At 62.1% G+C, this 55,958-nt stretch carries 49 protein-coding genes (1 of these 49 running past the window's edge); 9 read left to right on the top strand and 40 right to left on the bottom strand.

The features are described 5' to 3' along the window. Nucleotides 1-353: 353 nt before the first annotated feature. The 4 genes from C1717_RS10430 to C1717_RS10415 form a co-directional block, all read right to left on the bottom strand. On the bottom strand, nt 354-1,772 hold the full coding sequence (locus tag C1717_RS10430; protein ID WP_102373073.1) for a phosphohexomutase domain-containing protein: 1,419 nt from the start codon (nt 1,770-1,772) through the stop codon (nt 354-356). An 85-nt stretch (nt 1,773-1,857) separates the two neighbouring features. Then, nucleotides 1,858-2,799: a homocysteine S-methyltransferase family protein gene (locus C1717_RS10425; RefSeq protein WP_102373072.1), complete on the bottom strand. Its 942-nt coding sequence runs from the start codon at nt 2,797-2,799 to the stop codon at nt 1,858-1,860. 42 nt (nt 2,800-2,841) lie between these two features. Next, complete coding sequence (locus C1717_RS10420; RefSeq protein ID WP_102373071.1) at nt 2,842-3,264, bottom strand: metal-dependent transcriptional regulator; 423 nt, start codon at nt 3,262-3,264, stop codon at nt 2,842-2,844. A gap of 113 nt (nt 3,265-3,377) precedes the next feature. Beyond that, nucleotides 3,378-4,646 carry an acyltransferase family protein gene (locus C1717_RS10415; protein ID WP_102373070.1) on the bottom strand — a complete coding sequence of 423 codons (1,269 nt, stop codon included), beginning with the start codon at nt 4,644-4,646 and terminating at the stop codon, nt 3,378-3,380. Nucleotides 4,647-4,760: 114 nt separating this feature from the next. Between C1717_RS10415 and pepT the strand changes: the two genes are divergently transcribed. Then, complete coding sequence (gene pepT / locus C1717_RS10410; RefSeq protein WP_102373069.1) at nt 4,761-6,008, top strand: peptidase T; 1,248 nt, start codon at nt 4,761-4,763, stop codon at nt 6,006-6,008. A gap of 357 nt (nt 6,009-6,365) precedes the next feature. Here the strand turns inward: pepT and C1717_RS10405 are convergent, their stop codons facing one another. The 17 genes from C1717_RS10405 to prfA form a co-directional block, all read right to left on the bottom strand. Beyond that, the gene (locus tag C1717_RS10405; RefSeq protein WP_102373068.1) at nt 6,366-7,544 is read right to left on the bottom strand and encodes an LCP family protein; all 1,179 of its coding nucleotides are present in this window, start codon (nt 7,542-7,544) and stop codon (nt 6,366-6,368) included. A gap of 11 nt (nt 7,545-7,555) precedes the next feature. Then, the gene (murA, locus tag C1717_RS10400) at nt 7,556-8,839 is read right to left on the bottom strand and encodes a UDP-N-acetylglucosamine 1-carboxyvinyltransferase (protein ID WP_102373067.1); all 1,284 of its coding nucleotides are present in this window, start codon (nt 8,837-8,839) and stop codon (nt 7,556-7,558) included. Nucleotides 8,840-8,957: 118 nt separating this feature from the next. Beyond that, nucleotides 8,958-9,359 (bottom strand): ATP synthase F1 subunit epsilon, encoded by a 402-nt coding sequence (gene atpC, locus C1717_RS10395; RefSeq protein WP_342745808.1) that lies wholly within the window; start codon nt 9,357-9,359, stop codon nt 8,958-8,960. A 5-nt stretch (nt 9,360-9,364) separates the two neighbouring features. Beyond that, the gene (gene atpD, locus C1717_RS10390) at nt 9,365-10,822 is read right to left on the bottom strand and encodes a F0F1 ATP synthase subunit beta (protein ID WP_180965932.1); all 1,458 of its coding nucleotides are present in this window, start codon (nt 10,820-10,822) and stop codon (nt 9,365-9,367) included. Beyond that, on the bottom strand, nt 10,819-11,730 hold the full coding sequence (gene atpG, locus C1717_RS10385; protein WP_102373066.1) for an ATP synthase F1 subunit gamma: 912 nt from the start codon (nt 11,728-11,730) through the stop codon (nt 10,819-10,821). The genes atpD and atpG overlap by 4 nt, the downstream gene beginning before the upstream one ends. A 4-nt stretch (nt 11,731-11,734) precedes the next feature. After that, a complete protein-coding gene (gene atpA, locus C1717_RS10380; RefSeq protein WP_102373065.1) occupies nt 11,735-13,345 on the bottom strand; it encodes a F0F1 ATP synthase subunit alpha in 1,611 nt (536 codons plus the stop codon). Then, nucleotides 13,338-13,826, bottom strand: a complete 489-nt coding sequence (locus tag C1717_RS10375; protein WP_102373064.1) for a F0F1 ATP synthase subunit delta — start codon at nt 13,824-13,826, stop codon at nt 13,338-13,340. Before C1717_RS10375 ends, atpA begins: the two co-directional genes overlap by 8 nt. Further along, nucleotides 13,813-14,415 (bottom strand): F0F1 ATP synthase subunit B, encoded by a 603-nt coding sequence (gene atpF / locus C1717_RS10370; protein ID WP_102373063.1) that lies wholly within the window; start codon nt 14,413-14,415, stop codon nt 13,813-13,815. The genes C1717_RS10375 and atpF overlap by 14 nt, the downstream gene beginning before the upstream one ends. A gap of 36 nt (nt 14,416-14,451) precedes the next feature. After that, nucleotides 14,452-14,643: an ATP synthase subunit c family protein gene (locus tag C1717_RS10365; RefSeq protein WP_087356603.1), complete on the bottom strand. Its 192-nt coding sequence runs from the start codon at nt 14,641-14,643 to the stop codon at nt 14,452-14,454. Between the two features lie 85 nt (nt 14,644-14,728). Beyond that, nucleotides 14,729-15,526 carry a F0F1 ATP synthase subunit A gene (gene atpB / locus C1717_RS10360; RefSeq protein ID WP_102373062.1) on the bottom strand — a complete coding sequence of 266 codons (798 nt, stop codon included), beginning with the start codon at nt 15,524-15,526 and terminating at the stop codon, nt 14,729-14,731. A 39-nt stretch (nt 15,527-15,565) separates the two neighbouring features. After that, complete coding sequence (locus C1717_RS10355) at nt 15,566-15,868, bottom strand: hypothetical protein (RefSeq protein ID WP_102373061.1); 303 nt, start codon at nt 15,866-15,868, stop codon at nt 15,566-15,568. 196 nt (nt 15,869-16,064) lie between these two features. Beyond that, on the bottom strand, nt 16,065-16,712 hold the full coding sequence (upp, locus tag C1717_RS10350; protein ID WP_102373060.1) for a uracil phosphoribosyltransferase: 648 nt from the start codon (nt 16,710-16,712) through the stop codon (nt 16,065-16,067). A 3-nt stretch (nt 16,713-16,715) separates the two neighbouring features. Further along, nucleotides 16,716-17,165 (bottom strand): ribose 5-phosphate isomerase B, encoded by a 450-nt coding sequence (gene rpiB / locus C1717_RS10345; RefSeq protein WP_102373059.1) that lies wholly within the window; start codon nt 17,163-17,165, stop codon nt 16,716-16,718. A gap of 58 nt (nt 17,166-17,223) precedes the next feature. Then, nucleotides 17,224-18,762 (bottom strand): glycerol kinase GlpK, encoded by a 1,539-nt coding sequence (gene glpK, locus C1717_RS10340; protein WP_102373058.1) that lies wholly within the window; start codon nt 18,760-18,762, stop codon nt 17,224-17,226. A 13-nt stretch (nt 18,763-18,775) separates the two neighbouring features. Next, nucleotides 18,776-19,528, bottom strand: a complete 753-nt coding sequence (locus C1717_RS10335; RefSeq protein WP_102373057.1) for an L-threonylcarbamoyladenylate synthase — start codon at nt 19,526-19,528, stop codon at nt 18,776-18,778. 159 nt (nt 19,529-19,687) lie between these two features. After that, nucleotides 19,688-20,833 (bottom strand): N5-glutamine methyltransferase family protein, encoded by a 1,146-nt coding sequence (locus C1717_RS10330; protein WP_102373056.1) that lies wholly within the window; start codon nt 20,831-20,833, stop codon nt 19,688-19,690. A 314-nt stretch (nt 20,834-21,147) separates the two neighbouring features. Next, nucleotides 21,148-22,215 carry a peptide chain release factor 1 gene (prfA, locus tag C1717_RS10325; RefSeq protein ID WP_102373055.1) on the bottom strand — a complete coding sequence of 356 codons (1,068 nt, stop codon included), beginning with the start codon at nt 22,213-22,215 and terminating at the stop codon, nt 21,148-21,150. A 367-nt stretch (nt 22,216-22,582) separates the two neighbouring features. Here prfA and C1717_RS10320 point away from each other — a divergent pair, with 367 nt between their 5' ends. Continuing rightward, nucleotides 22,583-23,089 (top strand): low molecular weight protein-tyrosine-phosphatase, encoded by a 507-nt coding sequence (locus C1717_RS10320; protein ID WP_102373054.1) that lies wholly within the window; start codon nt 22,583-22,585, stop codon nt 23,087-23,089. Between the two features lie 96 nt (nt 23,090-23,185). Here C1717_RS10320 and C1717_RS10315 read toward each other — a convergent pair whose 3' ends face one another. From C1717_RS10315 to C1717_RS10300, 4 genes are all read right to left on the bottom strand, one after another. After that, on the bottom strand, nt 23,186-24,070 hold the full coding sequence (locus C1717_RS10315) for an aldose 1-epimerase family protein (protein ID WP_102373053.1): 885 nt from the start codon (nt 24,068-24,070) through the stop codon (nt 23,186-23,188). Nucleotides 24,071-24,217: 147 nt separating this feature from the next. Next, nucleotides 24,218-24,970 carry an amino acid ABC transporter ATP-binding protein gene (locus tag C1717_RS10310; RefSeq protein ID WP_281255289.1) on the bottom strand — a complete coding sequence of 251 codons (753 nt, stop codon included), beginning with the start codon at nt 24,968-24,970 and terminating at the stop codon, nt 24,218-24,220. A 3-nt stretch (nt 24,971-24,973) separates the two neighbouring features. Beyond that, nucleotides 24,974-26,188 carry an amino acid ABC transporter permease gene (locus C1717_RS10305; RefSeq protein ID WP_180965931.1) on the bottom strand — a complete coding sequence of 405 codons (1,215 nt, stop codon included), beginning with the start codon at nt 26,186-26,188 and terminating at the stop codon, nt 24,974-24,976. A 56-nt stretch (nt 26,189-26,244) separates the two neighbouring features. Then, nucleotides 26,245-27,171, bottom strand: a complete 927-nt coding sequence (locus C1717_RS10300; RefSeq protein WP_245859680.1) for a transporter substrate-binding domain-containing protein — start codon at nt 27,169-27,171, stop codon at nt 26,245-26,247. A gap of 402 nt (nt 27,172-27,573) precedes the next feature. On the opposite strand from C1717_RS10300, the gene C1717_RS10290 reads away from it, so the two are divergent. The 3 genes from C1717_RS10290 to C1717_RS10280 are packed head-to-tail and all read left to right on the top strand — an operon-like array spanning nt 27,574 to nt 31,830. After that, nucleotides 27,574-28,053 (top strand): MarR family transcriptional regulator, encoded by a 480-nt coding sequence (locus C1717_RS10290; RefSeq protein ID WP_180965930.1) that lies wholly within the window; start codon nt 27,574-27,576, stop codon nt 28,051-28,053. After that, nucleotides 28,050-29,879, top strand: coding sequence for an ABC transporter ATP-binding protein (locus tag C1717_RS10285; protein WP_245859677.1), 1,830 nt, complete (start codon nt 28,050-28,052; stop codon nt 29,877-29,879). The genes C1717_RS10290 and C1717_RS10285 overlap by 4 nt, the downstream gene beginning before the upstream one ends. Further along, nucleotides 29,869-31,830, top strand: coding sequence for an ABC transporter ATP-binding protein (locus tag C1717_RS10280; protein WP_102373049.1), 1,962 nt, complete (start codon nt 29,869-29,871; stop codon nt 31,828-31,830). The genes C1717_RS10285 and C1717_RS10280 overlap by 11 nt, the downstream gene beginning before the upstream one ends. Before the next feature lie 209 nt (nt 31,831-32,039). Here the strand turns inward: C1717_RS10280 and C1717_RS10275 are convergent, their stop codons facing one another. Continuing rightward, complete coding sequence (locus tag C1717_RS10275) at nt 32,040-33,029, bottom strand: hypothetical protein (RefSeq protein ID WP_146003699.1); 990 nt, start codon at nt 33,027-33,029, stop codon at nt 32,040-32,042. 405 nt (nt 33,030-33,434) lie between these two features. Next, nucleotides 33,435-34,301, bottom strand: coding sequence for an HAD-IIB family hydrolase (locus tag C1717_RS10270; protein ID WP_102373047.1), 867 nt, complete (start codon nt 34,299-34,301; stop codon nt 33,435-33,437). Between the two features lie 114 nt (nt 34,302-34,415). On the opposite strand from C1717_RS10270, the gene rlmKL reads away from it, so the two are divergent. Then, on the top strand, nt 34,416-36,674 hold the full coding sequence (rlmKL, locus tag C1717_RS10265) for a bifunctional 23S rRNA (guanine(2069)-N(7))-methyltransferase RlmK/23S rRNA (guanine(2445)-N(2))-methyltransferase RlmL (RefSeq protein WP_102373046.1): 2,259 nt from the start codon (nt 34,416-34,418) through the stop codon (nt 36,672-36,674). Nucleotides 36,675-36,782: 108 nt separating this feature from the next. On the opposite strand, the gene C1717_RS10260 is transcribed toward rlmKL, so the two are convergent. After that, nucleotides 36,783-37,466, bottom strand: a complete 684-nt coding sequence (locus C1717_RS10260) for a transaldolase family protein (protein ID WP_102373045.1) — start codon at nt 37,464-37,466, stop codon at nt 36,783-36,785. Between the two features lie 550 nt (nt 37,467-38,016). On the opposite strand from C1717_RS10260, the gene C1717_RS10250 reads away from it, so the two are divergent. Both C1717_RS10250 and C1717_RS10245 read left to right on the top strand, forming a co-directional pair. Continuing rightward, complete coding sequence (locus C1717_RS10250) at nt 38,017-39,984, top strand: KUP/HAK/KT family potassium transporter (RefSeq protein WP_180965946.1); 1,968 nt, start codon at nt 38,017-38,019, stop codon at nt 39,982-39,984. Between the two features lie 322 nt (nt 39,985-40,306). After that, on the top strand, nt 40,307-42,550 hold the full coding sequence (locus tag C1717_RS10245; protein ID WP_102373042.1) for an LTA synthase family protein: 2,244 nt from the start codon (nt 40,307-40,309) through the stop codon (nt 42,548-42,550). A gap of 103 nt (nt 42,551-42,653) precedes the next feature. Here the strand turns inward: C1717_RS10245 and C1717_RS10240 are convergent, their stop codons facing one another. Beyond that, nucleotides 42,654-43,424, bottom strand: a complete 771-nt coding sequence (locus tag C1717_RS10240) for a tyrosine-protein phosphatase (protein WP_102373041.1) — start codon at nt 43,422-43,424, stop codon at nt 42,654-42,656. A gap of 161 nt (nt 43,425-43,585) precedes the next feature. Here C1717_RS10240 and C1717_RS10235 point away from each other — a divergent pair, with 161 nt between their 5' ends. After that, on the top strand, nt 43,586-45,202 hold the full coding sequence (locus C1717_RS10235; protein WP_102373040.1) for a Mur ligase family protein: 1,617 nt from the start codon (nt 43,586-43,588) through the stop codon (nt 45,200-45,202). Nucleotides 45,203-45,245: 43 nt separating this feature from the next. Here C1717_RS10235 and C1717_RS10230 read toward each other — a convergent pair whose 3' ends face one another. The 11 genes from C1717_RS10230 to carB form a co-directional block, all read right to left on the bottom strand. Then, a complete protein-coding gene (locus C1717_RS10230; protein ID WP_102373039.1) occupies nt 45,246-45,773 on the bottom strand; it encodes a 4Fe-4S binding protein in 528 nt (175 codons plus the stop codon). Between the two features lie 6 nt (nt 45,774-45,779). Continuing rightward, nucleotides 45,780-46,868 (bottom strand): hydrogenase large subunit, encoded by a 1,089-nt coding sequence (locus C1717_RS10225; protein ID WP_102373038.1) that lies wholly within the window; start codon nt 46,866-46,868, stop codon nt 45,780-45,782. A 2-nt stretch (nt 46,869-46,870) separates the two neighbouring features. Continuing rightward, nucleotides 46,871-47,539, bottom strand: coding sequence for an NADH-quinone oxidoreductase subunit C (locus C1717_RS10220; protein ID WP_102373037.1), 669 nt, complete (start codon nt 47,537-47,539; stop codon nt 46,871-46,873). An 8-nt stretch (nt 47,540-47,547) separates the two neighbouring features. Next, nucleotides 47,548-47,985: an NADH-quinone oxidoreductase subunit B family protein gene (locus C1717_RS10215; protein WP_102373036.1), complete on the bottom strand. Its 438-nt coding sequence runs from the start codon at nt 47,983-47,985 to the stop codon at nt 47,548-47,550. Nucleotides 47,986-47,997: 12 nt separating this feature from the next. After that, the gene (locus tag C1717_RS10210) at nt 47,998-50,634 is read right to left on the bottom strand and encodes a proton-conducting transporter transmembrane domain-containing protein (RefSeq protein ID WP_245859673.1); all 2,637 of its coding nucleotides are present in this window, start codon (nt 50,632-50,634) and stop codon (nt 47,998-48,000) included. 100 nt (nt 50,635-50,734) lie between these two features. After that, entirely contained in the window at nt 50,735-51,727 is a 993-nt protein-coding gene (locus tag C1717_RS10205; protein ID WP_102372779.1) for an IS30 family transposase, read from the bottom strand. 94 nt (nt 51,728-51,821) lie between these two features. After that, nucleotides 51,822-51,977, bottom strand: coding sequence for a hypothetical protein (locus tag C1717_RS10645; RefSeq protein WP_180965929.1), 156 nt, complete (start codon nt 51,975-51,977; stop codon nt 51,822-51,824). Between the two features lie 273 nt (nt 51,978-52,250). Further along, complete coding sequence (locus tag C1717_RS10200) at nt 52,251-53,435, bottom strand: FprA family A-type flavoprotein (RefSeq protein WP_102373034.1); 1,185 nt, start codon at nt 53,433-53,435, stop codon at nt 52,251-52,253. 126 nt (nt 53,436-53,561) lie between these two features. Further along, nucleotides 53,562-53,948 (bottom strand): helix-turn-helix domain-containing protein, encoded by a 387-nt coding sequence (locus C1717_RS10195; RefSeq protein WP_102373033.1) that lies wholly within the window; start codon nt 53,946-53,948, stop codon nt 53,562-53,564. Between the two features lie 108 nt (nt 53,949-54,056). Then, nucleotides 54,057-55,148, bottom strand: coding sequence for a M42 family metallopeptidase (locus C1717_RS10190; RefSeq protein WP_102373032.1), 1,092 nt, complete (start codon nt 55,146-55,148; stop codon nt 54,057-54,059). A 128-nt stretch (nt 55,149-55,276) separates the two neighbouring features. Then, nucleotides 55,277-55,958 carry the final stretch of a carbamoyl-phosphate synthase large subunit gene (gene carB / locus C1717_RS10185; RefSeq protein ID WP_102373031.1) on the bottom strand. Its footprint extends 2,612 nt past the window's final position, so 682 of the gene's 3,294 nt are visible here — the last part of the coding sequence; the start codon falls outside the window, past its right edge; its stop codon occupies nt 55,277-55,279.

Here is a 55,958-nt window from a genome sequence, read left to right as displayed (position 1 = left end):
GGAAAGGTGAATCGACTCGCCCCCCGAGGGGGGCCGTGGTCTCTCACTCACGTATAGGTGAGTTCCGCTCGAAATCACAAATGGTTATCAATCGTCTCTCCCTGGCGAGGAGGGCGCGCTCCCGCGCATTCTCCCTCTCCCGCCTCGCGGTATCCGGTTCCCAAGGTACCCGCCTGCGCGGCCCGTGCCGCGCGGCAAGGAGATATATTGCCAGAACCTCAGGAGCATGTAAGCGGGAATCATCGGCTCCATATTTCCTACACAATCAACCCGATTCAGGCCGCTTTTCCTACTATATATAGTGTTTCCACAACGCTTATCTACTAGTAGCTACCGTTGGCCGAACCTCATGCTTATAGGACTGAGAATCCGCTATCTTCGTCCTCCCCGCGGGCGATGTCGCACCCCGCCTCAAGGAGTTCGTCACGCGCAGCAATAGTGGGGGCCTCTGCATACACGCGCACGATCGGCTTCGTTCTGCTCGGCCGCATAAGCAACCATGACTCGTCTTCGAATTCCATCCTGAGCCCATCCATGTGGCTCACGGCAACCGGCTCGCGCCCCGCAACGGTGCGCGGGTTGAGGCCTGGCAGCATCGTGCGGAACATCTCGACCACCTCATTCTCGACTTTGAGGTTGCGTTTGGCTCGATACATCGATCCAAACCGTTCATCGAGTCCATCCACCAATTGCGACAGCGTCTTTCCGCTCTTCGCCATGAGCTCGCAGATCAGCAAGCAAACCGCGAACCCGTCACGCTCTGGCATCCAATCGGGCAGCCCCATTGCGCCATTCTCATCAAAGGCAACGAGGGCATCGCCTTTCAGCATCTCTTTATATAGGTACTCGTAACCAACCGGCTTGGTGGTTATCCTGCACCCCAACGATGCGGCGACGCGCCGCAGAAGCGCTGATGCAGACAGCCCCAAAACCACGCGACCGCTATATCCCCGGTTTACAACGAGATGCTCGAGCACGAGAGCGCACATCTTATCCGGGCCCACGAACCTGCCGTTCTCATCTACTATGCCCGCGCGATCGGCGTCGCCATCGGTCACAAAGCCCGCAACGGCCCCCAGATCCTGAACCGCCCGCTCGCAATCATCGACCCACGGTTCGACGGGATCCGGACGAACATCGTCGCATTCCGCACCTTGGGCGTCGTGGATCTCGATGATCTCGACTCCCAAAGCACCCAGCACCGCCGGCAGCCACCCTGCCCCGGCACCATAAAGCGAGTCGTAGATGACTTTGAGATGCGCCCCCGCGATAAGATCTCCGTCAACGCTTGCATAGAGCGCGTCAAGATAAGACGTCACCAGATCGATACGCTTGATCGCGCCGCGTTCCTCGGGCGCATCGGAGGGAAGCGCGTTTTCGACCTCGTCAGCCTCATCTGAAGACAACATCGCACCGTCCGCGCGAAACAGCTTGATACCGAGGTAGTCCTGGGGGTTATGCGAACCGGTAACCATAATGCCGCCGCAAGCGCGCTGATCTCGCGAGATCGTCCAAGCAAGCGCCGGAGTCGGGGCGACGGTGTTCGAGACCATGGCCACCAATCCGCGAGCGGCGAGAACCCTACCCGCCAGAACGGCGAACGACTCGGCGTCTTGGCGCGCGTCGTATGCGACGTAGACGATATCGCCCGGCCGCGTGCGTCCCCAGAACTCCGCTGCCGCATCGGCGATACGCGCGACGCTCTCCTCGGTGAAATCACCGTCGCGCCGTGCGAACCAGCCATCGGTTCCAAAATGGATCATCGCGCACATCGCGCAACACTCCTTGACTCGCAAGCTTGCTCAGAATCCTCTTTATACCCAAGCCGTCTTCATGAACGCTATCGGGTTGCGCTTATCACCGCTCGAGCACATCGGCCATAGCCGCTATCGAACATGGAGTGGCTCCGCAACAGGCTCCCATAAGACGGGCGCCATCCGCTTTCCAGGAACGGCAGGCTCGAGCAAAGGCGTCTGCGTCCTCACGCCAGACGAGCGCATCGTCCTCCGTCCGCTCCGCGTCCCCTGCGTTCGGCCTGACCATGACCGGAGTGCGAGCCGCTGCGACCAAACGGGGCACGGCGCGCGTCGCCGCACCAATCGAGCAGCAGTTCACGCCGACCGCAGCGACTCCGCGGCGCTCGGCGTACACTACGGCACCCTCGATGGTGAGCCCATCACCCAGCAGATTCCCCTCGTCGTCAATCGCGAAGCTCACCATAACCGGCATGCCGCGGGCGCAGTCGAACACGCCATCGAGCGCTGGCTCAAGGTCGCGGATGCTGCAGAACGTTTCGAGCAAGAGCGCGTCCACCCCCGCGTCGAGCAGAGCATGCCCTTGGTCGCGATAGGCGGCGCGGCAGGCTCGGTATTCGGCGGAATCCTTCTTCAGCCAGCTGAGGCCGCAAGGTCCTATAGACCCTGCAAGCAGCTGCGGGTGCGCGGCGCGCGCAGCGTCTACCGCAGCACGATTGACCTCGCGCATAGGCGCGAAGATGCCGTCGCGCCGCAACGCAGGCTCGCTCGCTTGGAAGGTGTTCGTGAGGAGCACCTGCGCACCCGCCGCTTCATATAGGCGGTGGATCTGAGAGACGGTCTGTGGTTCGGCGAGATTCCAGAACGCCGGCGGCACGTCAGCGGCGCCAGCCTCGCTTAGCAACATGCTCCCCATGGGGCCCTGCATAAGCAAGGTATCGCCACCAAGGCGCCGCATAAGCTCGTCTGCGCCCGAACGGTTGTAGTACTCGCCACGATACCGCGCAGCCGCGCTCGCTTCATCTTGCGATGGACTGGCACTCATCGAGCTATCGCCGCCTTTCCGCAAGCCCTGCTCCTAGCGCATCTATCGCTCGACGGTGATACCTTGCTGTTCAAGGTACGAGAGCCACCGGGCCATGGTGTCTTCGGAGAGCGCATGCTCCATCATGCAGGCCTCGGCATCCGCACGGTCAAATTCGACCCCGAGCTCTTGCACCAAGAACGTCCGAATGAGGCGATGCCGATACCACACGGCGGAGCCGATCTCACGCCCCTGCGGGGTAAGCATGACCTTGCCGTAATGCGATTGCTCCACGAGCCCTTGAGCTTTGAGCGCCGTGACGGCTTTGTTGACCGATGCCTTGGAGACGCCCAGCATCGTGGCGATATCGACCGAGCGAACGCCCGCTTCTGCGCCGTCTTCCTGCTCGATTCGCACCATGCACTCAAGATAGTCCTCGTTGGCCACGGTGAGATGTAATTCGCGCGAGCGCTCGGTGGTGTCCATAGGGCTCCAATCTTTGTCTTTCGCTCGCCATTGTACCCCATCGTCTTAGCGGAAATGGCTAGCCGGGCCGTTGCGACGAGCGGCCTTCGGACAGTTGCCACCCTCGACGACGCCTATCGGAGACCGATCGCCTTGATCGCGGATACGCGTCCGAGCAAATCGACAGCGATGGAGCAGATAAGGAACGCAAAAGCGAAAAGGATCCCCGCGACAACCGCGACCCCCAGCGCAGCCGCAACGAGGGGAAGCGTTGGGTCTCCCGCGGCCATCACGGCAAAGAATGTATCCGCCAGGAGCGCGTCGGCATAGGGGCGCCAAACCAGATACGTGAACGACTGGAGGATGTAGAAGCCAAGTATCGCCGAGGCCGCGCGCGCGACCACAGCGCTAGCACGCGAGGCGCTCGAGGATTGCCGCGCAGGAGTGCCAAGCGCCACGGCAAGCGCCGCAAGAGCCAAGGCGAACGAAAGCAGGGAGGTCGATTTGAACGAGAGCGCCTGCAGCAGATCCGCCCGACCGGCGTATGCGCAAGCGACCTCGACCACAGCGCAAAGGATGAGCACCGCCGCGAGCGATACGAGCGAGCGCCGCCTCCACGTTCCGGCGCCTGACCGGTTGGCAAGCTCGCCCACGACGGCACCGGAGATGAAGCTCGCCGCGTAACTCACCGCGCTCATGATCTTGCGCCATTCAAGAAGGTCTCGCTCGACCTCCCCCGGCGACACGAACGCTATGTAGGCGTTCACCGCAAACACCGCGAGCACGAAGATCGCCACAACCGGCATCCGACGCGAGCCGAGCCGCCACCATATCCACGAGAGCACCGGTGCGAGCACGATGAGCGCAAGGTACACCCAGATGAACTGGAGACCTCCCACGATCCATGCGCTCTGGTCGAAACCAATCCCGGGAAGCGGGAAAATCCAGGCATCGATTATGAGCGCGAACACCGCGTACCACGCCACCGAAAAGAGAACGACCGCGCCACGGCGCGCCGTCCTGAGATAGGCATCGCGCCAATAGCCGTCCTCACCAGCTCGAGCAGCCATGCTGGGGATAAGAAAACGCCCTGATATGGAGAAGAACACATGGTTGCCGAAGGTCCCAAGCAGATTGATGAAGCCGAGCAGGGCGAGCGCGGCCGGAAATGCCGCAGCAGCGGAAGCAACGCCGCCGCTCGCCGCGGCATCGGCCAATGCAGCCGGTCCAACAGGCCCCAGCCAAGTCGAAGCTTCGACCGCATGGGCGAAAAGCTCTTGGAACGTGTGAAAGACCGCGATGCCCGCTATCGCCACAAACCGCAGCGCCTCGACGCGATAGTTGCGAGGGCGCGAGGAAGCGCGGGAGGGGGAATGCTGCGACATCTTTACCCGCGGGGACATCGCACCACCTCCTCGAAGCACAGCATCTGGTCTGGCACCTTCGCCATACGGCACATTCTACGCATTGAGGCGTGCTAGAGTAGGATTCACACGACAGAACCATGAGAGGCGACTATGTCACATATATATGATGCGACCGACGTGCTCGATCGCTTTCTCCGATATGTACAGGTACCAACCGCGTCAAGCGACTCCCATGCGGATCAGGCGCCCTCTACACCCGAGCAGCTCGTGCTCGCCCGGCTCCTTGCCAAGGAGCTCTCTGAGCTCGGTATCGCAGATGTGGAGGTTACCGAACACGGCTACGTCGTGGGCCATCTCCCCGCAAGCGCCGGCGCGGACGAGCGGCCAGCTCTCGGCCTGATCGCCCACCTCGATACGACCGACGTCGTCTCAGGCGAAGGCGTCGCGCCGCACATCGTTCATTACGAGGGCGGGGCGTTGGTGAGCGGCACCGGTATGAACGGGCCCGTCCAACTTGAGCCCGAGCAATACCCCCAGCTCACCGAGCTTGTTGGGGAGGATCTGGTCGTCTCAGACGGTAGCACGTTGCTGGGAGCCGACGACAAAGCCGGCATCGCCGAGATCATGGCCCTCGTTGCGCGACTCGTTACCCATCCCGAGCTTCCGCACCCCTCTTTGGGAATCTGCTTCTGCCCAGACGAGGAGATCGGCCACGGCGCCGCCCTGCTCGATCTCGAGCGCTTCGGCTGCGCATACGCGTATACGGTCGACGGCGGCCCCATCGGCGAACTCGAATGGGAGTGCTTCAACGCATGCAGCGTGACCGCGTGCTTCGACGGGCATTCTACGCATCCCGGCGACGCTAAGGGCGCCATGGTCAATGCCGGCAACCTGTTCTGCCGCTTCCACGGCCTGCTGCCTGAGCACCTGCGCCCCGAGCATACTGAGGGCTACGAGGGGTTCATTCACCTTCTGGGCGTTTCGGCCACCTGCGAGCACGCCACCGCCCGCTACATCGTGCGCGATCACGATCGGACAGCCTTTGAATCGCATGTCGCGCTCATGCGCGCCGCCGCCGGCTTCCTCAACGCCGAGCTCGGATGCGAGCGGGTCCATCTCGTTATCGAGGAGGAGTACCGCAACATGGCTGAAGTTGTCGCCAACCATCCGGAGCTCATCGACGCAGCCAAGGAGGCTTTTCTCGCCACGGGCATCGAGCCCCGCGTGATTCCCATCCGCGGCGGCACTGACGGCGCCCAGCTCTCTTTCCGCGGGCTACCCTGCCCCAACCTCTCTACCGGCGGCTACGCGTGCCACAGCGTCAACGAGTTCATCCCGGTACGCTCGCTCGAGCGCATGGTCGACGTTCTCACCGAGCTCGTCGCACGCTTCGCATAACTGTCCATGTTGACGCATCTCGATGTGCCCCGTGAACATCGAGATGCTGCCAGATAGTCAGATTCGGCGATAATTCGGCCTGTTCCGTCTATCTAGCAGCATCTCGATGAAATCGCTCCCGTGAGAACCAAGCTGAGATGCGTGTATATGGACACTTTTGCATCTTCGGATGATCCGGGAGCACGACAACGCGGCCCGATCCGGGCACTGGTTACAGGAGCGTGGTTGCGGATCCAGGGGCTGATTGCATGGGCGCGCCGTTGTCATGCAGGAACGACGGCGGTCACAGAGCGCCTGCACAAGCTGGAGATACCCCCGGTCGGGAAGGCGGCGGTGGCAGCGCGGCCACCGCAGCTGCTACTCCCCTGATTCGGCAGACTCGTCTTCAGAACTCGAACCGCTGGTGGTTGCCGTACCGTTCGCCCAGTCGTTTGCCTCGTTGTTGGAAAGGTCGCCGATCGTCGTCGAGCTACCGCTATCGAGCGACAAGCCGGACTGCGGTCCCTCGGGATCCTCGCCGGCATCGACGCGGGCCATCATTTCCTCGAGCTCTTCCTCATGCACGAAAACGTAGCTCACGCCGTTGATGTACGTATCGCCGCCAGCATGCGAGGGGATGTTTGCGGTCCACATGGAGTCCGTATCCATACCCCGCATCGCGTTGGCGAGAGAGAGGATATCCGGAAGCGAGAGGTCGGTGGCCACCATATCGGCCATGGCATCGATGATACCCGGCAGCTGGGTGGCGTCGGTCTTGTTGAGGATCGTGTTCGCGAGGGCGGCAACGAAGATGCGTTGGTGGCGCATGCGGGTGTAATCGCCGTCGGCGAAGGCGCGCGAGCGGCAGAACGCGAGCGCCTGCTCGCCGTTGAGCGTCTGCAGCCCGGGCTCGATGGTAAAGTCGGCAGCCTTGGGATCGTCGATCTCGTCGGGGACGTTGACCTCGACCCCGCCAAGTGCATCGACGAGCTGCACGAGCCCATCGAAGCTGATCTCGGCGTAATGCGAGATCTCGATGCCGCAGAGCTCGTTCACCGCCTCGACCATACCGGCGGCGCCCTCCTCGGTGTGGGCGGCGTTGATCTTCATGGTCTCGCCCTTGTAGGTGATGCGGGTGTCACGCGGAATCGAGATGAGTGTCACCTGCTGCTCCGTGGGATCGATGCGCGCGAGGATGATCGTATCGGCACGGTACGAGGTCTCTCCGGGACGGCCGTCGGTACCCAAGAGGAGCATATAGAACGGCTCGCGCGCGACGTCGGAGTCAACGAGCACAGCCTGGAGCTCGGGCGTGATGATACCCGCATCGGAGAGGCGGGCGACGATGCTGTTGAACCACATGGCAGTGGCGGTGCCCGCAGTCACCAAGAAGGCGAGCAACACGCCGAGCACCGTGCGACGGATGATTCTGCCGCGCCGGCGCTGGCGTGAGCGCTCTGCGTAACGAGCCACGTTATCGCGGCTGTATATCCTGCTTGCCGTACTCGATGACGTGCGCCTCGACTGCTGGACGGCCTTCTTTCGACGCAAACCCATGCGTTACCTACCTAGTCATCCATCGGATCGGGCACCGTCACGCAGGCAACCTGCGCCCCCAATCCGCTCAACTTTTCAACGAACCGCTCGTACCCGCGCCGGATATGATGGATGGCAGACACCTCGGTCGTACCGTCGGCAATCAAGCCGGCAAGCACCAGGGCGGCGCCGCCGCGCAGGTCGGGCGAAACGACCTGGGCTCCCGAGAGCGCGTCGACGCCATGGATGATGGCGTGATGGCTCTCGATGCGAATATTGGCACCCATGCGCACCAGCTCGGATGCGAACATGAAGCGGTTTTCGAAGATGTTCTCGGTGATTACGGAGCTGCCGTCGGCAAGCGCGGACAGCACCATCACCTGAGCCTGCATATCGGTTGGGAAGCCGGGGAACGGCAGGGTCTGGATGTCCTCGGGGCGCAGGTGCTCGGCCCGCATGACGCGAACGTTGTCAACGCCTCGTTCGAAGGGAACGCCCATGAGCTCGAGCTTCTTGAGCACCATGCCGAGATGCTGCGGATTGAAGCCGGCGACCTCCACCCCGGCGGCGCCTGCGGTAAGCGCGCCGGCAACGATGAAGGTACCCGCCTCGATGCGATCACCCACCACGCGGTGCTCGACCGGATGCAGGTGCTCGACGCCCTCGACCTCGACGACCGGGGTGCCGGCACCGGAGATCTTGGCTCCCATCTCGTTGAGCATGTTTGCAAGGTCGATGATCTCGGGCTCGCGCGCGGCGTTATCGATGATCGTCGTCCCCTTGGCCCGAACCGCCGCCATGATCAGGTTCTCGGTGGCCCCAACGCTTGCGAATTCCAAGGTAACCGCCGTACCAACAAGCCCATCGGGCGCATCAGCGTAAATGTAGCCGTGATCGGTGTCGAAGTTGACGCCCAGGGCCTCGAGCCCCAGGATGTGCATGTCGATTTTACGGGCGCCCAAGTTGCAACCGCCGGGCATAGCGATCTTGGCCTTGTGGAACCGGCCAAGCAGCGGTCCCATCACCGCCGTCGAAGCGCGCATCTTGGCAACGAGCTCGTAGGGAGCCTCCCAGGAATCAACTGCCGAGGTGTCGATGGCAAGCGTGTGCTCGTCGAGAACCTCGATCGTGGCACCCAGGCCCTTCAGAACCTTGCCCATAACATGCACGTCGGAGATATTGGGGACGTTTGTGAGCGTAGTCAGGCCCGGGGCGAGCAGCGTCGCAGCCATGAGCTTAAGAGCGGAGTTCTTTGCTCCGGCAACCGTCACGCAACCCTCGATGGCATGTCCGCCCTCAACACGGATGATATCCACGCGCCATCCTTTCACCCAGCTATAACAGGGTCTCCCCTATAAGCAGCATCATGCCCGGAGGAATCCCCCGGGCATGATGCGGCGAATCTTTCGTTCTGAGGGCGTCTGCGCCCCACGTCTATTCGGCAAGCAAGAGCCTGCACCATGCAATCTCATTATAGAGGTAGGCGCGGCGTGCATCATCTTCAGACAAATTACCCAGCTGTTCTTCAAAACCTGCGAGTTTTTCTCGAACCTCGTCGGCGTTGACGTCCGCCAGATCCTCTGCCCGTGCGGCAAGGACGACCACCTCGTCGTCTGCAATCTGCACATAGCCGCTCGTCACGGCAAACACATGGTCGCTCTCGCCCATCGCCTGGTCCGCCACGCGCACATAGCCGGGCACGATCGTGGCGATCTCGCACGCATGCCGAGGCAGCACGCCCAGCTCGCCATCGCTCGCAGGCACCGAGACGAACGCCGCCTCAGCCTCGTAGGCGTTGTGCTCAGGACAGACGATGCGGATGTGCATGGCTCCCATGGGCGCTACGCCCCCGCTTCCATCTTAGCCGCGCGCTCACGCACGTCGTCGATCGTTCCGGCGTAGCGGAATGCCTGCTCGGGAATGTCGTCGCACTCGCCATCCACGATCGCGGCGAACGAGCGCACCGTATCCTCGACATGGATGTAGACACCGGGGTTGCCCGTGAACTTCTCTGCCACGTGGAACGACTGCGAGAGGAACTGCTGCAGCTTGCGAGCGCGGTCGACGGTGAGGCGCTGCTCCTCCGAGAGCTCGTCCATACCCAGGATGGCGATGATGTCCTGGAGGTCGGAGTACTCCTGGAGAATCTCCTGGACCTTCACGGCAACGCGATAGTGCTCCTCGCCCACGATGGTGGGATCGAGGGCGTCGGACGATGACGCGAGCGGGTCGATGGCCGGATAGAGTCCCAGCGCGGCGATGGAGCGCGAGAGCACCGTCTGCGCGTCGAGGTGCGTGAAGGTCGTAGCGGGCGCAGGGTCGGTAAGGTCGTCTGCGGGGACGTAGACAGCCTGCACCGAGGTGATCGAGCCGGTCTTTGTGGAGGTGATGCGCTCCTGGAGATCGCCCATCTCGGTCGCAAGCGTAGGCTGGTAGCCCACGGCGGAAGGCATACGGCCAAGAAGCGCCGATACCTCGGAGCCAGCCTGCGAGAAGCGGAAGATGTTATCGATGAACAGCAGCACGTCCTGGCCGCGATCGCGGAAGTACTCGGCCGTGGTAAGGCCGGCGAGGCCCACACGCAGACGCGCTCCGGGAGGCTCGTTCATCTGACCGTAGACCAAGCAGGTCTTATCGATGACGCCCGACTCGGTCATCTCGAGGTAGAGGTCGGTGCCCTCACGAGTGCGCTCGCCCACGCCGGTGAACACGGATGTGCCGTTGTGCTCCTGTGCGAGGTTGTTGATGAGCTCCTGGATGAGCACCGTCTTGCCCACGCCGGCGCCGCCGAACAGACCGGTCTTGCCGCCGCGGATATAGGGCTCCAGAAGGTCGACGGCCTTGATGCCCGTCTCGAAGATCTCGGTCTGGGTTGTGAGCTCATCGAAGTGAGGTGCAGGATGGTGGATGGGATAGTACTCTTCGATCTCCGGCATGGGCTTGCCGTCTACGGGCTTGCCCAGCACGTTCCAGATGCGACCGAGGGTCCCGGGACCGACCGGCATCTTCATGGACTCACCGGTATCGACCGCCACGAGCCCGCGCTGCAGGCCGTCCGTAGAGGTCATCGCGACGCAGCGCACCACGCCACCAGGCAGCTGGCTCTCAACCTCGAGGATGGTGCTCACATGGCCCATGGGGGTGTCGGCGTCGACGGTAAGCGCGTTATAGATGCCCGGCACCTGGGAAGGGAAGCGCACGTCCACGACGGCGCCGATGATGCGCACGATGCGGCCTTCGCCCACGGAGTGGACGCGACCCGCTTGGTCGATGACCGACTTCACGCTGGTATCTGTCATTGCTGATCCTCCAATGCTGAGGCTCCGCCCACGATCTCATTGATCTCGGTGGTGATGGATGCCTGGCGCACGCGATTATACGTGCGGGTCAAGGTGGCGATGATGGCCGTGGCGTTCTCCGTCGCCGAGTGCATGGCCTTGCGGCGCGCGCTCTGCTCGGCTGCCGCCGAGTCGATGAGCGCCTGATGGATGACCGTGAGGACATAGCTCGGCGCGAGCTCGGAGAGGACCTGCTCGGCGGAAGGGACGAACTTGAAAGACGACGAGATGCGCTTGGGGCCCTCATCGAGATTCTTGCGAGGACCGTGCGCCATGGCCAGTGCTTCGGCGTCGAGCGGAAGCAGATGCTCCACGCGCAGCTCCTGGTCGACGCGGTTCTTGGCATGGTGGTACACAAGCTCCACGCAGTCGAGCTCGCCGTCCGCATAGGCATGGCACACGTAGCTGGCGATCATGCGAGCCTGCTCGAATGACGGGTCGGCGGAGCTGCCCTCGAAGTGCATCACGAGCTCGTCGCGGTTCCTGAAGTACTCGCTGGGCTTGCGTCCGCAGGCAATGATCTTGCCGGTAGCGCCCGCCTTCTGCCACCGCGCGATGATGCGCTCGGCCTCGCGCGCCACGCCAACGTTGAAGCCGCCGGCAAGGCCGCGGTCAGACGCCACGGCGATCACAAGGCCGGACTTGATGGCCTCATGCCGCTTGAGCATGGGCTCGCCGCCCGCAGCCTCGGTATCCTGCGCCACCGTGAGCATCACGTCGGTGATGGCGGTCTTGTAGGGCTCCGCCTGGATCGCGCGATCGAGCGCACGGCGGATCTTGGCGGTCGAGACCATCTCCATCGTGCGCGTGATCTGCTTGGTGCTCTCCACCGACGAGATGCGCTTGCGTATGTCGCGAAGGTTCGCCATAGGGCTACTGCTCCTCTACCGCAGGTTCGTCGTCTTCGTCCTCGCCCGCATGGCGGGTCAGGTACTGATTCTTGAAGTCCTCGATCGCCTGCGTGAGCTTGGTGTCGAGGTCCCCTTCGATCTTCTCGGACCTAAGCCTGTTGAGCAGGGGCCCGAAGGAGTTGTTCATGTACTCCAGAAGCTCGTCGCGGAAGGTCAGCACCTGCGAGAGCGGAAGATCATCGAGATATCCCTTGTTGCCTGCAAACAGCGCCACGATCTGGTTTGTCACGTCGAACGGCTTGAAACGGGGCTGCTTCAAGAGCTCGGTCATGCGCGAGCCGTGCGTGAGCTGCTTCTGTGTGGTCACATCCAGGTCCGAGCCGAACTGCGCGAAGCCAACGAGCTCTTGATAGGCTGCAAGGTCCAGGCGGAGGTTACCCGCCACCTGCTTCATGGCCTTGGTCTGAGCAGCGCCGCCTACGCGCGACACCGAGATGCCCACATCGACCGCGGGGCGCTGTCCCTGGAAGAACAGGTCGCTCTGCAGGTAGATCTGGCCGTCCGTGATCGAGATCACGTTGGTGGGGATGTAGGCGGACACGTCGCCGTCCTGCGTCTCGATGAGCGGAAGCGCCGTGAGCGAGCCGGAACCCAGCTCCTCGGAAAGCTTGCAGGCGCGCTCGAGCAGGCGCGAATGCAGGTAGAAAATGTCACCGGGGTACGCCTCGCGTCCGGGCGGACGGCGCAGCGTAAGCGACATCTGACGGTATGCGACGGCCTGTTTGGAGAGGTCATCGTAGATGATGAGCACATGGCCGCCCGGGTTGGCCGCGTTGGCGGGCTTGCCGTCGCGACCGTTGTACATGAAGTACTCGCCGATCGCAGCGCCCGCCATGGGGGCGATGTACTGCATGGGCGCAGACTCCGCCGCCGTCGCCGAGACGATGACCGTGTAGTCGAGCGCGTTATGACGCGAAAGCGTCTCACGGATGTTCGCGACCGTCGAGGCCTTCTGGCCGATGGCGACGTAGATGCAGATCATGCCCTTGCCGCGCTGGTTGATGATCGTGTCGATCGCGATGGCGGTCTTTCCCGTCTTGCGGTCGCCGATGATGAGCTCGCGCTGGCCGCGCCCGATGGGAATCATGGCGTCGATGGCCAGAAGGCCGGTCTGCACCGGCTCGCACACCGGCGTGCGCTCGATGACGCCGGGGGCCTTGAACTCGATGGGGCGGCGATGGCTCGTGCGGATATCGCCAAGGCCGTCGATAGGCTGGCCCAGCGGGTTCACCACGCGGCCGAGCATGCCGCGGCCCACGGGGATGTCCATGATGCGCCCGGTCGTGCGGCACTCATCGCCCTCCTTGATGACGGACACGTCACCGAAGAGCACGGCGCCGACCTCGTCGGCATCGAGGTTCTGGGCCAGGCCGTAGACCGTCTCGCCGGTCTCTGAGCTCTTGAACTCGAGCAGCTCGCCTGCCATGGCGTTGCGCAGGCCGCTGACGCGGGCGATGCCGTCGCCCACCTCGTCGACGAGCGACATCTCCTGGGTGTCGACCGTGGCGGCGATGGTATCGAGCCGCTCCGCAAGGGCGCGCGCGATGGTCTGCGCATCGATCGTCTTAGCCATGAGCGACTGCACCTCCTTCTTGCGGGTGGTTGGAAGCTAGGTTGTCGCGCATCATGCGCAACCTGGTCTTCACCGAAATGTCGCGGCGCTGGCCGCGGGCCTCGAGCACGATGCCGCCGATGATGGAAGGATCGACGTGCTCGATGAGGAACACCTTGCTACCCAGCTCGCGCTCGCAACGCTCAGCGAGCGAGGCGCGCAGGGCGTCGTCGAGCGGAACGGCCGTCGTGACCGTCACACCCACCACATCCGCGTCCTCCTCGGTCATGGTGTGGTAGGCGTCGGCGATATCGGGCAGCAGCTCGAGCTGGCCGCGCTGGACGAGCTCGGTGAGCACCGCCAGCAGCTCCGGCGAGGCAGAGGCAAGCACCTCGAGGTCGCGGCGGTTCTCGAATACCCGCCCCTCGGCCTTGCCCGCCTCCAAAAGCGAGCGGGCGTAGGTCTCGAGGACCCTGCCCTCCCTGCGGCTAGTTGCTGGCATTCAGGCTACCTGCTTCCTCGATATAGCGCTCGATGAGGCGGCGCTGCTCGCCGTCCTCGTCGAGGGTCTTCTCGACGATCTTAGAGGCGACCGACACCGAAAGATCGGCGATGGACGCAGCAGCCTCGGCATAGAGCGCGTGGCGCTCGTCCTCTGCCGTGGCATGCGCCTTGGCGATGATGTGCTCCGCCTCGGTGCGAGCGGCGGCGATGATGCGGGCGCGCTCGGCCTCGGCGTCCTGACGGGCGGCAAGCACGATGTCGGCGGCCTGGCGGCGAGCATCGGTCATGAGCTCGTCGGAAGCGGCGCGGTCCTCGATAGCCTTCTTCTTGGTGCGCTCGGCCTCGTCCAGGCTCTCCTGGATGCGGCGGGAGCGCTCGTCCATCATCCCCAGGACCTTAGGCCAAGCGATCTTGGCCAGCACGATCCAGATGATGAGAAACGCGATGAGCGCCGGCACGAACTCCGCCATCTTAGGGATGAGGATGGATGCGCCACCCTCGCCCTCTGCAAACGCAGGCGCAGGCACCGCGAGGGCCGCAAGCGCCCAGGGCGCAGCAATGAAAGCCGCGCGGTTGATGATCTTCATGGTCTGCTCCTTACACGACACGATGCGCAGGGCTCCCTAGGAGATCAGCGTAACGACGAAGCCGATGAGGCCGAGTGCCTCGGTGAAGGCCGATGCCAGAATGAACACGGTGAACGCTCGACCCTGAATCTCGGGCTGGCGCGCCATAGCGCTCGTTGCGCCGAAGGCGGCAAGGCCGATTGCCAAACCGGCACCGATGACACCGAGACCGTAACCGATAACTCCCACTGTTTCCTCCTTTGTCGTGCGCCTGAGCGCAGGATACCCATTATCGACGGGGGTGCCGGGCACCCCGTGTCAGCAGTTGCGATCGCTAGTGGCCCTCAGCCTCGGCGATCTGGATGTAGACGGCGGCGAGCACCGTGAAGACATATGCCTGCACAAAGGCAACGATAAGCTCGACCGCGTAGATGATGAGCAGGATGGCGAGCCATGCGACGCTCGGCAGAGCCCCCAGCGCGTTCATGGCGCTCACGTGCTCGAGCAGAGGCTGGGCAAAGAGCGCCGCCATGATGGAGAACGACCCCATGACGATGTGGCCGGCGAACATGTTGCAGAACAGACGGATGGCAAGCGTGATGGGACGCAGGAGCAGCGAGAAAACCTCGATGACCCACACGAACACGTTCATGGGGAACATGACGCCCGCCGGCGCGAGGCTCTTGATGTAGCCGATGACGCCGTGCTTCTTGCACCCGAAGTAGACAAAGTAGATGAAGGTCACCAGCGCGAGCGCCGCGGTGCAGCCGATGGCGCCCGTACCGGGCTTCATGCCTGGCACGAGACCAACGAAGTTGTTGATGAGGATGAAGAAGAAAATCGTGGCAAGGAACGGGAAGTGACGACGCCAATCGGTGCCAACGACCCCCTTGGCCACGTCGTTCTCCACATACTCGACGAGGTACTCGACACCATTGACGAACACGCCCTTGGGGACGAGCGCTTGCTTGCGCACGAATGCGAAGACGATGATGGCGAGCAGCAGCGCCGAAACCAAAAGCCAGAACGAGTACTGCGTGAGGCCGGCATTAAGGTCACCCACCACCGGTGCCGAGGAGAACTCGGAGACGAGCTCGTTGATCGCCTCAGGCAGCCTGGAAAACGCGTCCAAGAACGTCACCTTCCTATCCAGCGGCGCCAGCAGGCGCCCTTATCTACCGTGGTCCCAGATCACCATGCAGGCCACGGCGACCCAGCCCACGAAAAAGCCCGCGAGCTCGCCGACCGTAAAGGCCACGAGCGCGGCGCGCGCGATGAGGGCCACCGCGACCACGCCCACGAGCAAGATCGCAAACGAGACGATCACCCCTATGAGGCCGACCCCCATATCGGCGTCCCGTTTGCGCCTGAGCACGGGCATGAGCGCAGCGAACAGCGGAGCGAAGGCGATGAGACCGATGACGGCACCGATCGCCATTGCCGGCAGATGCTCAACAAGATCGAAGCCGGACATCAGCGATCGCACCTCCGCCCGGGCGCCTCCGCGCACGCGGGCCGCTCAGGCTGAGACCCTATTGTAGAAACCCGCGACAGAAATTCAAGAGAAATGTGTTTCAATCGTGACCGGGTTGAACAGAGTTTGGAACCCTGGCTAATTTCACCCCGCTGACGTGCTCTATTCATGACATGGACCCCCGCGGCGGTATGCGCTAGAGCGTGCCGAAGATGCGATCCCCCGCATCACCCAGGCCTGGGACGATGTAGGCGTTCTCATTGAGCCCCTCGTCGATGGCGCAGGCAAAGATGCGCACCGCGGAGTCGGCAGCCTGGAGAGCGCGCAGGCCCTCGGGCGCCGCAACGATGCAGAGAAAGCGGACGTCTCGAGCGCCCTGGCGCCGCAAATACTCCAAAGCAGCCACGGCGGAACCACCCGTTGCGAGCATCGGGTCAACGACCAGGCACACGCGCTCGGCGATATCGCCGGGCAGCTTGCAGTAATACTCATGCGGGCGGTGCGTCACCTCGTCGCGCGACATGCCGATGTGGCCCACGCGGGCAGAGGGGACGAGCTCGAGCAGGCCGTCGACCATGCCAAGTCCCGCACGCAGGATCGGTACGATCGCGAGCTTCTTGCCCGAAAGCTGGCGACAGGAAGCCCGACGGACGGGGGTTTCGATCTCAACGTTCTCAAGTGGCAGGTCGCGCGTGGCCTCATAGCCCTCGAAGAGGGCGAGCTCGCCCACCAGGTCGCGGAACTGCTTGGTTCCGGTGGCTCGATCGCGCAGGATGGAAAGCTTGTGCTGGACGAGCGGGTGATCGATGAGGGTCACGCGCTCCGGATCGTATATAGCCGCCATCGCTTACGCCTCTGTCGCTTCGAGAGCGGCGATCTTCGCGACGCGGCGATCGTGGCGCCCGCCCTCGAACGGCGTCTCGAGGAAGGTCTTCACGATCTGCTTGTTGGCGTCGAGCTCGACGAAACGGCCCGAGAGGCACAGCACGTTTCCGTTGTTGTGCTGGCGGAACAGCTCAGCGAACGCAGGCGAGGTGATCGACGAGGCGCGAACCCCGGCAACCTTGTTGGCAGCGATGGACATCCCTATACCGGTCCCGCAGATGAGCACGCCGAAGTCGGCGTCGCCGGATGAAACGGCGCGAGCGACCTTCTCGGCATAATCGGGGTAATCAACGGAGTCGGCCGTATCAGGGCCTAAGTCCACAACCTCATGACCAAGCTCGTCGGCGATGTAGGAGGCAAGCGGGCCTTTCTGATCGAACCCACCGTGGTCGGACGCGATAGCGATGCGCATAGCTACTCCTTTATGCGTGGCTTCGCGCGGGTACCCGCGCTTACCACCACTGTACCACCTACCGCGCGCTTCGGGCGCGATCGACGGCGGCATGCCACCCGGCGAGGTTCGTCGCGCGGCGCTCGTCTGCCATGGTAGGCTCGAAGCGCTTCGCCACATCGCGGTTCTGCTTCACCTCTTCGCGGTCCTCCCAGAATCCTACGGCGAGACCGGCAAGGTACGCCGCTCCAAGCGCCGTCGTCTCGACCGACGCGGATTGAACCACGGGTATCCCCAAGAGATCTGCCTGGAACTGCATGATGAACTCATTGCGCGAGGCGCCACCGTCCACACTGAGCTCGCCCAAACGCACACCTGCGTCCGCTTCCATAGCGCGAAGCACATCGAAGCTCTGGTATGCCATGGACTCGCATGCCGCGCGCACGATGCTCGCCCGGTCCGATGCTCCGGTGAGCCCGCAAATGATGCCCTGAGCGGCGGGATCCCACCATGGTGCACCGAGGCCGCTGAACGCGGGTACCAGGTAGCAGCCACCGTTATCCTCGCGTGAAAGCGCGATATCCGAGGTCTCGGACGCCTTGGAGATGATTCCCAGCTTGTCGCGAAGCCACTGGATCACCGATCCCGCGTGGAAGATCGACCCCTCGAGTGCGTAGCTCACCGTACCGCCCTCGGCGATACCGATGGTCGCCACCAGGCCGTTGCTAGACTCCACCACCGCGTTGCCCGTGTTCATAAGCAAGAAGCAACCGGTACCGTAGGTGTTCTTGGCCTGGCCCGGCTCGAAGCAGCAGTGCCCGAAGAGCGAAGCCTGCTGATCGCCCGCGACGCCCGCGATGACGGGCGCATGGGTCATAACCTCATGCGAGATCCGGCCGAACTCGCTCGAGCTGCTCTGCACCTCGGGCAGCATGCAGCGCGGGATGTTGAGGATCTCGAGCAGCTCGTCATCCCATTCGAGCGTATGGATGTTGAACAGCATCGTGCGGCTCGCGTTGGTGTAATCGGTTGCGAAGACCGTACCGCCCGTCAGGTTGAAGACCAGCCATGTGTCGATCGTGCCGAACATGAGGCGGCCAGCCTCCGCGAGCTCGCGCGCGCCGCTCACGTTGTCCAAGATCCACGCGAGCTTCGTAGCCGAGAAATAGGCGTCCGGTGTGAGGCCCGTCTTGGAGCGGATGAGGTCGGTGTATCCCTCGTCGACCAATCGCTGGGCCAGAGGCGCGGTGCGCCGGCACTGCCAGCCGATGGCGTTGTAGATGGGCTGCCCGCTGTCGCGATCCCACACCACGGTGGTCTCGCGCTGGTTCGAGATGCCCACGGCTGCGATGCTGTCGGAATGGATCCCGCTCTTGAACTGGACTTCCATCATGATCGCGATCTGCGAGGCAAGGATCTCCATCGGGTCCTGCTCGACCCAGCCGGGGCGGGGATAGGAGCATTTGAGCGAGCGCGAGGACTGCGCGACGATGCAGCCGTACTCGTCGACGATAACGGCACGCACCGAAGTGGTGCCGCTATCGAGCGCCATGATGTATGCGCCCCCGAACGAGTAGACGTTATCGACCAGGTTGAGGTCCTTCAAGGAGAGCGCCATCGTTTCCCGCTTTCTATCTTGCTCCCGGGTCCGTCGCGTCCGCGCGGCATGCACCGGCGGCGAGCGCGACGCGCTCCAGGTCTTCAATCGGTAGTGCCCCGCAGCGGATGACCGTGAAGGCGCCGTCTACACATGAGACGATCGTCGACGCATCGCGGCACGGCGTCATGCCCCCGTCGATGGAGATGTCGACGCCGTCGAGGACGGTCTGCTCGACGTCGGCGAAAGACGCGGGCGCTGGAAAGCCATGGGTGTTCGCGCTCGTGCAGGCAAGCGGGCAGCCTAGCTGCCGCACCAGGGCCTGCACCACCGGGGAAGCCGACGCCCTGAGCGCAACGGTGCCGTCCGGCGCTTGCAAATATGCGGGAACCGTGGACCGAGCGCGCACGATCAGGGTGAGCGCACCGGGCCAGAACGCCTCGGCGAGCGCGCGAGTCGCAGGATCGATATCATGTCCGTAGGCGTCGAGCGCGGCGGCGTCGGCGACGAGCCACGGCACGGTCTGGGTAAGGTCTCGTTGCTTGACCTTGAATATGCGCCGGTAGCCCGTATCCGAAACGGGAACCTCGGCACCGTTGACGAGCGGGGCATCCGGCGCTGAATCGATCGGGAGAGACCCGTCAAGCAGAGGAGCAACGGCTACCGCGAGCCCATAGACGGTCTCGGTAGGGATGAGAGCAAGGCCTCCTGCGGATAGCTCGCGTGCGACTTCGCGCACGGCAAGTCCGTGGGGATCGCCCTCCCCTATGCGATAAACCGTCTGCATTGCGCGCCGCTTGCCCCTTCCGCGATTCCCCTTCATCTAAACGTCCGAAGTATTCTCTCACGCTGCGCGCGAAATTCCCTCCACACCATGCTGCGACGTCGCAGACGGGGAAATGTCCCCGGTGGAAGGAAGGTTGTGTGACGGAAACGTGATGGCAGGCTAGAGGTGCTGCGGGATGCGAGCGAGCACGAAGCGAGAGCGGCCCGTCAGATCGGGCATGATCTCAATATGGTCCATACCAGCATGTCGGCAGAGCGATGCCGCCGCGTTGAGGGCGTCCTCGAACAACTCGCAGGCGAACAGACCGCCCGGCTTGAGCATCCTTGGAGCGACGTCGAGCAGCCGCCTGAACACGTCGAGCCCGTCCTCGCCGCCATCGAGGGCCAGATGCGGCTCGTGCATGCCCACCTCTGCGGGCAGCGTTGCCATCACCGCCGAAGGGATATAGGGCGGGTTCGATACCAGCGCGTCGAAGGAGCCCTCTTCATCCGGACTCACCGGCGAAACCAGATCGCCGAGCCTGATGTCGACCGTCGCGGCATCGACACCGCATGCGGCGCGGTTTCGCTCGGCAAGGGAAACCGCGCGCTCGCTGATATCGGTAGCGACGCAGCGGACACGCCCCGGGCGCTCGGTGGCAAGCGAGAGCGAGATGCACCCGGTGCCGCATCCGACCTCTAGGATTCGCACAGCCGGCAACGAGACGGTGGTAGCGGGGTCCTCCGTTGGCACCCCGGACTCGACGCGGCCTTCCTCAGCAGAAGCGCCTACCGTAGAGGCAGTCTCACTTGGACAAGATTCCGACGCAGCCGCTTCGATAGGATCGCCGCCTTCCGACGTCGCGCGAGCGGAGCGCTCGGCTTCCGCTGCCGCCCGTTCGGCATCGGCAATGCGCTGGACCTCGGCGTTCCAGGGCAGCTCGACGCGCTTGCGCTCTGGCTTCTCCATACCCGGAATCGTCTTGCCCAACCGATCCAGCACCAACTCCACCAGCATCTCGGTCTCGGGGCGCGGTATGAGCACGCCCGGCTCGCACGCGACGGTGAGCGACCTGAACGGAGCCTCGCCGACGATGTACTGCAGCGGCTCTCCTTTCGCGCGGCGTACGACGGCGTCGTGCATGAACGCGAGCTCTTCAGGAGAAAGCGGCTGGTCGTAGTTTGAGTAGATATCCACGCGGTCGTACCCGGTTGCGGCGCCCATAAGCCATTCCGCCGATACGCGAGGGTGCTCCATCCCCCTACCTGCCAGATACTCGACGGTCCAATCGACGCATCGCCTGATTGTCCAAGTCTCGTCAGCCATGTCCGTCCCCTTCTTGGCCAAGCCCGCATAAGGGCATGCTTACCGTGCCCCCATGGTCTCATGGCCGTCCAACAGTTCGCGCGCGCGAGCTGACCGGAATCTCACAGCCGTCCAACGAAGCTCTTCCAGCAAACATGCCGGCGCAGCTTCCGGCTTCCGGATGCGCGCGCACGGTGCGCACGCAAGCAGCCGCGGCTCTCCCGCCAACGGAAAAACCGCACACTTTCCGGCAAGCCGGACGTTGATCAAGGGCGATTCCAGCTGCGCCCGCAAACGAGCGGCAACCCGTATAGTCGGCGGCTTTAGCCGGTGGCTTACACCGCTTGGGCGAGCTTCTCCGCACGGTCGGCGGCGGCAAGCGCATCGATGACCGTGGCGAGCTGATCGCCCAGCAGGACGCCGTTGTAGGTGGAGTTGAACCCGATGCGGTGGTCGGTCACGCGGTCCTGCGGCTGGTTGTAGGTTCGGATCTTCTCCGAACGGTTGCCGTGACCGATCTGGCTCTGGCGCTCGGCGCCCAGCTCGGCCTGCTGCTTCTCGAGCTCCATCTCGTACAGACGGGCGCGGAGCATCTGCATGCAGACCTCGCGGTTCTGGATCTGGGAGCGCTGCTCCTGCGACTGCACCACGGTGTTCGTGGGCAGGTGCGTGATGCGCACGGCGGAGTACGTGGTGTTCACGCACTGGCCGCCGGGGCCGGACGCGCAGTAGGTGTCGATGCGCAGGTCGGACTGCTCGATGTGGATATCGATCTCGTCGGCCTCGGGGAGCACCGCCACGGTGGCCGTCGAGGTCTGGATGCGGCCCTGGCTCTCGGTCTTGGGAACGCGCTGCACGCGGTGCACGCCGCTCTCGTACTTCATGACGGAGTAGACCTTATCGCCCGAGACCTTGAACTCGATGGACTTGAACCCGCCGGCGTCGCTCGGGCTGGAGTCGAGGACCTCCATCTTCCAGCCCTTGGACTCGATGAAGCGCTGGTACATCTTGAAAAGGTCGCCCGCGAAGATCGCTGCCTCGTCGCCGCCCGCCGCGGAGCGGATCTCGACGATGGTGTTCTTCTCGTCCATGGGATCGCCGGGGATGAGCAGGAACTTGATCTCCTCCTCGAGAGCGGGGAGCTTATCCTCGTTCTCGGAGATATCGGCCTGCAGCAGCTCCTTCTCGTCCGCATCGGAGGTCTCGCGCAGCATCTCCTTGGCGGCCTCGATGTCATCGAGGGCGCCGAGGTACTCGCGAGCCTTCGCGATGAGCTCGGACTGGTGGGCGTATTCCTTATTGAGACGCGTGAACTCCTTGATATCGGAGGCCACGGACGGGTCGGAGAGCTTCTTCTCGAGCTCCTCGTAGGCAGCAATGAGTTTCTCAAGCTTATCGCGCATGTTCAATCCTTCTAGGTTTGGGCACGGGGCCCGGTTCGACACGGAGATGGCCGGCGACGCTTGGGCGTCAAGCCGGTAGGCGGGGTGAAGCCCAGCTAGAGCATATCGAACCTAGTATACATGCGCGTCCTTTCTCTCGACCATTCATAATACCCACGAGCCGTCGCGAGGCAAGCGCTGGGAGCGCCCCGAGGCTTGTCCCCACACGTTCCCCGCAGATTCTCCAGGTACCCCAGCGAACGGACGGGACGGACGGCCAGGGCGTGTGGCAGCGCGGACACGATTTGGGCAAAACCGAACGAAGACGAGTAAGATAGAGCCCTGCCACGCACCAGAAGCACCATGCATATCGAGAGAATTGGATAGTATGTTCCGCATCCTCTTCGTCTGCCACGGCAACATCTGCCGCTCCACGATGGCGCAGTCCCTCATGACCGAGCTCGTCCGCCGCGCCGGGCGCGATGCCGATTTCATAATCGACTCGGCGGCCACCACGCGCGAGGCGCTCGGCTGCACGCCCCACCACGGTACCGTCACTGAGCTCAAGCGGCGCGGCGTCCCAATTGCACCCCATCGTGCGAGACAGATCACGGCGGCAGAGTATGGGGATTGGGATCTGATCGTCGGCATGGACGATGAGAACATGGAAGACCTTGAGCGGATCTTGAGCCGCAGTCCCGCGTGGCACCTTGATGGCGGCGCCCGTGTGCAAAAGCTTCTCTCGTTCGTGGCGGATGGCGATGCGAGCCCAGCGCCGCGGGACCGCGCCGGTCGCGTGCGCGACGTTGCCGACCCGTGGTACACGGGAGACTTCACCGCCACCTACCGCGATGTGCTTGCCGGGTGCGAGGCGCTACTCGAGCAGCTGGCGTAACCGCACGCGGCCGGCACCGGCGTCATTCGATCGACCGGCGCCGCGCTGAGCGCCCCGGCGGGCAGCGCCCGGGAATCAGACCCGAAGCCAGCAGCCCTACAGTAGCGTCACCGTGAAGGAGCGCTCGTCCACCGCACCGGGATCGAGCAGCGTGATGTCGCACTTGTGCTCGAAAACGTCGTCCTCGGTGTCGAGGGTCGAGAAGCCCGTCCACGGCTCGAGCGCCACGAACTGCGCGTCGCCAAGAGCCGACCAGATGCCGATGTAGCGGAAGTCGGCGAAATCGATCTTCACGCCGTGGCCGGAGACGCGGCTGCGCAGCGTGAGCGTGCCATCGGGGACATCGGTGAGCATGACGGAGTCCTCATCGAAGAACTCGTGGGTGAGCGCCATGGTATCCGCATCGTCCACGATGCGCTTCACCGTGGAGTACGTATTGAGCCCGCCCGGGGCGATGACCGGCGTGTCGCAGGTCCAACGGCGCGTGAAAGCAAGCTCGTAGTCGGAGAAGCGCTCGTGCTCAGTCCCTGGTGCCGGAACGTTGAACGCAGGATGCCCGCCCACGGAAAACGGCAGCACCACGTCGCCGGTATTCTCCACCCTGAACGTCTGCGTAAGGCTCGCAGGGCCTGTGAGCTCATAGGTCATGTTGAGCTTGAACGCGTACGGGTAGGCGGCTCGGGTCGCCTCCGAGTCGACGAGCTCGAAGACGACTTTGCTGTCTGTATGCTCGACCACCGCGTGCTCGTAATCACGGGCGAGGCCGTGACGCCCGAGCGTGATCGGTCCTTGGGAGGACATCGCCTTGCCATCACGCAGGGATCCGACGATCGGGAAGAGAATCGGGGCGTGCTTTGCCCACCAGCGCGGATCCGCCTGCCAAAGATACTCGTTTCCATCCTTCTTAAGGCTCGTGAGCTGGGCGCCGAAATGATCGATGACGGCAACGAGGCCCTCGGTGGAAATGGTCGTGTTAGGCATGCGGACTCCTTAGAACGCGTGGCGAGAGCGGGCTGCGCGCCCGCTTGTTCCATCGTACCCCTCCACGTCTCGATGCCGTGCTAAAGCTCGGTGACCGGAGCCGCCAGCAGAACGGATAGCAGATCGCCCTGCCGGCGGCGCCGACCTCTAATCGTCCAGATACCGTGCGAGGAACTCCCGCGTGCGCGCATGCTCGGGCGCGGTGAATATCTTTTGCGGGGAGCCCTTCTCGGCGATGATCCCCTCGTCCATGAAGACGACCTCGTCCGAAACGCTCTTCGCGAACGCCATCTCGTGCGTCACCACGACCATGGTCATCCCTTCACGCGCCAGCGCGCGCATCACCTCGAGTACCTCACCCACGATTTCGGGATCGAGCGCGCTGGTAGGCTCGTCGAACAGCATGAGGTCAGGATTCATGCACAGCGCGCGTGCGATGGCGACGCGCTGCTTCTGCCCGCCCGAGAGCGTGCTCACATGGGCATGCGCGAACTCTCCCATCCCCACGGATTCGAGATGCGCAAGCGCGGTTCGCTCGGCCTCCTGCTTGTTCATCTTCTTGAGGGTGACCGGGGCGAGCGTGCAGTTATCGAGCACGTTCATGTTGTTGAACAGGTTGAATCCCTGGAACACCATGCCGATGCTCTCTCGCAGGCGGTTGACATCCACATGCTCGGCCGCGAGGTCCTTGCCATGGAACCACACATGCCCGGCATCGGGCGTCTCGAGCAGATTGATGCAGCGCAGCAGGGTCGACTTGCCCGAACCGCTCGCACCGATGATGGTAACCACCTGGCCGGGCATGACCGTAAGGTCTATGTTGCGGAGCACCTCGTGACTTCCAAACGATTTGCGCAAGCCCTCGATGCGCACCATGGGCTCGTTAAGCGTATCGGTCATGGTCTATGCCCCCATCTGATCGGCGGCCGCGGTGGCGGCCTCGGCGTTCACCGTGGAATCAGACATGCCGGTCACCCCGGCGCCGCGACCTCCTAAGCGGCGCGACAACTTGTTGAGCAGCCATGTCGCGACCATGGTGAGGATCAGGTACGCCACCGCGGCGATCATGTTGGCCTGCAGCTGCTGCCAGTAGATGCCGGCAACGGTATTCGTGGCGAACATGAGGTCGAACGTACCGATGACCGAGAGCACCGAGGAGTCCTTGATGTTGATGACAAGCTCGTTGGAGAGGCCGGGTATCGCGAACTTGATGCCCTGCGGGAACACGACCTTGCGCATCGCCTGCCACTGAGAAAGGCCGAGCGATCGAGCCGCCTCGGTCTGACCGATGTCGACCGACTCGATGCCGCCGCGCAGCACCTCCATCATATAGGCGGTCGAATTGATCGAGATGGTCACAAGGCCAGCTGTGAAGGCAGACCACAGGGCGTTGATCTCGGTCGTTCCCATACCCGAGCCGCGCAGAATGCCGATCACACCGTAGTAGATGATGCCGGCCTGCACCATCATCGGGGTGCCACGAATCACCGTGCTGTATACCTTGGCGAACCAGGCCCCCACGACCTTCAGGAAGCGGACGAGGTCGTTATCGGGACGATCGATGGTTTGAATGCGGCAGAACACGAGCAGCAACGCGAGGAAGAACGCGATGACCGTGCCGAGCACGGCGAGCTCAATCGTCGTCATGATGCCCGTGATGAACATGTCGCGACCGTGCCAGAGCATGTACAGGATGCTTTGGAGCGCATCCTCGGGACGGCTTTGCACCGAAGTGGCGACCGCCCACGCCGAAGCGAGACCCATCACCACGCGGTCGACGATGAGAACCGCCGTGATCGCCCACATGAGATAGGAGGTGCAGCGCAAGGCGCTCTTCACCGGCGGGCGGGTGAACGGCGACGCCTGGGCATAGCGCTCCCTCAGCATCGCTTTCGAGATGAGCGCAGCAACGCTCACGCAAACCCAGGCAAAGAGCAGGTAGTACATGACCACTTCGACTGGGTAGGCGTAGTACATGAAACTAAACCATGGGCGGGGGCTGCTTGAGAGCAGCATCCCCAAACACGCGACGACGCTCGTACCCAGAAGCACGTAGCGGTGATCGTCTAATACGAAGGCAACCAAGCGGTTTCGCCTGGGGATAGCATGTGCGTCCATAGAATCACCTTACTAATATATAGGGATCGGAATCGCGAACCACAAGACAGCGGGGCTTAGGCGGGCTGGCGATCCGTACACGCCGTCCACAGCTCCTGGCGCTCATCATCCGAGATGGATGCAATGGCGTCGTTGATGCGATCCAAAATATCCTCCTGGCCCTTGGCGATGGCCGCATTGGCGGGCATAGGAGATCCGTCGAACTGGCCGGTAAGCTGTAGCTCGACGAAATTCGGATACATCTCGATAAGCTTTGGCACGCTGAGTTCTGAGTAGGTGATTGCGTCGCACGAACCACTTGCGAGATTCTCGACCACCAACGGCAGCGTGTCCGCCGGCGTCATATGCACGCACCCGGGAATCTGATCGATCACGTCGTCATAGAGCGTCGACACCTGCCCCAGGATATACGCACCCTCGAGATCGGCGAACGTGGTCGCCCCCACATAGGGAGAGTCATCGCGAACGATGAGCACGATGTTGTCGTCGAGATACGAATCGGAGAAATCCGCCGACTGCTCGCGCTCCGGAGTAGCCGACATGCCGGCGCACACGATATCGATCTGGCCGTTGTTGAGGGCGTCGATCAAACCCGAAAAATCGAGCTTGACCGCCACGGGCTCCATATCGAGCGCCTCGGCGATGACCTTAGCGACCTGGACGTCATAACCGTCGGCATAAGCTCCGGAAACGTTCTCGATAGGGATGGTGAATTCCGAGGATTCGGTGGTCTGCCAGTTGAAGGGCGCGTACGCCGCTTCCATACCCACGCGCAACGTGATGCCGTCGCCGAGCACCCCCGCCGATCCAGCGGAGTCGGAGCCGGTCGGGGCCATGCCCACGCGTGCATCGGGTGCCGCGGGGCCGCAACCCGGAAGTACGGCCATGCCTCCCAAACCTACCATGAGGCCGGATAGCCTCAGTATCCTGCGCCGCGAATATAGCGCAGGCTCGTCCTGCGAGTCATACGAAATGGTTCCCATGGCTGTTCCTTCCTTGTTGTTTCAAACCCCTTCCGTACGCGCAACCGGAGGGGACCCATTCCCCTCCCCCTTGCAACTTAATGCGAGAAAGTTCCGCGCACTGTTGCATCATACTCTCAATCTGCATAGCTCCGCAGGCTGTTTACCGTTTTGATACATTCACATCAGACTTTACGCTGTTCGTGAATAACTTCGCATACGCTTTTGCGCATAGTTGATTCGGCTGCGCCATCAGGTGAAGAGGATGCCCGCACCCATCCGCACGGTTCGCTCTCCAAGACGCTCGATGAAGCTCCGCAGATGGGTTGCAACCTAATGATTCGGTACCTTGACAATAACGACAGCCGTAGTAATCTTCTTATGTTCACGATTCGCAACCGCATACAGGGAAAGGAGGACTTCATGGACTTGCAGGAGGGGCAGGACCCTTCACGGAAGACGGAAGCGTGCGGCTCAGATGCCGTCGCTGCCGATGATCTGGCGAAACGCCTGCTCGCAGGACTTGGTTACTGCGGGCATTATCTTCATTTCCATGGAGGTGGACGCTCGGGCAAGGCACCCATCATCTGCCTTATCGCCAAACACGGCGGCGAGATGTCTCAGCAAGAGCTCGGCTCGTACTTCGAGCTCAAGCCCGGCTCGCTCTCAGAGGTGCTCACCAAAATAGAGACCTCGGGACTCATCGAGCGAACCCGCAACCCTGAGGACCGCAGGCAGCTCACCATTCGCCTCACGGAGAAGGGCATGGAGGAAGCCGCGCGAGACCAGGAGAATCGCATTCGCTTCCGAGAGCGCGCCTTCGATAACCTCACCATCGAAGAGAGGCTCGAGCTCGGGCGCATCCTCGACAAGATACGAAACCGTTGGGAGGAACTTGCATGATAAGGACACTCATGGCGAGCATCCGTGAGTACCGCAAGGCAGCTATCGCCACGCCGATCATCGTGCTCGGCGAGGTGGTCATGGAGGTGGCGATCCCCTTTGTGACGGCCCAGCTCATCAACGCCATCCAGGCAGGGGCGACGCTCGCGCAACTCGTTCCCTACGCCACCGCCCTCGTGACCATGGCCCTCGCCTCGCTGGCCTTCGGTATCGGCGCGGGCATCACCTGCAGCCAGGCATCCTGTGGATTCGCCAAGAACCTGCGCCGCGACATCTTCGCGGCGGTGCAGCGCTTCAGCTTCGCCAACATCGACCAATTCTCGAGCTCATCGCTCGTTACGCGCCTCACCACGGACGTCACGAACGTGCAGCTCGCATACATGATGATCATCCGCACCGCCGTGCGCTGCCCGATGCTGCTCCTCTGCGGCATCATCATGGCCTTCATCATGGCCGGCCCCATGGCAATCGTGTTCGTGATCATCGTGCCGCTTCTGGGCTTCGGGCTCTTCAAGGTCGTGCGCACCGTGCACCCCATCTTCCGAGCCGTGTTCCGCAAATACGACGCCCTCAACGAGTCCATCGAAGAGAACGTCACCGGCATGCGCGACGTGAAGAACTACGTGCGCCAGGATTACGAGAAGCAGAAGTTCGGCCGGGCCGCCCAGGACGTCTGCCGCGACTTCACGCGCGCAGAGAAGATCCTCGCCCTCAACAACCCCATGATGAACTTCTCCGTGAACACGGTGTTCGTCGTGGTCATCCAGTTTGGTAGCTACCTGGTCATCTCCAGCCGCGGCACCCTTATGAACGTCGGCCAGATGAGCGCCCTGACCACCTATAGCTTCATGATCCTCATGGCCCTCATGATGGTGTCCATGGTATTCGCCATGATCACCATGGCGCAGGAGAGCGCCGAGCGCATCGTCGAGGTCATCGAGACCGAGCCCACCATCAAGAACCCGGAACACCCCGTTACCGAGATGAAAGATGGCTCCATCGACTTCGACAACGTGACGTTCAAGTACTCTGAGAAAGCCGAGCACCGCGCGCTCGCCGAGATCGACTTGCACATCAAGAGCGGCGAGACCCTCGGCATCATGGGCGGCACCGGTTCGGCAAAGACCTCGCTTGTGAACCTCATCAGCCGCCTGTACGACGTGACCGAGGGATCCGTGAAGGTTGGCGGCGTGGACGTACGCGACTACGACCTCGAATACCTGCGCAACAACGTCGCCGTGGTACTGCAGAAGAACGTGCTGTTCAGCGGAACCATCAAGGAGAACCTGCGCTGGGGTAAGGCCGACGCCACGGATGACGAGATCAAGGAGGTTTGCGAACTCGCTCAGGCCGATGAGTTCGTGCAGGGCTTCTCCAAAAAGTACGACACCTACATCGAGCAGGGCGGCACCAACGTGTCCGGCGGTCAGAAGCAGCGCCTGTGCATCGCCCGCGCATTGCTCAAGCACCCGAAGGTCCTCATCCTCGACGACTCCACGAGCGCCGTGGACACCAAGACGGACGCGCTCATCCGCGAGGGCTTGGCGCAATACCTGCCAGAAACCACGAAGATCATCATCGCGCAGCGCACGAGCTCTGTAGAGCACGCCGACCGCATCCTCGTGCTGGACAACGGACATATCGTCGGCCTCGGCACGCATGATGAGCTCATGAAGACCTGCGATATCTACCGCGATACCTACGAGCAGCAGAATCGCGCCAGCAACGAGAGCGGCGACTCGCATGCTGCTACGCCCGCTGCCGAGAAGGTCGCTCCCGCCGCAGACGCCGCAACCCAGGAAGGAGGTGCCGCCGATGCCCGCTAATGACGCTCGCGAACAATACGAGGCCAATCGTCAAAACGTTGCCGGCCGCACCAAGCCCGCTGCGAAATCCAAAGGTGGTCGCGGCAAGACGCTCGCTCGCCTTATTCGCACCCTGTTCTCGTTCTACCCCAAGCTCCTGCCCTTGGTCTTATGCTGCCTCGTGGCGAACTCTATCCTTCTTGCGCTGCCCTCCACATTCATGCAGCGCGCTCTCGAGATCGTGACCGAGATATGGCCGTCGGGTGACTGGGCGAGCGCAGCAGGCCCCATCGGATCGCTCACGGTCTCGCTCATCTGCATCTACGCGGTCTCGCTCACGCTCAGCTTCACATGGAACCGCGTCATGGCCATCGTGACGCAGGGCTCGCTCGAGAAGTTCCGCGAGAAGGTCTTCGACCACATGCAGGACCTTCCCATCCGCTTCTTCGATCAGCACCAGCGCGGCGACATCATGAGCCATTTCACCAATGACATCGATGCCCTGCGCCAGATGATCGGCCAGTCGCTGCCGAACATCGTGCTCACCACCGTGACCTGCATTTCGGTGGTATGCATCATGCTCTACTACAGCATCTGGATGTGCCTCGTCGTCGTGACGGGCGTGTTGTTCATGACGTATGTGACCAAGCAGCTCGGCGGTCGCTCTGCGAAGAACTTCGTGGCCCAGCAGCGCGAGATCGGCATCGTCGAGGGCCATGTGGAGGAGATCATGAACGGCCAGCGCGTCGTGAAGGTCTTCTGCCACGAGGATGCTGCACAGGAAGACTTCGACGTGCGCAACGAAGCCCTCTTCCAGGCGGCGCGCGCGGCGAACATGTATTCCAACACGCTCGGCCCCATCCTCATGAACCTGGGCAACCTCATGTATGTGGTCGTCGCACTCGTGGGTGGCGTGTTCATCGAGCTCGGCGTGCCCAACTTGTCCATCTCGGGCCTTGCGTTCTCCATTGCGGTGACGGTGCCGTTCCTCAACATGACGCGCCAGTTCTCCGGTCAGATCGGCCAGATCTCGCAGCAGATCAACGCGGTGGTCATGGGTCTCGCCGGTGCGGAGCGCATCTTCGAGTTGCTCGACGAGGAGCCCGAGGCTGACGAGGGGTACGTTACGCTCGTCAACACCCGCATGCACAACGGCGAGCTTGTTGAAACCGATAAGCGCACCGGGCGCTGGGCTTGGAAGTGGCCGCACCATGATGGGACCGTCGAGCTTGTGCCGCTTGAGGGCGACGTGCGCCTGAATCATGTTGACTTTGGCTACGAGCCCGGTCATACGGTGCTGCACGACGTGAGCGTCTGGGCTGAGCCTGGCCAGAAGATCGCCTTCGTAGGCGCCACCGGTGCCGGCAAGACCACGATCACGAATCTCATCAACCGCTTCTACGACATCGCCGACGGCAAGATCCGCTACGACGGGATCAACATCAACAAGATCAAGAAGGACGATCTGCGTCGTTCGCTTGGCGTGGTGTTGCAGGACGTGAACCTGTTCACCGGAACCGTTATGGACAACATCCGCTACGGACGCCTGGACGCCACGGACGAGGAGTGCATCGCCGCCGCAAAGCTCGCTGGCGCGCACGGGTTCATCGAGCGCCTGCCCGAGGGCTACAACACCATGCTCACCGACAACGGCTCGAACCTCTCCCAGGGCCAGCGCCAGCTGCTGTCGATCAGCCGCGCTGCGGTGGCAGATCCGCCGGTCATGATCCTTGACGAGGCGACGAGCTCCATCGACACGCGCACCGAGGCCATCGTGCAGAAAGGCATGGATGCGCTCATGAACGGGCGCACCACGTTCGTCATCGCGCACCGCCTCTCCACCGTGCGCAACTCCGATGCGATCATCGTGCTTGACCATGGTCGCATCATCGAGCGCGGTAGCCACGACGAACTCATCGCGAAGCGCGGTGTGTACTACCAGCTCTACACCGGAGCGTTTGAACTCGAGTAGCCTTACGCACATCGAATTGCTTGGACGGGGCCCGCATGGATTCACATGTGGGCCCCGTTTTACCGCGGGGCTGTCGTTATCAAGCGATACCAATAAACCTTTGTGCGCTATTGGCGCACTTTTCTACTATTTCTAAAGCACAAGCGTGCATAAAGCGCACAGGGGTTTCGGCTAGGGTGCGAAGCCCTTCTAGCGGCGTCCTAGATGTCTCACTTATCGACCCGCGAACGGCGCACCAGCGGCACCCCAGCTCGGGATAGAAGCCTGAACATGTAATTTTGATCTTCTGCCTCGGCGTATGAGAACCGTATCACCGTCGCTCCGGTTAGATTCAAACGCGCCTCTCTCCGACGCTCGCGCGCAAGCGCCGAAATCACACCCATGTCATCAGGCCCTGCTGCCGCCTGCCGATACTTTTGCATGCCGTCGAGCTCTCCGATGATTACACGCCCGTCCGGCAGGCGCCAGAACATATCTACTCGGGAGGTCGTGTTGGGATTCATCGGGTCCGTGACCTCTACCTGCAGCTCAGGGACCATGAATCCGAGCTTTATTATCGTTGCCCGGGCAACCGATTCCCCACCGTTCTCGCTTCTTCCATCGCACCAGCGAAGGACTTCTCGAGCGGTTTTGATCCCCATCCTTCCCTTCCCGTGCAGTCTGAAATACGCTTCAAGCTCGCTGCGTGAGACGAGCTCCCAATGCAGCGCCGAATCGACGATAGCAAGTCCATAGCGGAACGGCGCCTGGCATGCGCAGTCGAGCAGCGTGCGCTGTAGCGTTGTTGCCAGGATACCCTGCACCGTCACCGGTCCATCGCCCTCTACAACATGGAACTGCAGGCTATTTGGACACCGCCGACGGCTTTGGTGCCTACCGACGGCGATATGCACCTTGTCTAGAAAGGCATAAGGGACCTGCAGTCCAAAAAGAAGCGCGGCGGAATATGAGCAGAACACCCATTGAGGGTGCAATTCGGCCAACGTGCGTATCGCAGCAAGCGCACGGCCACGCAAGGAAAGCTCTCCATAGCGGGCGGAGTCCACATAGCAGCCTTTGATGGGCGACAGCAACAGACCGCGCTCAACCCGCCTTTCAAGCGCCAATCTATCCGCTCGCGAGCGCGGCACAACATAGCGTCCATGCAGCACCGCTTCACGGAGCATCGAATCGACGCGTCTATCAACGTTCCTGGCCACGACATCACCCGCCCTTGCGCACCATGCCGAAGCAACATCCCGTAAACACCGGCAACGATGGCTGCGACCTTAGCAAATGATGTGTTAACAGGTCTCCAACCAGCTTCTTTCAAAAGACCAACGACCCAGCTCGCGAGACACGCATGCAACGAGTCAATCGGCAAGCGGCAACTCCCACGCATTGAGCGGCGGCGACCCGCCGATGCGTTTCGATATCGATCAGATGCAGCAGGCTCATCGGAACAACCGCAACCTCTGTGCGCTTCGTGCACGCTTCAACGTCCTTTGCCGTCCGTAAACGTGCCAATAGCGCACAGAGGATTGCCTAAAGCTCGAATCAACCCAAAGAGAAACGCCAACGATTCCTAAGAGACCGTAGGTTGGCTCGCTACACGAAGTTAAGCTTTAGATCAATCCAAGTCGGAGCAAAGCGCGGACGACACCGTCGTTTTGGACGCTGTCGGTTACAAACGAAGCCACTTCCTTTACGGGCTCGAGTGCGTTGCCCATCGCGACGAACGTATCGACTGCAGATGACATCGGCAGGTCGTTGCCGGAATCACCAAAAGCGAAAGCGTTCTCCGCGCCTGCGCCGTAGTGGTCGAGAACTCCCCGCACGCCGTAGCCTTTGTCCACGCCGCGCTGAGTCATCTCAAACGCCCCGCCACCTAGATCGAACAGATCGAAGCATGCATCCAGCTCATCTCGCACCGGACCGAGCTTTTCAAGCTCCGGTTGGGGAATGCAGATCTTGTTGAACCTCATATCGGTCACCCGCTCCATACCAGCAGCATCGACAGCGCGCGGTGCGGGGTATATCGGATCGGCAACGCTGTCACGGGCTGCAAGCATCACGCTGTTGTGCGTGCCTTCGAACATGACGTCGGCGTTGCACGAGGAAATCAGCTCGACCGAGCGGATGAGCAGCTCACGTGGCATGGCCTCGTCGCGGGCGATCCGTTCATCAAGGTAGAGACAAGCGCCGCCCGAACAGATGATGCCGGTGGGATTGAGTTCCAGAAGCGGATCCGACACCATGCAGAGCGGCCGACCCGTGCAGATGAACGTGCGGTGTCCTCGCAATGCAAGCGTACGGAATGCCTGATAGACAGCATCGCTGGGCCGCGCTTTGGCAACGGTTTCACTTACTTCAAGATCGGGATCATGCCAGATAAGCGTCCCGTCGATATCAAAGAACAGGTATGCCGGCCCGCCATCCGCAAGCGCGCCGTGCGCCAGAGGCTCCCCTGCCTGAATGCTCTCTCCCAACATCCACCCTCCTTTTCGAACGCTGATTATTATGCCATGGTCCACAGGCGTTTCCCGCGGTCGCAGGCGCACGTATAATGGTGCGCGCGACGCGAACCGCGAGGAAGAGGTGCCTTCATGGAATTCTACGCAAGCTGCCCCAGTGGGTTCGAGCGCGCGCTCGCCATCGAACTCAAAGCGCTGGGATGCCGACGCGTGCGCCCGCTCGCAGGCCGCGTCTCCTTTGAAGGCGACCTCGCCGATGCATACCGTCCATGCTTGGAATCTCGGCTTGCAAGCCGCATCAACGCGGTTGTCGCTCGCTTCCATTGCGCAACCGCGGACGACCTCTATGACGGAATGTACGCGATTGCCTGGGAGCAGCTGCTCAGACGCAGCTCGACTGTCTTGGTCTCCGCCCAGGGCTCCAATGATGCGCTACGCAACACGCGGTTCATAGCCCAATGCGCCAAGGATGGCCTGGTCGATCGCATGCTCGACGAAACCGGTGCAAAACCAGAATCGATGATGCGGGACGCAGACGTCCATGTAGCGGTGACGGTACGCGGCGATCGGGCATCGGTTGGCATCGATTTGTGCAGCGAGCCCCTGTTCAAGCGCCACCACCACGCAATGGATGATGCGTCCCGCCGTCTTCGATCCGACTACGCCGCACTCGTGCTAGCCGAAGGTGAGTGGACCAGGCATTGTCAAGGAGCAGGAGAGCCGAACGCAGCCTCGCTGCTTATCTGCGCCGGCGATGTCGCAGATTCCCTCGTTTTCGAAGCGGCGTCCGAACTCGCGGGAATCAAGCCGGGCTCGGAGCGCGCACGCTGGGGCTTCCAAGAGCTTCTCAACTATGACGCAGCCGCATGGGCTCAGATCAAGGCGGGGGATGCCGACCGTCCGGCACGGGGGCGCATACTTCTGTTGAGTGAAGACGCCGCCATGACGCCAGAGCGCCAAGCAATGCTCGACTCGATCGGTGCGCGACGCTTCGTGGAGACGATATCCCCGCGCCAAGACGCCCTCGCTAAGGCGGTGCGTCGCTTCGCGGCAGAGGAGGAGCGCCGCGGAAACCTGGAGCCACGGGCCCACATCGTTTGCGATCTTACGGCCAACGCACCCGCTCGGCTTGCCCGGGCGATTGGCCAGGCGTTGCTCGCGGAAGCCGCGTGCCGCGACGCAGGGGTCGCGGTGCGCGTCATCACGGTTGGCGCAGATGTCTCATCTGCGCTCGCCATTGGGCGAGCCGTGCAAAGCAACCACACCTTGCCCATGGGATCGGACGAGATCACCCTCACGGTTTTAGACGAGGTCCCAGTATCCGATGATGCTCACGAGCTGCCCTCAGTCGACGTTGCATCCGGCCGACCTGTACCGGTCCTCCTGCCTGAATCGGAGCAGTTCGCACGCCGCCTCATCAAGGTCGCGCGCCTACGCCGGCGCTGGGCCGACCGCGAGGGGGTCAGCTGCTACCGTGTATACGACGCCGACCTCCCCGACTACGCTGTGGCAATCGACCTCTATATAGGCAGCGAGCGCACACCGGGAAGATGGCTTGTCGTGGCGGAATACGCCGCTCCGCGCTCGGTTGAGGCGGGGATGTCCCAGGCCAGAATGCTCGACATCCTGGCCATCGCACCGCGCGTGCTCGATGTTGAGCTTGACCACGTGCACGCTAAAACGCGCATGCGTTCGCGCGGCGGGTCGCAGTACGCCCAGGCTACGGGACAAGGAAGCGGGCACGCCCGGACCGACCGTCGTGGCCTACCGCGCATCTGCGAGGGCGGCCTCACCTTCATCGTTAACTTCGATGACTACCTTGATACCGGAATCTTCCTCGATCACCGCGTGACCCGCGACCTGGTGCGCACCTATGCGCGCGATGCCAAGACCTTCCTCAACTTGTTTGCCTACACAGGAACGGCAACCTGCTACGCGGCGGATGGCGGCGCGAGAGAAACCACCACGGTGGACCTCTCGAACACCTATCTCGAATGGGCGCGTGACAACATGCGCCTGAACGGGTTCGCCGGCCAAAAGCATCGCTTTATTCGGGCTGACGTTCTCACGTGGATCGAGCGGCAGCTTCGGCGGTCCGAGCGCTGGGATCTGATCTTCTGCGACCCGCCGACGTTCTCCAACTCGACCAAGATGGGTGGGCGCACCTTCGACGTTCAACGTGATCACGTCGGATTGGTGAGCGCTCTCGCCCACCTGCTCACGCCACAAGGACGGGCGATCTTCTCGTGCAATCTGCGGCGATTCAAGCCGGACCTCGAAGAGCTGCGCCGACGCGGCGTCAATCTCATCGACATCACGGAGCGCACCATTCCCGAGGACTTTGCCCGCAACAAGCGAATCCATCGCTGCTATGTGGTAGAGCGCATCTGACCTTTGGCCGTATCCTAGGCAAAACGCGGCAGCGCGTGACGCCCGGACCTGGGACAGCACCCGGATGCCTCCGAACTTTGCAGGCTCCAGGCTCTCGCCCGCCTCGGCTTACGCGCCGGCGATGACCTTGTTCCAATCCGCCTTGAACCCTTCCAGCCCACGGTCTGTGAGCGGATGGTGCACGCACTTCTTGAGTGCGGCGAACGGCACGGTGGCGATGTCTGCACCAAGCAGCGCCGCCTGCGTGACATGGTGCGGCGTGCGAATGGAAGCCGCGATGATCTCGACCGTGTCGTCGACGTTCTTGCCCGACCAATCATAGTTACCGATGCAGGCGATCACATCAGCGAGCTGGCTCACGCCATCCTCGCCCAGATCGTCGAAACGACCGACGAACGGCGAGATGTAGCGAGCTCCGGCATTAGCGGCGAGCAGGGCTTGAGGAGCGGAGAAGACGAGCGTCATGTTGACACGCACCCCTTCGTCGGCGAGAGTCCGCGTCGCAGCGAGACCCGCCTCGCAGATGGGGAGCTTCACAACGATGTTGGGGGCGAGCGCGGCAAGGCGGCGTCCCTCTGCGACCATCGCCTCCGCATCTTCGGACGTGGCCTCAGCGGAGACGGGAAGTCCCGCGCACAGCTCGGCGATCTTGCTCATGTGCCCCTCGAAGTCGGCGAGCTTGCCACCGGTCTTTGCATAGAGGCTCGGATTCGTCGTAACGCCGGCAAGGCATCCCCAGCTCTTCGCCTCGGCGATCTCATCCAGGTTCGCGGTGTCGATGAAGAACTTCATGCTCATCCCTTTCACCCGTTGCAAGCAGGAGCTTTATCAAATCGGCTCCAGCTTTGAGCTTACCACAGAGCAGCATCTGAACGCAGGTTGCCAATCAACCCAGCCGATTATCGAAGAGCGCGCTAGGCAAGTAGCGATGCAGCCGATGCAAGCGCTCGTCAAGGTGGCAGCGAGCCCTCTTCAACGGCGCATGGAGCTGATGCAACTTATATGGGCAACCGCTATAATGACGTGCCATGGTGGGTTCCTCCTGCCTGCTAGCTGCCGTTCTGGCTGTTCAGAGCCTCGGCGGATAGCACTCACGTGATGCCCAAGGAGAATGTCGACAATGACAGATCAGGATGCGAAAAGCCCGTCTGAACTAGACGAGCCGCAGGATACCGACGGCGTGGCTGCGCCAACGCAACCTCGCGAGTCCCTGCTGCGCAAGAATCGCAAGGCGCGAAAGGGCCGCGGAACGTCCAATGATTCCTCACCCGTCCGTCCCCTTAAGACCATCAAGGGGGCTGCGCACCCCGACGCGCACTCCATTCCGGTGAGCCTCGCGGCGATGCTCGTGACCATCGGCGTGGTGTATGGTGATATCGGCACCTCGCCCATGTACGTTACCAAGGCGCTGCTGGCGGGTAACGGCGGCATCATGAGCGTTACCGAGGAGTTCGTACTCGGCGCGCTCTCGCTCGTCATCTGGACGGTGACGCTGCTCACCACCATCAAGTACGTGCTCATCTCACTCAAAGCAGACAACCACGGCGAAGGCGGCATCTTCGCGCTCTATTCGATCGTTCGCCGCTTTGGCAAGTGGCTCATCATCCCCGCCATGCTCGGCGGCTCCGCGCTGCTCGCCGACGGCGTTCTCACGCCCGCGGTGACCATCACCACCGCCGTCGAGGGTCTGCGCACCATTCCCGAGATGCACGCGCTCATCGGCGAAAACCAGATGAACGTCGTGGTCATCACCCTCATCATCGTCTGCGCCCTTTTTGCCGTCCAACGTGCGGGCACCTCCAAGATCGGGCGCGCCTTCGGCCCGGTTATGACCTTCTGGTTCCTGTTCCTGGGCGGTGTCGGCCTCGTCTCGCTGTTCGCCGCACCGCAGGTACTGCTCGCCATCAATCCCCTGTACGGCATACAGTTCCTGTTCTCGCCGAACAACCACGCCGGCATCATGATTTTGGGTAGCTGCTTCCTTGCCACCACCGGTGCCGAGGCGCTCTACTCCGATATGGGCCATGTCGGCCGCGGCAACATCTACGCTACGTGGCCGTTCGTTAAGGTGTGCCTCGTCCTGAGCTACCTCGGACAGGGTGCTTGGCTGCTCTCCAACGCGGGAAACACCGAGCTTGTCGGCATCGCTGATCTCAACCCCTTCTTCCAGATGCTCCCCGACATGATGCGCCCCTTCGGCGTGATCCTCTCGACGCTGGCGGCCATCATCGCCTCGCAGGCGCTCATCACCGGCGCGTTCTCGCTCGTGTCCGAGGCGAGCCGTCTCGACCTTATGCCGCGCCTGCAGGTGTTCTACCCTGCCGAAACCAAGGGCCAGCTCTACATTCCGCTGGTCAACAAGGTCATGTGGGCCGGCTGCATCGTCGTCGTGCTGCTGTTCCAGTCATCCGCGCACATGGAAGCGGCTTACGGACTGGCCATCACCATCACCATGCTCTGCACAACGGTGCTGTTGTTCTTCTACCTGCATCGCGTGCGCAAGCTCAACTTCTTCCCGTGGATCTTCCTGTTGTTCTTCGTCGCGCTCGAAGGCTTCTTCTTTGGTTCCTCGCTCACCAAGTTCTTCCACGGCGGCTATTTCACCATCCTGCTCGCCGCGCTCATCATGGCCATCATGCTGTGCTGGTACGCAGGCACCTCGGTCGAGCGCCGCCAGGCCACCCTGCTCCCGCTGCGCAGCTACCTCGACCAACTCGATCGGCTGCGTAACGACACCACCTACGACCTCGTTTGCGACAACCTGGTCTACCTCACAAACGGGACCAATACCGACTACCTCGATCGCGACATCCTCTACTCGATCCTCGACAAGCACCCCAAGCGCGCAAAGGCATGGTGGTTCATCAACGTCGAGGTCATGGAGGATCCTTACACCTTTGCATATTCGGTTGAGGATTTTGGCACCGACTACGTCTTCCGCGTGCATCTCTTCCTTGGCTACAAGGTCGATCAGCGCGTGAACGCCTACTTGCGCCAGATCGTGCAGGACCTCTCCGCCTCCGGCGAGCTCCCTCCGCAGGCGCACGACTACTCGGTCTACAAGCACCCGGGTCCCATCGGTTCGTTCCAGTTCTGCATGCTGCGCAAAACCCTTGCGCCCGAATCGGACGTGCATAGCCGTGAACGCACCGCCATCAGCCTCAAGTACGCCATCCGCAGCTTCGCCGGCTCGCCCGCGCAGTGGTACGGGCTCGAGAACTCGAGCGTGTTCGTGGAGTACGTGCCCTTGTTCACCAAATTCAAGAGTGTGAACAAGATGGTGCGCATCGCGCCCGACGAGCGCCCGTAACGCATGCGATAGGGCTCGCGAACGACCGGCAATCGCAGTTCGAGTGCCGGCCGTCGCCTAGCCTTGCGCGTGCCGTGCTATACCACAGCGCATACCATGCCCGCCCTCGCCTGAGGGCGGGCTTTTTTCATGCGTGCCGGCATCCTTGCCAGCGCGGCAAGTCCATATGCAGAAACTGGGATTCCAAGCAGGTACCAAACCTTACTCGATAGAATCTCGACAATCACGGGGTACCATATGTTTTCGTGTGTTCGTCAGTCGTACATGAACTTTCCGTCAGGGTTCTGCAAGCTCTTCCGCCCGCGGATTTTGAGGAGCCATCATGCTCGTTTCAGTCATATCCTTCATTGCCGCCGCAGCAAGCATCGTTCTCTGCATCATGGAGTGCAGGCGCCGATCCCTGGGCAGCGACGCCCATGATTCCGGAGGTAGCGTCCTGCCGCTCAAGCGTAGCAGCATGGTCTGGGTTGTCCTCATGGTCGCCCTGCAGGTATTCCTCGGCGTCTGGAGCGCCCTTGGTCTCGTTCAAGACGATATCGTATCCGCGCTCATCGTAAACGCCGTGATCACCGGGGCGGCTTTTCTTTCATGCGCGCGCCCGCGGCTCTACGCACGGGTTCGCGCCATCGCCGGTCCCGATGGCTTATGGCCCCATCCGCAGGTAGCGTGCGCGCTCGCCACGGTGCTCACCGGCATCTTCGCCACGCTCGCGCTCGAGATCCCCAGCAACCATAACCTTCTGTGGATGTATCCACTGTGCCTTCTGCTCGAAGTCGTGCTTGTGGCGTCCGCCGTCGCAGGCATGTTCTACCTCGCGCAGCGCCGCGCTGGCCTTGCAGCGCTCCTCAGCTTCGCGTTCTTCGCGATCGGCATCGCCGAGTACTTCGTGGTCCTCTTCAAGTCGCAGCCCATCCAACCCGGTGACCTTACCGCCATCGCCACGGCGGCGGCGGTGGGCGGCGGCTACACCTTCACGCTCAGTTGCTACTGCCTCTATGGCATGATGTTCCTCGCCCTCTCGTGGCTCACCCTCGCCTACGCGGTGGTGCTTGCTCCCGAGCCCTCTCAACGCACGCGCAAGTCGCGCCTGATAAACCTCGTTGTGGGTGCGCTCTGCCTCGCCTTCATCGTCTGCCACGTCACGGTCATCGACTATTACAACGTCCTGCGCATCCAGGTTTACACCTGGCGGCCGCTTGAAAGCTACTATCGCCAGGGCTTCCTGCCGAGCTTCATCTCCAGCGCCCAGACCATCCAGCCCCGTAAGCCCGAAGGCTACACCAAGGATGACGCTGAGGAGCTCGTCGAGGAGTACGCCGCCTCCTTTGACGAGGGAGCCGGCGCCTCCGAGGAGCGTGCCCAGGCGGTCGATCAGTTCGAAGGTGAAAATCCCTCGGTAATCGTGGTGATGAACGAGACGTTCTCCGACCTGTCCATCTACCAGAATCTGCATGCCGGATATGAAGGACCCGAGAACTTCCAGTCGATCTCCGATGCGCTCCAGACCGGGCAACTGTACGTAAGCGCCTATGGAGGTGGCACGTGCAACACCGAGTTCGAGGTGCTCACCGGCAACTCCATGGCCTACCTCGGCAACGGCGTGTACCCGTACACCATTTACAACCTCACGCATGCCGAAAACCTCGCCAAGCAGTTCAGCGACCTGGGCTATGCCACCACCGCCATGCATCCCAACCATGCCACCAACTGGAACCGCGAGAACGTCTATGCCGACTTTGGCTTCGACAACTTCCTTTCCATCGAGGATTTCGAAGGTGCTGACACGCTGCGTGGCATGGTGACCGACGAGGCGACCTACGACAAGATCCTAGAGTTGCTCAACTCGGGCGATGACCCGCAGTTCATCTTCGACGTCACGATGCAGAACCATTCTGGCTATACCACGGGGCTCCTCCCCATGAGCATGCGCACGAACTACCTCATCGATGGCACGTACGACGCCGAGGTTAACGAGTATCTCGCGCTCATCGAAGAGTCGGATCGCGCGCTTGGCGAGTTCCTCAATGAGCTTGAGGATCTGGATCGGCCCGTCGTGGTCGTCTTCTTTGGCGACCATCAGCCGTTCTTCCCGTCCGATTACAACGATGAGTGGTTCACCAACGAGGACGCCGCGACCCATAGCGAGCGCTTGTACCAGACCGAATACGTCATCTGGGCGAACTACGATGTGGCAGGCCGCGCGCAGGAGAGCGATGAAGTCGACCTTTCCTCGAACTACCTCGGTGCAACCCTCATGGAGCTCATCGGCGCGCCGATGACCGACTACCAAAAGGCTCAGATGGCCCTGCGCGTCGACATGCCAGCAATCAATTCCGTTGGATTCCAGGATGCCGGCGGAACATGGCATCTTACCGAATCGGCCACGGACGACCCCACCGCGGCGCCCGAGGTCTACGCCACTGCGCTCAAAGCTCGTCAGGACCTGGCCATGATGCAGTTTCTGAAGCTCTTCGACCATGGAGACAGCGTCTATACCAGGACCTTGCAGGGAGCCGCAAACGAAACCGACCCGAACCTCGCTCCCGGGACGACGCAGATAAAGTAACGGCATCGGCAATGCACAGAGCCGCCCATGAGCCCTTTTCCAGAACGGGCTCGTGGGCGGCTTTCTTGTGAAGAGAGCGGGCGGCCCAGCAATCGTGGATGAGCTAGGCGAGCGCCCCGCGCAGGCGCGCGGTTACTCGCTCGATCACCTGTTCATCAACTCCCGCGCGTGCACGCAGGTACTGGTAGGCGCTCCCGTAGGTCTTCCGCAGATACGCGCAGGCGCGCTCCATCTCGCGAGGATCGGCAATGAAGAGGCTGCGGGGAACCTTCTTTCGCAGCAGCGCCGTCGCGAGCGAGCGTTGAATCCACATGCTCGTCGTCATATACTCGCCGGTTGCCGCATAATCGGCAACGATGTCCGCATCGGCAACGCCCGCAAGACCGAGCAGCAGCATGGCGATAACGCCCGTGCGATCCTTGCCCGCCCGGCAATGAAAGAGCACGCAGCCTGAGGTGTCGAGCGCCTCGAACACGGCGCGCATCTCACCGGCGTCCTCATCAAGCAGCTTGCGATACGTATCGAACATGCAAGCCGGCACCTGGGAACGCATGCCGCTTGAGTTCAGCTGATCGAGCATGGGGATGTGGATGTAATCGATGCCATCGTGATGCCCATGCGAAAACGGATCGGGGCTATAGCGCACCTCGAAGGCGCTTCGCACGTCGATCACGCGCACAAGGCCGAGCTCGCGAAGATATGCTATGTCTGCCGCGGTAAGCCTGCGTAGCGAGTCGCCTCGCAGATAGCTGCCGTATGCCGTAAAGCCATGTGTGCCATCGCTTGCCTCAAAGGGATATCCGCCCAAATCCCGCACGTTGCGCGCTCCCTTGAGCATCAAGCGCCGGGGCTGTACGGCATCACGTTTATCCATCACCGCCGTCCACCTCCGGGCGCCGAGCCGCTATCATAGCGAAGGGCGCTGCGGCATCCGTGTTGTTCGTCACTTCGCTCACAGCTTATTATACTGTGATAATCACAGATACCCGTATGCCCTCTGTCAACCGACGGTAAAACACTCCCCAGGAGGACCTCGTGACGACGCCTTTTCAACCGGTTCCTTCCCACCGTTCCACACTTCCTGCCATCGCGCTCGCCGATCTTGCCAGCGAGCTCGATTCAGGGCTATCTTCCCGCATCGAGCCCGCCGGAAGCGAGACGGTCCCCGTTACGGGAATGACCGTCGATTCACGCGAGGTCGTGCCGGGTAATCTCTTCGTCTGCAAGGGAGTGGGCTTCAAGCCCGCGTTCCTCAGCTCTGCTGCCGCAGGCGGTGCTGCCGCCTACCTCTGCGAGGACGATCCCGAGCTCGTCGCCGAACTCGAATGCGCCGCCCCCGACCTCCCTCGTCTTGTTGCTTCCGATGTTCGTGCGGCAATGGCGCAAGCAGCGCCTATCATCTACGGCCATCCCGAACGCGACCTCGATATCGTGGGCATCACAGGGACCAAGGGCAAATCCACCGCCGCGTATATGCTGAAATCGATTCTTTCTGCCGCCGGCGACGAGCCTTCGATCATGGGTTCCATCGACACCGATGACGGAGTCGAGCGCTTCGAAAGCCATAACACCACGCCTGAGGCCCCCGAGCTCTGGCGCCACCTGCATAACACCGTGCAAGCCGGCCGACGCCACATGGTCATGGAGGTCTCCAGCCAGGGCCTCAAATACGATCGCATGCTCGGCGTTCCGTTGCGCATCGGCTCCTTCTTGAACATCGGTCGAGACCATATCTCAGGCGTGGAGCATCCCACGTTCGAGGACTATCTCGAAAGCAAGCTCAAGATCTTCGCGCAGAGCGACATCGCCCTGGTTAACCTTGCAACCGACCACCTGGACGAGGTCCTCGCCGCAGCACAAGCGTCGCGGACCCTGGTGACCTTCTCTCCTGAACCCGATGAGCGCGCTTGCTTCCAAGCGGACCACGTCATCTCGACGGGGGTTGGCTTGGAATTCGATCTTTTGGAGTGCATCGACCTTGCTGAAATTGATGCCCAAGGTTCGTTTGGGGATTCGCCCTCCCGCAAGGGGGAGCCGGTAGCTGAGCACATCGCACTCGGCATCCCCGGCCTTTTCAACGTGGAAAACGCACTCGCCGCCATCGCATGCGCGCGCCTGCTCGGCGTAAGCTACGACGCGATCAAGCATGGCCTTGCCCACCTGCGCGTTCCCGGCCGCATGGAGGTTGTAGCAACGCCCGACCGGCGAATCATCGCCTTAATCGACTACGCTCACAACGAACTCTCGTATCAGGCGCTTTTCTCCTCCGTGGAGCAGGAGTATCCCGGACGCCGCATCATCGCGGTGTTCGGCGCGCCTGGCGGCAAGGCACAGGAGCGGCGCGAAGCGCTACCACGCGTTGCGGGAGCCTACGCCGATCTCATCATCTATACCGAGGAGGATCCGGCTCATGAGCGCGTGGAGGATATCTGCGACGAGCTGGCCGCTCATACGCCCGCGGGCGTAGCCTACCGCATCATCTGCGATCGCGAGCAAGCCGTCGCAGCCGCCTTCGAGGATGCCCGCGCCCATGACGGCGAGAGCGTGGTACTGCTCCTTGCTAAAGGTGACGAGACCCGCCAACATCGAGGCGACGAGTATCCCGGGGTGAAAAGCGACCTCGCGCTCGCCCGCGAGATTCTCGCATCCTAGGATCCATCACGCCTTCAGCGCGTTGCCGTCGCTGTGTCCGGCCCTACTCGGCACCCTGCCCAGCGCTCTGGTCCGTCTTCTTGGCGGCTTTCTTGGCTGCCGCCGCCTTGCGCGCAGCCTCGACACGGGCCTGTTGCTCCGGAGTAAGCTCACGCTTGGGTCTTGCAGCGGGCGCTGAGCCGCCGTCGGCCGCCTTCGCCGAGGGCTTAGCAGGCTTCGCCGGCATGTCCTTGTGCATGCTGATCACATGGAGCTCGGTCGTAGGCTCCGTTGGCCACAGCTCCATCGAAAGGCAATTCTTAGGGCACTCGTGCGTACAGCTCGCGCATTGGATGCAGCGGTACGGATCAACCGTCCAGTCCCCGCCTTTGCGATCCACCGTGATGGCTCCTACCGGGCATGCGCGCTGGCACATACCGCATAGGATGCAGGTGTCGATATCGTTGACCAAATGCCCGCGCATCCTTGGGAAGAGCTTCTCGAAATCCCTCTTCTCATACGGGTAGCGTACCGTGACCGGCTTTTTGAACAGCGAGCCCAGCGTCAGTTTGCCCAGCTTGAACGTTCCCATGCTCGCCTACCTTTCCGTGCAGCTGATGCACGGGTCGATCGTCAGGATGATCATCGGCACATCAGCCAGGTCGACGCCCTGGAGCGCTTTGACCAAGCCGCCGAGATTCTGCGATGTGGGCGTGCGCAGGCGGAAGCGGTCGAGGTACTTGGTGCCGTTGCCGCGCACGTAGTAGAACGCCTCGCCGCGCGGCTGCTCGATGAGCACATGGCTTTGCCCTTCGGGAACGACCTTCGCCTTGGGCTTGCCGCCGATACCATCCTGCGGCATCTTGGCCACGAGTTCCTCGATGATGTCGATGGCTTGGTATACCTCCTCGCAGCGAACCTTGCAGCGGGCATAGCAGTCACACTCGTTGGAGATGATCGGCTCGAAGTGCTCGAGGTCGCCGTACGCACCGTACCCGGTCGTGCGCATGTCATGCTCGACACCTGAGCCCTTGGCAAACGGTCCCACCATCGAGAGCTCGTGAGCATCCTCGAATGAGATGACACCCACGCCGCACAGACGGTCCTTCACAGAGGAATCCCCCATCATGGTGTTCACGATCTGCTGATAATCGCACTTGAGGCTCTCGAGCTGATCGCAGATGGCTTTGAGCTCGGTATCTTCGATGTCATGTGCCATGCCGCCAACGATCATGATCGAAAGGATGATGCGACCGCCGCAGGTGCGCTGAAAGATGTCGAGGATGGTCTCGCGCAGGCGCCAGCAATGGTTGAAGAGCGCTTCGAAGCCAAAGGCGTCTGCAAGCAGGCCCAACCAAAGCAAGTGGGAATGAATGCGCGAGAGCTCCTCCAAAATCGTGCGAAGATACTCTACACGCCGCGGCATCTCGAGGCCAAGCAGCTTCTCCGTTGCGCTCACATACCCCCAGCCATGACCTACGCTGCAAATGCCGCAGGTACGCTCGGCTACATAGACGAACTGGTTGAAATCGCGCTTCTCAACAAGTTTCTCAAGACCGCGGTGAATGAAGCCGATCTGCGGGATTGCTTCCACAACGCGCTCGTCTTGGACAACGAGATCGAGGTGTATCGGTTCCGGCAGCACCGGATGCTGCGGACCAAAGGGGATAACCGAACGAGTCGCCATCGCTACTCACCATCCTTCGTCGCCGCTTTGGCTGCCTTCGCAGCGAGCGCGGCACGGACCTTCGCAGCCTTCTCGGGGTCCATGGCGGCCAACTTGGCTTCCATCTTTGCCGCGCGGTCTTTGGCTGCCTGCGCGCTCGCCGCGAGATCCTCCTTGTCGGCAACGGAACCAGCCTGCTTGCCCTCGGCAGCTGCCGCGGCCTTGGCGCCAACCGCGCTATCCGCCTCCGCAGCCTGAGCTTCCTCGGCAGCTTTGCGCGCCTTCGCGGCGGCAGCAGCCTTCTGCTTGGCCATCTTCTCGCGCTCAGCCTTGAGCTCGGGCGTGATGACGGTCATGGGCTCTTCGCAGGCAACGTTGAAGAAGTTCCCACCAAAGTCGAGCTTCATGTTGATGAAGCGAACTCCGTACAGGTCGTGCGTCTCGTTCTCATAGCTGAACGCTGCGAAGTACAGACCCTGGATGGAAGGTACCTCGGAGGTCTTGTCTATGCCGTAGACGCACAAGTTCAAAGCGTTATCGCAGGTCTCATCGTAGAACGTGTAGATAAGATCGATGCCCGCCGCGGTGGTCTCGGCGCACATCTGGATGAAGCGCATTCCCTGGTGCTTGAGCGTTTGAATGCGCGTGAGCAGCTCGCCCAAGGGGATGTCGATGAACTCGGTGGTGTACATCCGCCCTCCTACTTTCGGGACTCGGCGAGCTTGGCCGCCTTCTGATCCAATATCTCAACAGCCTTGAGCACGGCATCGATGATGGTCTCTGGACGGACGGCGCACCCCGGTGCGTATACGTCGACGGGAATCGCCTTGTCCACGCCGCCGATCATGTTGTAGCAATCACGGAACACGCCACCGGTGCAGGCGCAGATACCGCACGCGACCACGACCTTAGGCTCGAGCATCTGGTCGTAGATGTGCTTGACCACGTTGATGTTCTGATGGTTGATACCGCCGGTCACCAGGAAGATGTCCGCATGCTTGGGGTTGCCCGTATTGATGATGCCGAAGCGCTCGATATCGTAGAGTGGCATCATGGCGTCGAGCACCTCGATGTCGCAGCCATTGCAGCTCGAGCCATCGTAATGGATGAGCCACGGCGATTTGGAGGAATAGGCCATGTTACTCACTTCCTAGATGAACGGGGTGACGAGCACGTAGAACAGGTTCACAACGCCCACAACGAGCGCCACGAGCCAAGCGTACTTGAGGCAGCTCTGCCACTTCATACGTGCGAAGTTGTTATCAATGGAAACCTCGAGGAACCACGTTACGGCGATCACCGCGAGCGCAAGCACCAGCGATAGCGGATTATCCCAGACGAAGAACATGCCCACCCACATGAGGAACAGCACGCTCTCGCACCAATGCATGATCTCGACCTTGGCGAGCGTGCGGCCGCTCATCTCGGTCGTAATGCCCTTCACGAGCTCCTGGTGCGCATGATGGCTGTACGAGAGATCGAATGGACTCTTCCTCAGCTTGATGGTTAGGATGAAGAGTAGCCCACAGAAGATGGGGATGAGCGTCACGATGATAGGCGACTGGAGATGGAACAGCTGGGCCACATCGAAGGACTGCGTCGCCGTGAAGAATCCCACCGACATGATGAGCAACATGGGCTCATAGCTCATGACCTGGAGGCATTCGCGATCGGCGCCGGTATCGGCGAAGGGGCTGCGGGCCGAATAGGCGGCGATGATCACGAACAGCGTCGCCAGCGTGACCAAGAAGATGCACATGAGCAGATTCGAGCCCGAAACGAACATGCCGCCAGCGAGGATGCAGAAGATGAGCGCGCAGGTAACATACGCCTCGTCGACAGCGTTGACGCTCGCGTCTTCCTTGCCGAGCAGCTTGCGCACATCATAGTACGGCTGCAGGAGGCGCGGGCCCACACGGCCCTGCATGCGAGCGCTCACCTTTCGGTCGAGCCCGTCAAGCAGACAACCCAAAACGGGAGCGCAGACGGCAAACACCACGACTCCCGCAAGTAGGCCGGGAAGCTCTGGCCCGACCAGCCGGACCATGCGCTCGACATAGAATGTTCCGGCAACAAGCGCCGAGGTGTCGAAGATGAAGCAGGCAGCGAACGCCATGACCATCACAGCGCCACAGATTATCAGCCCTGCATTGGTGATAAGGCGCTCCGGGAAAACATCCTCCATGTACCAGTTGCGCTTGGTGGAGGTCATGGTGCGCCCCATGGCGCCATGGAAGCGGCGGCTATCCGGGTCGGTGCAGGTACCGCCCAGGTAAACCTCAACGCGCCGCTTCTTGGTAGCGCGGCCCCATGGCGTGAGCAGCACGATGGCGATGAACGCCACGATGACCACCATGATGACCATGTTGTCCACGCCGATGAACTGCGGGTTGCGATTGAAGACGAACTCGAGGTAAGGCGAGACCACTTGCGTCGAGATAATCGGAAGCCCGAGGCAGCAGCCGAGCAGCAGCATGGCGATGAAGCCGATCGCGAACCACTCGGACTTATGAACGCCGCCTTCTACGTTATCGGCCTTCTGGGCCACTCCAGCGAGCTTGCCAAGCCATTTGGCCCAGAAGAAGAACGTCGCTGCCGAGCCGAAGGCGAGCAAGATGAGGAAGAGCACGTTGCCGGTCTCGGCAAACGAGACGAGCGTCGCCCACTTGGAGATGAGCATGCCGAACGGTGCCACGAACATACCCAAGATGCCGAGCATCATGAAGCGCGTGAGGTGCGGCAGTCGGCTGAAAAGACCATCCATGTCCTCGATGTTGCGGCTGCCGATGCGATGCTCGACCGTACCAACGCACAGGAACAGAATCGACTTCGAAACCGTGTGGAAGATGATGAGGAAGATCGCGGCCCACAACGCCTCGGCAGTGCCCACACCCGCGCAGGCGGAAATGAGACCGAGGTTGGCAATCGTGGAGTAGGCAAGCACGCGCTTGGCGTTGCTCTGGCTGATGGCCAAGAAGCTGCAGAGCACGAACGTCACGCCGCCGACGGTCACCACCATAGTGGATGCAACCGGGAACACCATGTACAGCGGCGCCAGCTTCACCAGCAGGAACACGCCCGCCTTGACCATGGTGGAGGAGTGCAGCAGGGCGCTGGTGGGCGTAGGGGCCACCATGGCGCCCAAAAGCCAGCTATGGAATGGCATCTGCGCCGCCTTCGTAAGACCGGCGATGGAAAGCAGCAGGAGCGGAAGGACGAGCAGACCGGCCTGGCTTCCCGTAGCGAGCTCTGCAAGCCCGTTGATGGCAAGCGGTACGCCTGCAACGTGCAGCATCACCAGAGCCACATGGAACGCGAGGCCGCCGACCATATTGAGGTTGATTTGGAGAATCGCGTTCTGCTTCGCCTCGGGCGTGCGCGTGAAACCGATCATGAGGTACGAGCAGACCGTGGTGATTTCCCAACCAGCAACAAGCCAATCGAGGTTATCGGCTGTCACGATGATGAACATCGCGGAGAGGAAGAGGAACATGAGGGCGATGAACTGATGGCGTCGATCGCTCACCTCGGTATGCCCACGTCGAGCCGCTTCCTCCTCATGGTGCTGGAAGTCCTTCATATAACCGAGCGCGTATACGCAGATGGCACTGCCCACAAGCCCCACGATGAGCACCATGATCACCGAGAGGGTATCGATGTACATAGGCTCGGCCATTGCGTCTTCTGGATGCAGGGCAAACGAACCGCACCAAACGGAAACGGCGAGCTGGACGGCAGAGAGCGCCAGCATGATGTGGTTACGGCAGCGAATGGCCTGCACGAACACGAAGCCGCATAGGAACAGGTCGACCGCAACGGCAATATAGTTGCCTACCAGCGAAAGTCCCGGATCGAATGGAAAGGTCGTGGGATTCCCCCTTAGTTTTTCACAGCAAGTGCAACGAGGCCGATCGGTAGACCTCGTACGGCGTCAGATACCCCAGGCGCTTGCGAGGCCTGCGGTTCAGCTCATCGTACACCCTCTCGACCTCCTCGTCGCTCACGGCGTCCAGGTCGCAGCCCTTTGGGAAGTACTGCCTCAGCAGCCCGTTGGTGTTCTCGTTGGTCCCGCGGTCCCACGGGTGGTGCGGCGGGCAGAAGTAGCACTCGGCCCCGACGGCCTCGGTGAACAGGGCGTGCTCGGCGAACTCCTTGCCCCGGTCCAGGGTGACGGTCTCCACGGCGTGGCCGCGCATCGACTCGACCATCGCCCCCCTCACGTCGCCCTTCCTCTTCGAGGGCGACTTGCGGCCGGCCAGGTAGCCGCTCATGCGGTCGACCATGGTGACGAGGCACGCGCCGCCGGCGCGCCCGGCGACCGTGTCGCCCTCCCAGTCGCCGACCCGCGAGCGGGCGCCCGCCTCGGCGGGCCGCTCGGAGAGCTCGTGCGACACCTTGATCTTCCCGCGCAGCTCGGAGCCGTCCCGGCGCTTCCGCCGCCTGCCGCCGCGCCTCAGCCTCGCCGACGCCCTTCGGCCGCCCACGCAGCGGTCGAGCGAGCCGGAGCCGATCGCGCGGTAGATCGTCGTGTCGCTGACGGCGAGGTCGGGGCGCTCGAGGCGGATGCGCCCCTCCAGCTGCTCGGGCGACCAGCGCCCCTCGAGCACGTGCTCCCTGACGAGCTCGAGCCTCTCGGGGTCGTCGAGCAGCCGCGGCCTGCGGCACGCCTCCCTGCGCGCCTCGTAGCGCCGCTGGGCGGTCGAGGCCCGGTACCAGGGGCGCGCGGTCGACGCGGCGCAGGAGTTGCGCGCGAGCTCCCTGGACACGGTGGACTTGTCCCTGTGGATCTCGCGGGCGATCTCGGAGACGCCCTTCCCCTGCCTGCGCAGGCACATGACGTCCTCGCGCTCCTCGATGGTAAGATGGCTGTACCGGCCCATGGCTGCCTCCTGATGATGTTGTCGTCGCAAGCACCATCGTATCAGGGCGCCATGGGCCGTCCCCATCGGGCGTTGTTGCACTTGGAATGAAAAACTAAGCCAGAAATGCCACCGCCACGCAGACGCTCGCGATGCCTATTACCGCTGCGGACAGCACAACGATGGCATCGCGCGCGCGGTCTGTCCGAAACGCTAGCAGGGCAACGGCCACGAGTAGGGGAGATGCGATCAAGATTCCCAATAGAGACATAAGCACCCTCTCGCACAAAGCAGCAGATTGATTCAGTATAGTCCAATAGCTCTTGCTGTTGTTTGCATGCCGCTTCGTTTTGGTTGGGATACCACCCCTCCATTGGCAGCGCTCGGTTCCCGATGATCATGAGCGCTACCAAAAGGGCTGCAGAGGGGATGGCGTTTCGTCCAGCTGAACGCCACGCAACTCGCCGAGACAAGAGACGGCGGCCGGGCGCTTGCCCGACCGCCGCATATGCAGCACTATCAAGTCGCTCCGATGAAGCCTGTCCTACGCGCGGGCGTCCTCGACGATCTGAGCTACCTGAGCCTGAAGCTCGGCAAGGTTCTCCGCAGACGGAATCCACTGCTGCGCGATGACGGGGCAGGCCATGTTGAACTTCATGTTCTCCATCTCGGCATATACCTGCTTGGGACCGAGCGGTGCCCAACCGTAGCTGCCGAACGCGATGCCGATGCGCTGGTCGTTCTTGGGCGAGAGACCGCGCATGTAGGTAAGGAAGCTCGCCATGGTAGGCATCATGTTGGAGTTAAGCGTAGGCGACCCGCACGCAACGTAGCGTGCGTCCGCAAGATACAGCATAATGTCCGAGATATGCGTGTTCTTCACATCGATAAGCTGAGCGGAAACGCCCTCCTTGATGAAAGCATCGCAGATCTCGCGCGCCATCGACTCGGTCGAATGCCACATGGAGTCGTAGACCACGACGGCCTTCTCCTCCGTCTGGTAGGTGCTCCATGCCTGGTAGCGCTCAAGGATCTCGGCGATATGGCTGCGCCACATCACGCCATGCGAAGGAGCGATGAGCTTGATATCGAGGCCGGCAAGGGCAGCCATGGCCTTCTGCACCTGGGCACCGTAGGGCCATACGATGTTGGCATAGTACTTCTTGGCCTGCTTCATGACCTCGCACAGATCGTTCTCGTCATCGAAGCGCTTCGTGGTGGCGAAGTGCTGGCCGAACGCATCGTTGGAGAAGAGGATGCCGTCCTCGGGGCACCAGGTGACCATGTTATCCGGCCAGTGCACCATGGGAGTCTGCACGAAATGAAGCGTGCGCTCGCCGATGCAGATGGAGTCGCCGGTCTTCACGCCCTCGACCTCGATGCCAAAATGGGCGCGGATCTCGTTCACGCCGGCGGGGGCACTCGCCACGATGCGCGCATTGGGCGCGAGCTCATGGATCTTCGGCAAACTGCCAGAGTGGTCCATCTCGACGTGATTCGTCACGACCAAGCCGATCTGGGCCGGATCGACCACCTGGCTGATTCGCTGGATGAACTCATCGGTGAAGGTGGCCTTGGCGGTGTCGATGAGCGTCACCGTCTCGTCCATGATGAGGTAGGCATTGTAGGTGATACCGCGCTCGGTGGTGTATCCATGGAACGACCGCTCGTTCCAGTCGATGCCGCCAACCCACCAAACCTTAGGCGAAACCTCTATAGCGTTAAGCATGATGATTCCTCTCAGATGTCGATGTTCGCGCCGCAGCGCAAAGCGCTACGGCATCGTTTCTATAGTACTCGAACGATGTGCGCCTGTCGTGTAAATGCTACCCTGCAGAAGATGTTTCTCTCGTGTTCATGCGTTACCGCGCGGTTTAGGGCCACGGGGGCGTTCCGCGAGGGCCTCCGCCCCGCCCGCGCGGTACTTTCGACACCAGAGCCTCAGCGCCGCCTCGCTGGCTATGCCATGAGCCACCATGACCTCGCGTAGGCTCTTGCCACGGTCCACGTGGTCGTGCGCTGCCGCAACCTTGACCTCCAATTCGTATGACGTTCGATGCTGCGGGCTGGCAAGGAGGGCGTCCGCGCCCCCTACTGCGAAGGTTCTCGCCCACGATCGAGCGACGGTCTCTGGAATAGCGAGCGTGCGGGCTGCCACGCGATAGCCTTTGCCGGCGGCAAACAGCTCAGCCGCCGCACGGCGCACATCAACGGAATAGCCGCTCCCCCGCGGTCGCGCCATCTCAAAGTCCTCCCCTTCAAACTCGCGCGTTCTAAGGCATTACACCCTCGCCGGCGCGCTCGCCCGCCATACAGGCCCTCGTTATCGCCGCAGCGAGGCAAGCGGTCCTCAGAACGAGCGCACCAGCTTCTCGTCGAGCGCACATGCCGTAGCAACTGCAATCCGTGCCGCCGACTCGATGTCGGACAGCGCGCAAAGAGCCGTGCCGGCATGGATGTAACGGCACGGTACGCCCGCCACCACGCACGGCACCCCGTGCGTGTGGAGCGGACCACCGTTCGTGGAACCGCCTGCGCGCACCGATGTCTGACAGGCTATCCCTTCCCGCCCGGCAAGTGCCAAAACAAAGCGTTGGTAGCGCGGGTTCGTGATCATGCTCACATCGAAATACCTGAACATCGGTCCGCATCCGAGCGCGGTCTGCACCTCATCTGCCGGCACGAACGTGTCATCGGCGGGACAGCCCTCGAACGCGAACGCGATATCCGGCTTGACGCGGCGAACCACTTCGGCGATGCCGCGTTCACCAACCTCTTCCTGGGCGGAAACGCATCCCACGACATCCACCGGCAGGTTCTCGAGGCACGAGAGCCTGCGCAACGCGATAAGCAGGGCGCATACGCCGGCGCGGCAGTCGAACGCCTTTCCCACAGCGATGTCGCGTCCTTCATCGTACGAATAGTGGGTCGCTGGCACCACCGGCTCGCCGATCCCCGCTCCAAAGCGCTCGATGGCATCGCTCTTCGAAACCGCGCCGATGTCGAGGAGGACCTCCGATTCCCCTCCTTGGTTCACAGCAGAGAAATGAGGGGGTCGGACCCCCATGACGCCGCGCACCCATTCGCCATCAGCCATGCGCACGTACACGTCCTGACCGCCCATAGTGCCCTTGGTAAAGCGTCCGAGCTCCACGAAGCTCATGGTGCCGTTCGCTTTGATGGCGCGCACCAGCGCCCCCACCTCGTCGCCATGCGCATCCAGAAGCAGCAGCGGCTTTTCCCCGGTCACGGTATTGGGTGTGATGGTGACGTTGAGAAGGGAGTCGACGTCAACCGTCGCCCACCCTTGGCAGAAGTCACGCACCACCTCGACGACCTCGTCCTCAAAACCAGAGGGCGCCTTTGCTTGGGATAGGCGGCAAAGCAGTTCCGAGAGCTCTGATCGGTCTATCGCCCATGCATCATTGGATACTTCAATCATCGTTCGCCCCTTTCGTGCAAAGCCCTCACGATGATAGTTCACCTATCCTGACACATAGGCGCAACCACCCTGATGCCTTCCACGATACCCAGCCATTCACATAGTAGATGCATCTTATCCGCCAGCAACTATGCCTCGAAACGTGGAAGATCTTGAAGAGCGATGACCTCGAAAGCGCCGGGTTGCTCGCCTTGCGTCGATTGGGTAGCTTCAATAGCGGCGACAAAGGCATTCGCTGCGGAGAGCGCCGTGATGCAGGTTACGCCCCGGCGGACAGCCTCGGTGCGCAATCGGTACCCGTCTCCGCGCGCCTCCTGACCAAAGGGCGTGTTGATCATGAACGCGATCTCGCCAGATGCAACCATATCGACGATGTTGGGGTGCTCGCCGCTGAACTTGCGCACGATCTCGCACGGGACGTTTCCGCCCGCGAGCACGCGTGCGGTGCCTTCCGTCGAGCAGATCTCGAATCCCAGGTATCGCAAGATGCGAGCGAGCGGGAGAATGGTGCGCTTGTCGCGGTCGTTCACCGATATGAAGACCTTGCCACTCGCCGGAGTGGGCAGCTCGTAGCTGATGGCGAGCTGGGTCTTGGCATACGCTTCCGGGTAGCTCTTCGCGATGCCCATGACCTCGCCGGTGGATTTCATCTCGGGGCCCAGCGCCACGTCAGCACCGGGGAACCGTCCCCAAGGCATCACCGCTTCCTTCATGCAGAAGCGCCCGAGCTGACGATCGTCTGCTGGCAGGCCAAGGTCCGCGATACTCTCACCCGCCATGATGCGTGCGGCGCATTTCGCAAGGGGGACG

The sequence above is a fragment of the Enorma phocaeensis genome, from assembly GCF_900186505.1.
GTDB classification, from domain to species: domain Bacteria; phylum Actinomycetota; class Coriobacteriia; order Coriobacteriales; family Coriobacteriaceae; genus Enorma; species Enorma phocaeensis.
Note: the sequence above shows the minus strand (reverse complement) of the source record. Positions and strands in the feature narration are given on the sequence as shown.

What these genes read in the sequence shown, in the direction of transcription:
- C1717_RS10430 (WP_102373073.1), bottom strand. Translation starts at nt 1,772, where the DNA reads ATGTGCGCGATGATCCATTTTGGAACCGATGGCTGGTTCGCACGGCGC.
- C1717_RS10425 (WP_102373072.1), bottom strand. Translation starts at nt 2,799, where the DNA reads ATGAGTGCCAGTCCATCGCAAGATGAAGCGAGCGCGGCTGCGCGGTAT.
- C1717_RS10420 (WP_102373071.1), bottom strand. Translation starts at nt 3,264, where the DNA reads ATGGACACCACCGAGCGCTCGCGCGAATTACATCTCACCGTGGCCAAC.
- C1717_RS10415 (WP_102373070.1), bottom strand. Translation starts at nt 4,646, where the DNA reads ATGTCCCCGCGGGTAAAGATGTCGCAGCATTCCCCCTCCCGCGCTTCC.
- pepT (WP_102373069.1), top strand. Translation starts at nt 4,761, where the DNA reads ATGTCACATATATATGATGCGACCGACGTGCTCGATCGCTTTCTCCGA.
- C1717_RS10405 (WP_102373068.1), bottom strand. Translation starts at nt 7,544, where the DNA reads ATGGGTTTGCGTCGAAAGAAGGCCGTCCAGCAGTCGAGGCGCACGTCA.
- atpC (WP_342745808.1), bottom strand. Translation starts at nt 9,359, where the DNA reads ATGGGAGCCATGCACATCCGCATCGTCTGTCCTGAGCACAACGCCTAC.
- atpD (WP_180965932.1), bottom strand. Translation starts at nt 10,822, where the DNA reads ATGACAGATACCAGCGTGAAGTCGGTCATCGACCAAGCGGGTCGCGTC.
- atpG (WP_102373066.1), bottom strand. Translation starts at nt 11,730, where the DNA reads ATGGCGAACCTTCGCGACATACGCAAGCGCATCTCGTCGGTGGAGAGC.
- atpA (WP_102373065.1), bottom strand. Translation starts at nt 13,345, where the DNA reads ATGGCTAAGACGATCGATGCGCAGACCATCGCGCGCGCCCTTGCGGAG.
- C1717_RS10375 (WP_102373064.1), bottom strand. Translation starts at nt 13,826, where the DNA reads ATGCCAGCAACTAGCCGCAGGGAGGGCAGGGTCCTCGAGACCTACGCC.
- atpF (WP_102373063.1), bottom strand. Translation starts at nt 14,415, where the DNA reads ATGAAGATCATCAACCGCGCGGCTTTCATTGCTGCGCCCTGGGCGCTT.
- C1717_RS10355 (WP_102373061.1), bottom strand. Translation starts at nt 15,868, where the DNA reads ATGTCCGGCTTCGATCTTGTTGAGCATCTGCCGGCAATGGCGATCGGT.
- upp (WP_102373060.1), bottom strand. Translation starts at nt 16,712, where the DNA reads ATGGCGGCTATATACGATCCGGAGCGCGTGACCCTCATCGATCACCCG.
- rpiB (WP_102373059.1), bottom strand. Translation starts at nt 17,165, where the DNA reads ATGCGCATCGCTATCGCGTCCGACCACGGTGGGTTCGATCAGAAAGGC.
- glpK (WP_102373058.1), bottom strand. Translation starts at nt 18,762, where the DNA reads ATGGCGCTCTCCTTGAAGGACCTCAACCTGGTCGATAACGTCTACTCG.
- C1717_RS10335 (WP_102373057.1), bottom strand. Translation starts at nt 19,528, where the DNA reads ATGCAGACGGTTTATCGCATAGGGGAGGGCGATCCCCACGGACTTGCC.
- C1717_RS10330 (WP_102373056.1), bottom strand. Translation starts at nt 20,833, where the DNA reads ATGGCTGACGAGACTTGGACAATCAGGCGATGCGTCGATTGGACCGTC.
- prfA (WP_102373055.1), bottom strand. Translation starts at nt 22,215, where the DNA reads ATGCGCGATAAGCTTGAGAAACTCATTGCTGCCTACGAGGAGCTCGAG.
- C1717_RS10320 (WP_102373054.1), top strand. Translation starts at nt 22,583, where the DNA reads ATGTTCCGCATCCTCTTCGTCTGCCACGGCAACATCTGCCGCTCCACG.
- C1717_RS10315 (WP_102373053.1), bottom strand. Translation starts at nt 24,070, where the DNA reads ATGCCTAACACGACCATTTCCACCGAGGGCCTCGTTGCCGTCATCGAT.
- C1717_RS10310 (WP_281255289.1), bottom strand. Translation starts at nt 24,970, where the DNA reads ATGACCGATACGCTTAACGAGCCCATGGTGCGCATCGAGGGCTTGCGC.
- C1717_RS10305 (WP_180965931.1), bottom strand. Translation starts at nt 26,188, where the DNA reads ATGGACGCACATGCTATCCCCAGGCGAAACCGCTTGGTTGCCTTCGTA.
- C1717_RS10300 (WP_245859680.1), bottom strand. Translation starts at nt 27,171, where the DNA reads ATGGGAACCATTTCGTATGACTCGCAGGACGAGCCTGCGCTATATTCG.
- C1717_RS10290 (WP_180965930.1), top strand. Translation starts at nt 27,574, where the DNA reads ATGGACTTGCAGGAGGGGCAGGACCCTTCACGGAAGACGGAAGCGTGC.
- C1717_RS10285 (WP_245859677.1), top strand. Translation starts at nt 28,050, where the DNA reads ATGATAAGGACACTCATGGCGAGCATCCGTGAGTACCGCAAGGCAGCT.
- C1717_RS10280 (WP_102373049.1), top strand. Translation starts at nt 29,869, where the DNA reads ATGCCCGCTAATGACGCTCGCGAACAATACGAGGCCAATCGTCAAAAC.
- C1717_RS10270 (WP_102373047.1), bottom strand. Translation starts at nt 34,301, where the DNA reads ATGTTGGGAGAGAGCATTCAGGCAGGGGAGCCTCTGGCGCACGGCGCG.
- rlmKL (WP_102373046.1), top strand. Translation starts at nt 34,416, where the DNA reads ATGGAATTCTACGCAAGCTGCCCCAGTGGGTTCGAGCGCGCGCTCGCC.
- C1717_RS10260 (WP_102373045.1), bottom strand. Translation starts at nt 37,466, where the DNA reads ATGAAGTTCTTCATCGACACCGCGAACCTGGATGAGATCGCCGAGGCG.
- C1717_RS10250 (WP_180965946.1), top strand. Translation starts at nt 38,017, where the DNA reads ATGCTCGTGACCATCGGCGTGGTGTATGGTGATATCGGCACCTCGCCC.
- C1717_RS10245 (WP_102373042.1), top strand. Translation starts at nt 40,307, where the DNA reads ATGCTCGTTTCAGTCATATCCTTCATTGCCGCCGCAGCAAGCATCGTT.
- C1717_RS10240 (WP_102373041.1), bottom strand. Translation starts at nt 43,424, where the DNA reads ATGGATAAACGTGATGCCGTACAGCCCCGGCGCTTGATGCTCAAGGGA.
- C1717_RS10230 (WP_102373039.1), bottom strand. Translation starts at nt 45,773, where the DNA reads ATGGGAACGTTCAAGCTGGGCAAACTGACGCTGGGCTCGCTGTTCAAA.
- C1717_RS10225 (WP_102373038.1), bottom strand. Translation starts at nt 46,868, where the DNA reads ATGGCGACTCGTTCGGTTATCCCCTTTGGTCCGCAGCATCCGGTGCTG.
- C1717_RS10220 (WP_102373037.1), bottom strand. Translation starts at nt 47,539, where the DNA reads ATGTACACCACCGAGTTCATCGACATCCCCTTGGGCGAGCTGCTCACG.
- C1717_RS10215 (WP_102373036.1), bottom strand. Translation starts at nt 47,985, where the DNA reads ATGGCCTATTCCTCCAAATCGCCGTGGCTCATCCATTACGATGGCTCG.
- C1717_RS10205 (WP_102372779.1), bottom strand. Translation starts at nt 51,727, where the DNA reads ATGGGCCGGTACAGCCATCTTACCATCGAGGAGCGCGAGGACGTCATG.
- C1717_RS10645 (WP_180965929.1), bottom strand. Translation starts at nt 51,977, where the DNA reads ATGTCTCTATTGGGAATCTTGATCGCATCTCCCCTACTCGTGGCCGTT.
- C1717_RS10200 (WP_102373034.1), bottom strand. Translation starts at nt 53,435, where the DNA reads ATGCTTAACGCTATAGAGGTTTCGCCTAAGGTTTGGTGGGTTGGCGGC.
- C1717_RS10195 (WP_102373033.1), bottom strand. Translation starts at nt 53,948, where the DNA reads ATGGCGCGACCGCGGGGGAGCGGCTATTCCGTTGATGTGCGCCGTGCG.
- C1717_RS10190 (WP_102373032.1), bottom strand. Translation starts at nt 55,148, where the DNA reads ATGATTGAAGTATCCAATGATGCATGGGCGATAGACCGATCAGAGCTC.